Annotated in this window: 45 protein-coding genes (2 of these 45 cut by a window edge); 32 read left to right on the top strand and 13 right to left on the bottom strand. The window is 36.2% G+C overall.

Annotation, left to right across the window (positions count from 1 at the left end; translation table 11 throughout):
* Positions 1-976, bottom strand: partial view of an ABC transporter substrate-binding protein gene (locus IEV50_RS14285; protein WP_308785480.1) — the 5' portion only. It extends 686 nt beyond the left edge of the window; 976 of the gene's 1,662 nt are visible here — the first part of the coding sequence; its start codon is at positions 974-976; its stop codon lies beyond the left edge, outside the window.
* Between the two features lie 19 nt (positions 977-995).
* Here IEV50_RS14285 and IEV50_RS14280 point away from each other — a divergent pair, with 19 nt between their 5' ends.
* Positions 996-1,448, top strand: a complete 453-nt coding sequence (locus tag IEV50_RS14280) for a substrate-binding domain-containing protein (RefSeq protein ID WP_188415529.1) — start codon at positions 996-998, stop codon at positions 1,446-1,448.
* Positions 1,449-1,963: 515 nt separating this feature from the next.
* Here IEV50_RS14280 and IEV50_RS14275 read toward each other — a convergent pair.
* On the bottom strand, positions 1,964-2,485 hold the full coding sequence (locus IEV50_RS14275) for an NADPH-dependent FMN reductase (RefSeq protein ID WP_188415527.1): 522 nt from the start codon (positions 2,483-2,485) through the stop codon (positions 1,964-1,966).
* Positions 2,486-2,667: 182 nt separating this feature from the next.
* Between IEV50_RS14275 and IEV50_RS14270 the strand changes: the two genes are divergently transcribed.
* The 10 genes from IEV50_RS14270 to IEV50_RS14225 all read left to right on the top strand — a co-directional run bounded on the left by IEV50_RS14270 (position 2,668) and on the right by IEV50_RS14225 (position 17,905).
* Entirely contained in the window at positions 2,668-3,471 is an 804-nt protein-coding gene (locus tag IEV50_RS14270) for a ParA family protein (RefSeq protein ID WP_188415525.1), read from the top strand.
* 7 nt (positions 3,472-3,478) lie between these two features.
* Complete coding sequence (locus IEV50_RS14265) at positions 3,479-4,387, top strand: ParB/RepB/Spo0J family partition protein (protein WP_188415523.1); 909 nt, start codon at positions 3,479-3,481, stop codon at positions 4,385-4,387.
* Positions 4,387-5,127, top strand: coding sequence for a DUF5683 domain-containing protein (locus IEV50_RS14260; protein ID WP_188415521.1), 741 nt, complete (start codon positions 4,387-4,389; stop codon positions 5,125-5,127). Before IEV50_RS14265 ends, IEV50_RS14260 begins: the two co-directional genes overlap by 1 nt.
* Positions 5,128-5,149: 22 nt before the next feature.
* A complete protein-coding gene (dapB, locus tag IEV50_RS14255) occupies positions 5,150-5,884 on the top strand; it encodes a 4-hydroxy-tetrahydrodipicolinate reductase (protein ID WP_188415519.1) in 735 nt (244 codons plus the stop codon).
* Between the two features lie 217 nt (positions 5,885-6,101).
* Positions 6,102-7,298, top strand: coding sequence for a signal peptidase I (gene lepB / locus IEV50_RS14250; protein ID WP_188415517.1), 1,197 nt, complete (start codon positions 6,102-6,104; stop codon positions 7,296-7,298).
* 140 nt (positions 7,299-7,438) lie between these two features.
* Entirely contained in the window at positions 7,439-8,626 is a 1,188-nt protein-coding gene (locus tag IEV50_RS14245; RefSeq protein WP_188415515.1) for an ROK family protein, read from the top strand.
* Between the two features lie 109 nt (positions 8,627-8,735).
* Positions 8,736-12,068 carry a SusC/RagA family TonB-linked outer membrane protein gene (locus tag IEV50_RS14240; protein WP_188415513.1) on the top strand — a complete coding sequence of 1,111 codons (3,333 nt, stop codon included), beginning with the start codon at positions 8,736-8,738 and terminating at the stop codon, positions 12,066-12,068.
* Positions 12,069-12,094: 26 nt separating this feature from the next.
* On the top strand, positions 12,095-13,690 hold the full coding sequence (locus IEV50_RS14235) for a SusD/RagB family nutrient-binding outer membrane lipoprotein (RefSeq protein ID WP_188415505.1): 1,596 nt from the start codon (positions 12,095-12,097) through the stop codon (positions 13,688-13,690).
* 78 nt (positions 13,691-13,768) lie between these two features.
* A complete protein-coding gene (locus IEV50_RS14230) occupies positions 13,769-15,193 on the top strand; it encodes an alpha-L-fucosidase (protein ID WP_188415503.1) in 1,425 nt (474 codons plus the stop codon).
* A gap of 24 nt (positions 15,194-15,217) precedes the next feature.
* Positions 15,218-17,905, top strand: a complete 2,688-nt coding sequence (locus IEV50_RS14225) for a glycoside hydrolase family 3 protein (protein WP_188415501.1) — start codon at positions 15,218-15,220, stop codon at positions 17,903-17,905.
* 64 nt (positions 17,906-17,969) lie between these two features.
* On the opposite strand, the gene IEV50_RS14220 is transcribed toward IEV50_RS14225, so the two are convergent.
* The 3 genes from IEV50_RS14220 to IEV50_RS14210 all read right to left on the bottom strand — a co-directional run bounded on the left by IEV50_RS14220 (position 17,970) and on the right by IEV50_RS14210 (position 22,954).
* Positions 17,970-19,055: an Ldh family oxidoreductase gene (locus tag IEV50_RS14220; RefSeq protein WP_188415498.1), complete on the bottom strand. Its 1,086-nt coding sequence runs from the start codon at positions 19,053-19,055 to the stop codon at positions 17,970-17,972.
* A 102-nt stretch (positions 19,056-19,157) separates the two neighbouring features.
* A complete protein-coding gene (gene bshC / locus IEV50_RS14215; RefSeq protein WP_188415496.1) occupies positions 19,158-20,744 on the bottom strand; it encodes a bacillithiol biosynthesis cysteine-adding enzyme BshC in 1,587 nt (528 codons plus the stop codon).
* 263 nt (positions 20,745-21,007) lie between these two features.
* Positions 21,008-22,954 (bottom strand): DEAD/DEAH box helicase, encoded by a 1,947-nt coding sequence (locus IEV50_RS14210; protein WP_188415488.1) that lies wholly within the window; start codon positions 22,952-22,954, stop codon positions 21,008-21,010.
* A 99-nt stretch (positions 22,955-23,053) separates the two neighbouring features.
* Between IEV50_RS14210 and IEV50_RS14205 the strand changes: the two genes are divergently transcribed.
* Complete coding sequence (locus IEV50_RS14205) at positions 23,054-23,254, top strand: hypothetical protein (RefSeq protein ID WP_188415481.1); 201 nt, start codon at positions 23,054-23,056, stop codon at positions 23,252-23,254.
* 18 nt (positions 23,255-23,272) lie between these two features.
* Here the strand turns inward: IEV50_RS14205 and IEV50_RS14200 are convergent, their stop codons facing one another.
* Both IEV50_RS14200 and IEV50_RS14195 read right to left on the bottom strand, forming a co-directional pair.
* On the bottom strand, positions 23,273-24,130 hold the full coding sequence (locus IEV50_RS14200) for a carboxylesterase family protein (protein WP_188415479.1): 858 nt from the start codon (positions 24,128-24,130) through the stop codon (positions 23,273-23,275).
* Positions 24,131-24,162: 32 nt separating this feature from the next.
* The gene (locus tag IEV50_RS14195) at positions 24,163-24,630 is read right to left on the bottom strand and encodes a DUF4293 domain-containing protein (RefSeq protein WP_188415477.1); all 468 of its coding nucleotides are present in this window, start codon (positions 24,628-24,630) and stop codon (positions 24,163-24,165) included.
* A gap of 222 nt (positions 24,631-24,852) precedes the next feature.
* Between IEV50_RS14195 and IEV50_RS14190 the strand changes: the two genes are divergently transcribed.
* The 7 genes from IEV50_RS14190 (at position 24,853) to rlmF (ending at position 34,871) form a co-directional block, all read left to right on the top strand.
* The gene (locus IEV50_RS14190) at positions 24,853-27,342 is read left to right on the top strand and encodes a prolyl oligopeptidase family serine peptidase (protein ID WP_188415475.1); all 2,490 of its coding nucleotides are present in this window, start codon (positions 24,853-24,855) and stop codon (positions 27,340-27,342) included.
* A gap of 231 nt (positions 27,343-27,573) precedes the next feature.
* Positions 27,574-28,323, top strand: a complete 750-nt coding sequence (gene truA, locus IEV50_RS14185; protein ID WP_188415473.1) for a tRNA pseudouridine(38-40) synthase TruA — start codon at positions 27,574-27,576, stop codon at positions 28,321-28,323.
* A gap of 196 nt (positions 28,324-28,519) precedes the next feature.
* Positions 28,520-30,289: an ABC transporter ATP-binding protein gene (locus IEV50_RS14180; protein WP_188415471.1), complete on the top strand. Its 1,770-nt coding sequence runs from the start codon at positions 28,520-28,522 to the stop codon at positions 30,287-30,289.
* 57 nt (positions 30,290-30,346) lie between these two features.
* On the top strand, positions 30,347-31,372 hold the full coding sequence (locus tag IEV50_RS14175) for an isoaspartyl peptidase/L-asparaginase family protein (RefSeq protein ID WP_188415469.1): 1,026 nt from the start codon (positions 30,347-30,349) through the stop codon (positions 31,370-31,372).
* Complete coding sequence (locus tag IEV50_RS14170) at positions 31,372-32,205, top strand: cyanophycinase (protein WP_188415466.1); 834 nt, start codon at positions 31,372-31,374, stop codon at positions 32,203-32,205. The genes IEV50_RS14175 and IEV50_RS14170 overlap by 1 nt, the downstream gene beginning before the upstream one ends.
* Before the next feature lie 54 nt (positions 32,206-32,259).
* On the top strand, positions 32,260-33,546 hold the full coding sequence (dctA, locus tag IEV50_RS14165; RefSeq protein WP_188415464.1) for a C4-dicarboxylate transporter DctA: 1,287 nt from the start codon (positions 32,260-32,262) through the stop codon (positions 33,544-33,546).
* Between the two features lie 320 nt (positions 33,547-33,866).
* A complete protein-coding gene (rlmF, locus tag IEV50_RS14160) occupies positions 33,867-34,871 on the top strand; it encodes a 23S rRNA (adenine(1618)-N(6))-methyltransferase RlmF (protein WP_188415462.1) in 1,005 nt (334 codons plus the stop codon).
* 171 nt (positions 34,872-35,042) lie between these two features.
* Here rlmF and IEV50_RS14155 read toward each other — a convergent pair whose 3' ends face one another.
* Positions 35,043-35,732 (bottom strand): VIT1/CCC1 transporter family protein, encoded by a 690-nt coding sequence (locus IEV50_RS14155; RefSeq protein ID WP_188415460.1) that lies wholly within the window; start codon positions 35,730-35,732, stop codon positions 35,043-35,045.
* 551 nt (positions 35,733-36,283) lie between these two features.
* Here IEV50_RS14155 and sucD point away from each other — a divergent pair.
* The 11 genes from sucD to fabG all read left to right on the top strand — a co-directional run bounded on the left by sucD (position 36,284) and on the right by fabG (position 47,291).
* Positions 36,284-37,156, top strand: coding sequence for a succinate--CoA ligase subunit alpha (sucD, locus tag IEV50_RS14150; RefSeq protein ID WP_188415458.1), 873 nt, complete (start codon positions 36,284-36,286; stop codon positions 37,154-37,156).
* A gap of 157 nt (positions 37,157-37,313) precedes the next feature.
* On the top strand, positions 37,314-37,706 hold the full coding sequence (locus IEV50_RS14145; RefSeq protein ID WP_188415456.1) for a GxxExxY protein: 393 nt from the start codon (positions 37,314-37,316) through the stop codon (positions 37,704-37,706).
* Positions 37,707-37,891: 185 nt separating this feature from the next.
* A complete protein-coding gene (locus IEV50_RS14140) occupies positions 37,892-38,395 on the top strand; it encodes a methionine-R-sulfoxide reductase (protein ID WP_188415453.1) in 504 nt (167 codons plus the stop codon).
* 229 nt (positions 38,396-38,624) lie between these two features.
* Entirely contained in the window at positions 38,625-39,005 is a 381-nt protein-coding gene (locus tag IEV50_RS14135; protein WP_188415451.1) for a septal ring lytic transglycosylase RlpA family protein, read from the top strand.
* Positions 39,006-39,458: 453 nt separating this feature from the next.
* Complete coding sequence (locus IEV50_RS14130) at positions 39,459-40,430, top strand: ribonucleoside-diphosphate reductase small subunit (protein ID WP_188415449.1); 972 nt, start codon at positions 39,459-39,461, stop codon at positions 40,428-40,430.
* A gap of 158 nt (positions 40,431-40,588) precedes the next feature.
* On the top strand, positions 40,589-42,973 hold the full coding sequence (locus tag IEV50_RS14125) for a ribonucleoside-diphosphate reductase subunit alpha (RefSeq protein ID WP_188415446.1): 2,385 nt from the start codon (positions 40,589-40,591) through the stop codon (positions 42,971-42,973).
* A gap of 218 nt (positions 42,974-43,191) precedes the next feature.
* A complete protein-coding gene (locus IEV50_RS14120; RefSeq protein ID WP_308785479.1) occupies positions 43,192-43,428 on the top strand; it encodes a cysteine-rich CWC family protein in 237 nt (78 codons plus the stop codon).
* 496 nt (positions 43,429-43,924) lie between these two features.
* A complete protein-coding gene (locus IEV50_RS14115) occupies positions 43,925-44,800 on the top strand; it encodes a carbon-nitrogen hydrolase (protein WP_188415444.1) in 876 nt (291 codons plus the stop codon).
* Between the two features lie 124 nt (positions 44,801-44,924).
* Positions 44,925-46,001: an agmatine deiminase family protein gene (locus IEV50_RS14110; RefSeq protein WP_188415442.1), complete on the top strand. Its 1,077-nt coding sequence runs from the start codon at positions 44,925-44,927 to the stop codon at positions 45,999-46,001.
* Positions 46,002-46,157: 156 nt separating this feature from the next.
* Positions 46,158-46,460, top strand: a complete 303-nt coding sequence (locus IEV50_RS14105; protein WP_229746741.1) for a GIY-YIG nuclease family protein — start codon at positions 46,158-46,160, stop codon at positions 46,458-46,460.
* A gap of 87 nt (positions 46,461-46,547) precedes the next feature.
* Positions 46,548-47,291, top strand: coding sequence for a 3-oxoacyl-[acyl-carrier-protein] reductase (gene fabG / locus IEV50_RS14100; RefSeq protein ID WP_188415440.1), 744 nt, complete (start codon positions 46,548-46,550; stop codon positions 47,289-47,291).
* A 65-nt stretch (positions 47,292-47,356) separates the two neighbouring features.
* On the opposite strand, the gene IEV50_RS14095 is transcribed toward fabG, so the two are convergent.
* Positions 47,357-48,091, bottom strand: a complete 735-nt coding sequence (locus tag IEV50_RS14095; RefSeq protein WP_188415438.1) for a L,D-transpeptidase family protein — start codon at positions 48,089-48,091, stop codon at positions 47,357-47,359.
* Between the two features lie 731 nt (positions 48,092-48,822).
* On the opposite strand from IEV50_RS14095, the gene IEV50_RS14090 reads away from it, so the two are divergent.
* Complete coding sequence (locus IEV50_RS14090) at positions 48,823-50,907, top strand: hypothetical protein (protein WP_188415435.1); 2,085 nt, start codon at positions 48,823-48,825, stop codon at positions 50,905-50,907.
* 266 nt (positions 50,908-51,173) lie between these two features.
* On the opposite strand, the gene IEV50_RS14085 is transcribed toward IEV50_RS14090, so the two are convergent.
* The 3 genes from IEV50_RS14085 to IEV50_RS14075 all read right to left on the bottom strand — a co-directional run bounded on the left by IEV50_RS14085 (position 51,174) and on the right by IEV50_RS14075 (position 54,688).
* Complete coding sequence (locus tag IEV50_RS14085) at positions 51,174-51,473, bottom strand: FtsB family cell division protein (protein WP_029286805.1); 300 nt, start codon at positions 51,471-51,473, stop codon at positions 51,174-51,176.
* Between the two features lie 195 nt (positions 51,474-51,668).
* Positions 51,669-52,964: a phosphopyruvate hydratase gene (gene eno / locus IEV50_RS14080; protein ID WP_188415433.1), complete on the bottom strand. Its 1,296-nt coding sequence runs from the start codon at positions 52,962-52,964 to the stop codon at positions 51,669-51,671.
* A gap of 587 nt (positions 52,965-53,551) precedes the next feature.
* Entirely contained in the window at positions 53,552-54,688 is a 1,137-nt protein-coding gene (locus tag IEV50_RS14075; protein WP_188415431.1) for an alpha/beta hydrolase, read from the bottom strand.
* Between the two features lie 163 nt (positions 54,689-54,851).
* On the opposite strand from IEV50_RS14075, the gene IEV50_RS14070 reads away from it, so the two are divergent.
* Positions 54,852-57,218: a mechanosensitive ion channel family protein gene (locus IEV50_RS14070; RefSeq protein ID WP_188415429.1), complete on the top strand. Its 2,367-nt coding sequence runs from the start codon at positions 54,852-54,854 to the stop codon at positions 57,216-57,218.
* A 6-nt stretch (positions 57,219-57,224) separates the two neighbouring features.
* Here the strand turns inward: IEV50_RS14070 and dacB are convergent, their stop codons facing one another.
* Positions 57,225-57,671, bottom strand: partial view of a D-alanyl-D-alanine carboxypeptidase/D-alanyl-D-alanine endopeptidase gene (dacB, locus tag IEV50_RS14065; protein ID WP_188415427.1) — the end only. 960 nt of this gene lie beyond the right edge of the window; the window shows 447 of its 1,407 coding nt (coding positions 961-1,407); its start codon lies off the right edge, out of view; it ends in the stop codon at positions 57,225-57,227.

Below are 57,671 nucleotides of genomic sequence, written 5' to 3'. Positions count from 1 at the left end.
ACCGAAGGGGCGAATTTTTAACAATATCCAAAGTAGAGTCAACTAAAATACCAACGTACTCGGTACATAAATATGGCCCTTTTCTTAAAGTAAATTTGCCTTTATATTTTGATGTCATTTTACCGCTTTTAGTTAAAATATCATCGCGGTAGCTGCCATCAACGCTATAATAAAAATCAAGGTCTTTTTTTAAAAAGCTCATAAATCCACTTTGTTTATCGGTAATGAATGAGGCTTTTAATGCATCAATATATGGTAATTGAAAGCCATTGGAGTCTTTTTCCCAATAATGATCATTTTTTAAAAGCACCAAAATTTCACCTTCTTTCCAATATTTAAATTTAAAAGGCCCTGTACCAACAGGATGGCTTCTAAAATCTTTTCCATAGTGTTCAACAACTTCTTTAGGTACAACTGAGCAGTATTGAGAGGTTAACAAACTCATAAATGGAGGAAAAGGACGAACCAGTTTTATCTGAAAAGTAGAATCGTTTAAGGCAATAAAATTCTGTTGGTCTTTTACTTTATCGCTAAAAATCCATCCACCTGATGAAGCAATTTTTGGGTCGATTAAGCGGTAGAAACTATAAGCAAAATCGCTGGCTACAACTTTTCTACCTTTGCCATTTTTAAATATGGGGTCATCTTGAAAATATACGTCATTACGTAGATTGAAAGTATAGGTTAAGGCATCTGCTGAAATTTGCCAGGTTTTAGCTATGCATGGAACAGTTTGTAAGTTAGAATCTATTTGTACCAAACCGTTAAAAATCTGGTTGGTCATCCAAATTGCATTTTGATTACGGGCGAAAGCAGGATCTAAAGATGTTAAACCCTGATCGAGATTTATATTAAAGACTTTTTTGTTTTTGTTATCTGCTGTCTCTTTGCATGAAATGAAAAGAATGCTGCAAAAAATCCAAAATATATATTTAAATGAGCCTCGCATGCGATAAGGAATGTTATTTTTGCACAAATTAATAAATTTAATGCAGATGTCTTTTTTAAACGATTTATTTATTGGCCTTGATGCCGCAAAGCTGGAAGATTTACAAGACCGTTTAGACATAGTTGAGCATAAAATTAAGTTTATGGATAAAATGCCTGTCGCTTTGTTAGATGTTAATAACAACCCGAGTTACTTTTTATCAGAAGAAATTGCGCTAGCCGGAGGAATGATAGAATCTGATGTTTTCAATGCCGCTTTCATCATTTATTATCAACCTGGTAAAACCTTAACTGAATTGATGAGGGAAGTCCCTGGGATGTTAAATCCAGATTGGCAAGCGGTAAAAAACAATAGGATTATTCTTTTGAATGATGATGTTAATAGAAGTGTTACTGCAGATAATGCGGTTTCTTTAATAGAAGATATGGCAGAGATGATACACCCGGGCTCATTTATTTTTGGCTGCGAAGGTGATAAGTGGATTCGGTTTGGGGCGTAAAAGGTTGAAAGTTGCTCGGTGCGAAAAAATACTGGGAAGGGAAAGACTAAAGTATATAATTCTACATTTAGCTTTTTAAAAGCTGGCTGATAGAATTCTCGAAATCTGCGGAATAACAAATTACATCTTATTAAAGGTTACAATTATAGAGGTCTTGGATTAGAATCCTTCAAAATCCAAAATATTAGAAATCTTGCTCTAAAATCCTGGTTTATAAATGAATAAACTTGTCAATCGATTCGTTTATAAACTTAATCCTAAAATCAAAAAATCCGGTAAATCCTAGTTTAAAAATGAATAAACTTATCAATCTGTTAGTTTATAAACTTAATCCTAAAATCAAAAAATCCGGTAAATCCTAGTTTAGAAATGAATAAACTTATCAATCTGTTCGTTTGTAAACTTAATCCTAAAATCAAAAAATCCGGTAAATCCTGGTTTAGAAATGAATAAACTTATCAATCTGTTAGTTTATAAACTTAATCCTAAAATCAAAAAATCCGGTAAATCCTGGTTTAGAAATGAATAAACTTATCAATCTGTTCGTTTGTAAACTTAATGGTATCCTCTTTAATCAGGTTGCCATCTAAATCAAGCTCGGATTTTATATTAGGGATGTGTAAACGTAGCGGTAAAACATTTAAATGAACATAATGGCAAACACCTGTAAAGTGATCTACACCTCGAATGTTTCCGTATTTGCCGGATGAAATGCCAACCAATGCTGCTTTCTTGTCATAAAAACTTTCCGGGAAATTGCATGCATCTATTAAAACTTTTAAAACACCAGGGTAACTTCCATTATATTCAGGCATTATGAAAAGAAATTTTTCAGTAGCAGAAACCAGATCCTGGATTTTTTGAAAAGCTTCTGTACGTTTACCAAACATATCACTGTTAAGCACATCAACAGGTAAATGCTCCAAACTGAGTAGGTTAGCTTGCATACCTTTTAATTCGAGTTGTTGCTTGTAATATTTGGCCACTTTAAGCGTATTGCTATTGGGTCTGTTGGTTCCGGCTATAATTGTAATCATGGATGAATTGTTAATAAGATGTGCAAAACCCGAATGCCCTTCTTGCTAAAATTGCCATATAGTTTGTATCTTAGCTGATTGAGAAAAAGGGCGTAAACAGCACAAAAATAGAACTTTTTGTCCAAATAAATGGCATAAATTATATAGCCCAAGTAAACTTTAAGTAAATTTCGGATACATAGATGAGCAAAATTATTGCGATAGCAAATCAAAAAGGTGGCGTTGGTAAAACAACATCATCTATAAACCTGGCTGCGAGTTTAGCCGTATTAGAATATAAAACTTTATTAGTTGATGCTGATCCACAGGCGAATTCGACTTCGGGTATTGGTTTTGATCCCCGGAATATAAAAGATAGTATTTACGAATGCATCATTAATGATATAGATCCTCTACTGGCAATTCAAAAAACCGAAACTCCAAATTTAGATTTATTACCTGCGCATATTGATTTGGTTGGAGCCGAAATTGAGATGATTAACCTAAATAACCGCGAATATAAAATGAAAGCGGTTTTAGAAAAAATTAAAGATCAATATGATTTTATCATTATAGATTGCTCACCTTCATTAGGTTTGATTACCATTAATGCACTAACCGCCGCAGATTCGGTAATAATTCCTGTACAATGCGAATATTTTGCTTTAGAGGGCTTAGGTAAATTGCTGAATACAATTAAAATTGTGCAAAACCGTTTAAATCCTGAACTGGAAATAGAAGGTATTTTATTAACCATGTATGATGTACGTTTACGCTTATCTAACCAGGTTGTAGAAGAAGTTAGAACGCATTTCCATGAATTGGTATTTGATACGATTATTCAAAGAAATACCCGTTTAAGTGAGGCACCAAGCTATGGTGTTTCGGTAATTATGCATGATGCAAATTGCAAAGGCGCAATTAATTACCTTAACCTTGCCCGAGAAATTGTGAAGAAAAACGGCTTGTTAAAGGAAGAAGAAAATATAGGTACAGCAACTTTATAAATTATAAATGACATCTTTTCAGCGAAAAACAGGTTTAGGAAGAGGGTTAAGTGCGCTTTTAGATGATAGCGAATCTTCTCATCCTCCAAAGCAAAGTGTAAATCATGTTAGCGAAACCGAGCAGATTGGTAATATCAGTCATGTAAGTTTAACTGAAGTTGAAACCAATCCGTTTCAGCCACGTACTGAATTTGACCAGGTTGCACTAAATGAACTTGCCGATTCGATAAAAATTCAAGGATTAATACAACCCATTACGGTTAGAAAAATCGGGGCAAACAAATATCAGCTCATTTCAGGCGAGCGTAGGTTCAGGGCTTCAAAACTAGCGGGCTTATCTCAAATTCCTGCTTACATCCGTAGCGCTAACGACCAGCAGATGTTGGAAATGGCACTAATTGAGAATATTCAAAGGGAAAATTTAAATGCGATTGAGGTTGCTTTGAGTTTTCAAAGGATGATAGATGAGGTTGGTTTGAAACAAGAGCAATTGGGCGAACGTGTTGGTAAAAACCGAACAACAGTTACTAATTATTTGCGTTTATTAAAACTCCCGCCTGCAATACAAGCTTCCATTCGCGATCAAAGGATTTCTATGGGGCATGCCCGGGCGTTAATAAATGTTGATGGTGTGGATAAACAATTATTCATACACCAGGAAATTTTAGATAAAGGCTTGTCGGTTCGTAAAGTAGAAGAATTGGTTCGTAACCTGCAGCATACACCGTTAAAAATCGATGATAAGCCTAAAGAAAAGTCAGTTTCTTTTCAATATCAAAAATTGCAGGATGATTTGGCATCAAAATTTGCAACCCGCGTAAAGTTAAAAGTTAGTCAGAATGGTAAAGGCGCAATTGAAATCCCTTTTGTAAGTGATGATGATTTAAATAGAATTTTAGAATTATTAGATTGGTAATGCCAAAATACAAGTGTTTATTCCTGTTTTCTTTATTTGTATTTTGCTTTATAAATCTGGCTTTAGCACAGGTTAAGGATACGCTATTAAAACCTATTGATACCATAAAGACAACTCCAATACGTGTTGTAAGGATAGATTCACCAAAAAAAACTATTGATACTGCAAAAGCGAAATACGTTAATCCGGGTAAAGTTGCAGCTAGAAAAGCAGTTTTTAAATCGCTGATAATTCCTGGTTGGGGACAACTTTACAACAATCAATTGCTAAATGAGCGCCTGAATGCCAAAGGAGAAAAAACTGGTCATTTTTGGCAAAAAACTTACACCTTGAGTAAGGTTGGAATAATTTATGCCGGCTTTACCCTACTTACCATATCTTATATTGATAGCCGGAATAATTACAAGATTTTTTTAAAGGAAGCTCAAATTAGGGCATTAAATAAGTTGCAGACAGATCCAGCTAAGAAACAACTTGTAAATCCTGATCTTGTCAGATATGGAGATACCAACGTTACCGATGCCCAGGCGATTTACAAAAGAAATAGCCAAATCGTAATTTTCTCTTATTTTGCGGTTTATGCTGTAAATGTTGTAGATGCGTATGTTGCGGCTCGCCTAAATTATTTTAATATAGATGATTCTCTATCAATGAAAATTACGCCATCATTAATGAGTAATCCGAATTCAATGTATGGCTCTAATGCGACACCAGCTTTAAAAGTTTCTTTAAGATTTTAACCAAATTAAACAAAATATCCCGATGAAAATTGCGCTTTTAGGATACGGCAAAATGGGCCAGATTATAGAAAAATTTGCTCTTGAACGCGGTCATGAAATAGTTTTAAAAATATCTATTGATAATCAAGAAGAACTAAACCGTCAAAATTTAAAAGCTGCTGATGTAGCCATCGACTTTAGTACGCCTGATTCTGTATTAAATAACATTTATACCTGTTTCGATGCCAATGTTCCAATTGTAGTGGGTACCACGGGATGGTATGGCAAATTGCAAGAAGTTAAAAACGAATGCAACAACAGTAACAATACTTTACTTTATGGGTCTAATTTTAGTATTGGCGTAAATTTGTTCTTTAAATTAAACCAAACTTTGGCAAAGCTGATGAATAATTATCCTGCTTACGAAGTTCAGGTAGAAGAAATTCATCATACACAAAAGCTAGATGCACCAAGTGGTACAGCAATTACCATTGCAGAAGGAATTGTAGATAATTTAGAAAGAAAAACGGAATGGTTAAATGAGGTTGTTGGTACAAATGTGGAAATATTCCCTAAAGCCGACCAACTACTTATAGAATCGCACCGAATAGAAAATATACCTGGAACACATACCGTAATTTACAGTAGTGAGGTAGATGAAATAGAAATTAAACATACAGCGTACAGTAGAGCCGGTTTTGCTTTAGGAGCAGTTGTGGCTGCGGAGTGGATTGAAAATAAAAAAGGATTTTTCAGTATTACAGATATTTTTGAATAAGACTTTTAGAATAAGGATAAAAGAACAAGGAGTAAAGATTAAATTCTCTAAAAATCGGTGGAATCTATTAATCAGTAGAATCAATCCGAAGGAGAAAAACTCAATACAACCGACAAAACATTAAATAGTAGATTAACAATTACAAAAGAGATATTTTTGCTTTGCGCTCCCTCTTCTATTGAAAGAGAGCAAGTGAGGCTTTAACTAAACATAAAATATGAATTATAAATTCTGGCAGAAGAAAACGGATGCCAATAAAAAGAAAAAAACTAAAACCCGCGAATGGGTTGATGCAATTGTGTTTGCCGTAATCGCCGCAACCATTATTAGGGTGTTTTTTATCGAGGCCTATACAATCCCCTCTGGTTCCATGGAGCGTTCTTTATTAATAGGCGATTTTCTTTTTGTAAGTAAGGTAAATTATGGAGCCCGTATCCCAATGACACCCGTTGCTTTTCCTTTTGCACATCATACTATGCCCTTAACAACATCAACCAAAGCATATTGGGATGGTGTTCAGTGGAAATATCGTCGGTTACCAGGTTTGTCAGATATTAAAAGAAATGATGTAGTTGTATTTAACTTTCCAGAAGGTGATACGGTTGCGGTAGAAAATCAGGTTCCAAGTTACTATGATTTGGTAAGGCAATATGGCAGAGAATCAATCCATAGTCAATTTACAATAATCAGCAGGCCTGTAGACAAACGCGAAAATTTTATTAAGCGATGTATTGGTATTGCTGGTGATGTTATCAGTATGAAAAACGGAATTGCAAATATTAATGGCAAAGATGAGCCTTTAAAAAGCACCGGAATGATGCCTTACCGTATCGAATTTAAAACCATGGATTTTAATTACGGTGTTTTTGATGATTTAGACTTGAAAATGGGCGATATGCAACCAGATGGTCCGAATGCTTACATCGCCGAAATTTCGCCAGAAATGGCTGATGAGATTAAAGCGTTCGATTTTGTTAAATCGGTTAAAATGAATGCAGCACAATCTTCTGTAATCGAATCCGGTGGTTTGTTTCCACACGATCCTAATCGCGTTTGGAACAGAGATAACTTTGGTCCGATAAAAATCCCTGCCAAAGGCTGGACAGTTAAAATTGACAGCAATACCATGCCATTGTACTATAGGGCAATTAGAACTTATGAAGGCAATAAAGTAGAACAAAAAGGGAAAGACTGGTATATCAATGATAAAGTTGCAACTTCTTATACTTTCAAATTAAATTACTATTGGATGATGGGTGATAACCGTCATAATTCTGCAGATTCTCGTTATTGGGGTTTTGTACCAGAAGATCATATTGTTGGAAAGGCTTTATTTATTTGGATGAGCTGGAATAGCGAAGGCTCTTTCTTGCACAAAATACGATGGAGTAGATTATTGAGGGGAATTCACTAAGATTATCTTCGATATATTGAAAACGACTTGCAGACGATGTAAGTCGTTTTTTTTTTAGTTAGTTAATCTTTTTAATTTTTTTAAAAAGATTATAATTGTTTTATTTTTTTTTATTAAGTTTGTTTAACAAACCAAACTAAATGTCGGCTACAGTTAAAAAAAGTGAGCTATTAAAAGCTGATGTTATAAAGCATTTATATTATAAAAATGTATTATCCCTAACTGATTTAAGCAGGCTCACTCAAAAAAGTTTGCCCTTGGTTACCTCTATTGTTAATGGATTAATAAAAGAAGGACAAATTATTGAGCAGGGTTTTGCTCCATCAACAGGTGGTAGAAGAGCAGTAATGTTTCTTATCAATCCGGAATATAAAAAGTATATAGTTGCTGTTGCAATGGATCAATTTATTACACGGCTTACAATTTATGATTTATCCAATAACAAAATTCTGCCTACACAATTAGTTGATTTAAATATGTCTGCCGAAGACAGTGCAGATTTACTAATCGAATTTATTAATAACTGCATTGCAAAATCTAATATTGATAGAGAAAACCTATTAGGTGTTGGCATAGGAATGCCAGGTTTTGTTAATGCAGAAAAGGGCATGAATTATTCTTTTATGCCAATTGAAGATGGTAATAGTCTTCAGGGTTATTTAGTCGAAAAATTAAATCTTCCAATTTTTTTAGATAATGATTCAAGCTTAATTGCTTTAGCCGAGCTTCATTTTGGCGAAGCCGCAGGTTTAAAAGATGTTTTAGTTGTAAATGTAGGCTGGGGCACCGGCTTAGGAATGATTGTAAATGGCAACTTATATCGTGGCAGCAGCGGTTATGCAGGAGAATTTAGTCATATTCCCTTATCCAATTCTGATACATTATGTTCTTGTGGTAAACGAGGCTGTCTCGAAGTTGAAACATCTTTACTGATAATGGTAGAAAAAGCCGAAAAAGCTGTAAATGCTGGCGAGCCAACGATAATGGCAGAACTTTTTGAAGATAAGACCAAGCATCATGCAGATCATTTTCTTGATGCAGTTGTTAAACAGGATTCTGTAGCAATATCTATATTATTTGATGCCGCATTTCAAATTGGTAAGGGCTTGGCGACTTTAATTCACATCATGAATCCTGAAAGAATTGTTTTGAGCGGCCGTGGTGCTAAAGCAGGAAAAATGCTTTTACCGCCGATACAACAAGCTATAAACAAATTTTGTATACCAAGGGTAGCTGAGCAAACGAGTATAGTCCTTTCTAACCTTGCAGAACAGGCAGAACTTCTGGCAGCAGCAAGCCTGGTAGTGGAACATAGTAATTTCGATTAATCAATAAATAATTAACTAAAAAAATATAATTATGGCGAAATAAAAGACCTAAAACTAAAACATTCTAACTCACCAACTCACTAATAGATTAAAAACTAACTACAAAAAGATGAATAAAATGTACTTAAAGTGCTTAAGTACGCTACTGTTTACACTTATAACAATAGCAACTTTTGCACAGAAAACCATTACCGGAACGGTAAGAGAGGTATCTGGACCTCTGCCAGGTGTAAGCGTATCTGTTAAAGGCACATCAAAAGCTACACAAACAGATGGAAATGGAAAGTTTTCAATAGCTGTAAATCCTGATGAAACACTAACATTTTCGGCAATAGGCTACGCCAGGCAAGAAGTTATTGTTGGTTCTCAAACGACGATTTCTATCACTTTAAAAGAGGATTCTAAAGCATTGAATGATGTTGTCGTAACTGCTTTTGGTATTCAAAAACAACAAAAGTCACTTGGCTATTCTACTGCAACAGTTTCAGCAAAAGAACTTACAGAAGCTGGTAATACTAACTTTGCTTCAGCCTTGTATGGTAAAGCATCGGGTGTACAAGTTACCACTGCACCAGGTGGCGCAAGTAGTGCTGTTAACGTTCAGATTCGTGGAGTAAACTCTCTTAATTACAATGCACAACCACTGTATGTAGTAGATGGTGTGGTAATTCGTAGTGAAGGACAATACGGTGCTGCAGGAAGAAACAATGGTGGTTTTTTCGACGATCAACGTGTAAGGGGTAATGGTGTTTTGGATATTAATCCAGAAGATATTGAAAGCCTTTCTGTTTTAAAAGGTGCCAGTGCATCAGCGCTTTATGGTTCTGATGCGGGTGCTGGTGTGATTATTATCACCACTAAAAAAGGTGCAAAAGGTAAAGGGCCAACAGTTGATGTAAACTATTTTGGAACAGTTGAGCAACCAGCTTTTCTTCCAAACTATCAAAATGTTTATGGGCAAGGATATGATAGAGCAACGAATCTGGCAGTAGGTGCTACCGAAGAAGGTTGGATTGTTGATGCTCAATCACCATCCGGTTTCCGCCCAAATTTTAGGTCTTATGCTAATTTTGGTCCCAAAATGGAAGGTCAGCAAGTACGCTGGTGGGATGGTTCTATCCGTTCTTTTTCTCCTCAACCAGATAACTATAAAGATATTTTCAGAAATGGTTTAAGTTCATCAGCAAATATAGCATTGTCTAATCAAACTGATAATTACAGCTATAGAATATCGTACACTCGCCTCGATTATGAGGGGATTCAAAGAGAATCTGGACTTAAAAAGAACTCATTCAGTTTAAATAGCTCGCTAAAATTAAATAAAAAATTAAGCGTGGACGTTGTAGCAAATTATGTGAATACAATCACAAACAATAGAGCGTATCAAACCAACAGGCTTGCACAATCTTTTGATGGCTTCTTCGGACGAAATGAAGATACAAACTTAATAAGAGATAAATTTCAAACCTCTGAGGGGTATGCTTGGGTTCCTTTTAATCAAACTGCCAGAAATCCTGCTGAAGCATTTGTTTTTAATGTTCGACCGAATCTTTATGATTATTTCTGGTCTACATTGAAGAATACAAGTGCTGAAACGGAAAATAGATTATACAGCAGCGCTACCTTAAACTGGGATATTTTAACTAAACTAAAGTTTAGAGGTAGAGTTGGTAACGATTATACTGGTCGCAATACAGAAGATAAAAATTACAGCCAGTTTCCTGTAGCTTTTAATCCGCCTACTTCTAGTACAGGTGCTTATACAACAGGTAACGGTACATATACCACGATTTACAGCGATGCCCTTTTAACTTACAGTGATAATATCAGTAAAGATTTATCTTTTTCTGCCAGTGCGGGATTTACATCCAGAAAAGAAAATTATAAAGATCAATCATCGGGAACACAATTCGGTTTAGTTTCAGAAAATTGGTTTTCTTTAAGTAACTCTTATGGTATTCTTCAAACTTCTGCTAGCAGAAGATCTCTTTTAAAATACGGTGCTTTTGGAATCTTAAATTTGTCGTATAAAGACTATCTTTTTGTAGAGGGAACGATGCGTCAGGAATCTTCATCAAGCTTGCCTCCATTAAACAATACTTACTATTATCCATCTGTAAATGGAAGTTTTGTTTTTACTGATGCTTTTAAGGGTGCTTTACCTGAATTTTTGAGTTATGGTAAGTTACGTGCTTCTTATGGTGTGGTTGCTAATGCATCGCTTCCTTATGAATCAAACGTATCATATGGTCAAAACTCATTACAAACGAACAATGGATCTGTACCACAATTGGTATTGCCGGGTGCTTATGGTAATGAAAACCTACAGCCAGAGAAAAAATACGAACAAGAATACGGTTTAGAAACACGTTTTTTAAATGGTAGATTCGGTATCGATTTAAGTTACTATACAAACCGCATCAAAAATCAAATATTACGCCTTCAAATTTCGCCAAGTAATGGAAGTGGTAGTCAGATTGTTAATGTTGGAGAGATAGGAAGTAAAGGGTGGGAACTTTCATTAAATGCTAAACCAGTTGTATCAACTAATTTTAACTGGCAAACCACGCTAAACTTTTCTCAAAACAAAACGACGGTATATTCTTTAGCGCCTGGTATCCCAGAATTAATTTTTTACAATGCTGAGGATAATGCTATTCGCATAACAGCAAAGCCAGGAGAAGATTTAGGTAATATTTATGTTTATCCAACTAAAACTAATGCAGCCGGACAAAAAATAGTAAATGATGATGGTTTTTACGTAATCGATAAATCGCAATATGTAAAAGCTGGAAATGTTACACCAAGTATAACAGGAGGTTTATCAAACAATTTAAATTACAAAAGCTTCTCTATAAGCTTTTTAGTTGATTATCGTTTTGGAAGTGATGTAGTGTCAACGCCATTAAAATATGCCACCGGTACTGGTGTTTATGAAAACACACTTCAATATCGTGATACGGAGAACGGTGGCTTAACTTATTATGTAAATAGTGCAGGCGCTAATGTTTTATTGCCAAATGCAAATAGTTCTTCTCCTGCTGGTCATAAGGTTTATCATGATGGTGTAATTCTTTCTGGCGTTAAAGCGAATGGACAACCAAATGATGTTATATTGGATGCAGCAAGCTATTACTTCAACTCTTTCGCAGCTGGTAGTTCCGATGCCCTTAATCAGGAAGGTGCGGTTTATAAAAATAATTTTATTAAACTAAGAGAATTAACGCTTGGTTACAGATTGCCCAATAGTCTTGTAAAAAAGGTAGGTATGTCCAATATGAAAATATCGCTAATTGGCAGAAATTTACTATACTTCCACAGAACATTGAAAAATCTGGATCCAGAAACCTTGATCGGAGACAGATGGTATAGTCAGGGTGTTGATAATGGTTCATTACCAGCTACAAGAAGTTTTGGTTTTTCATTAAATGCTAGTTTCTAAGCTTTAACCGATAAAAATTTATTATAATGAAAAAGATATTTATAAATATAAGTTTATTGTTTTCACTAATGTTGTTATTCAACTCGTGCAAAAAACAATTAGATGAATTGTATTATAACCCGGAACGTTCCACAACAACAAACCTTCCCGGGTTTTTTACAGCAATGCTGAATAGTGATCGTGTAAGACCTGCTTATTGGAACCAGCGTACTTTTTTAGCGCCGCATCCAGCTGTGTATTCGCAAACTGCATCTTTTGCTAATGCGAGTGAAGCATACCGCCAAATTGACGGATATATAGGTAATTACTGGTCAGATTTTTATTATCCGGCAGGTAATGGTAGTGGTCCACTAGGTGTTTACAGAGCAATGGAAGTAACATATGCTGGTTTACCTGCTGCAGAACAAGCTAATCAAGAAGTTTATATGCAGGCCGCAAAAATCTTTCTTTACGATCAAACTTCAAAGATGGTTGATTTATTCGGAGATGTTCCTTTTACTGAAGCGGGCAGCCTCGAAACTACATCTTCTATTAAAGACCCTAAATTTGATGATGCAAAAGCACTCTATGCAACTTTAATTAAAGGACTTGATGAAGCTGCCACTTACTTTGGTAATGCTAAACTTTCTGCTGCGGTTGCGCCTGCATTTAGTAAATCTGATATATTGTTATTTGGAAGCCTTGATAAATGGAGAAGATATGCAAATTCAATTCGACTTAGGTTATTAATGCGCACTTCTTTTGTTGATGAAACAACTGCAAGAACAGCAGTATTGAACATGCTAAATAATAGTGCTAACTATCCATTGGTAGATGGAAATGGCGTTGGAAACTATTCGCCTGCATCAACCGATATACTTTTACAGCCATTAACAACAAATACCAATAGTTTAAGAAGTGCAATAACAGAGATCAATACTTATTTTGCACCAGATTACGCATTAAATAAGATAATGCTCCCGGTTAATGATCCAAGAATTCCTTTTGTTTATGATAAATTCGGACAAACGGTTGGCAGTACTTTTGTTCCAAATAAGAATTATAAAGCAATGCCTGTAACTTACACATCTAATCAGCAAGATACCGCTTTTACAAAATATTCGATATTGGATTCTGCAACTTTCATTAATAATATTAAAGTGCCAGGTGTACTCATAACAGCCTCAGAAGTTAATTTTCTAAAAGCAGAAGCTTATGAAAGATGGGGTTCAACATCCAACGCACTAACTGCATACAATGCAGGTTTAGCACAATCTGTTTCTTTTTATTATTACTTGCATACCATTGGTAGCGGCACAGCTACTGCACCAGCTGCGGCTGATGTAGCTACATTTGTAAATACCAGTGCATCAGCATACACAGGTACTTCTGATGAAAAGCTAGCGAAGATTTGGAATCAAAAGTGGCTTAATTTTGGTTTCCTCCAATCTGATCAGGCATGGTCTGAATATAGAAGAACTAAATATCCTAAACTAACCATTGTTTCACAAACATTGGTTGGATTTGAATTACCTCCAAATAGGTTAACTTATCCAAGTATTGAGTCTGCTAATAATTCAAATTATAATTCTGTTAGATCGAAAGATACGCGTACCATCAAAATTTTCTGGGACGTAAAATAATCTTTATCTTTCTGAAATAATCCACATTACGCCTTGTAAATTTCAAATTTACAAGGCGTTTTTTAATCTTTTTATTTAATGAAAATAAGAATTCTTTTTATAACATTAATTTGTTTCGTAACTCATTCTTTTGCTCAGCAGAATGATATTATGCCTCAATCAACTCATTATGAGGCACCAACCGACCCACTTGTTAAACAAAAATTAGATAACTGGCAGGATAAAAAGTTCGGTATGATTATCCATTGGGGATTATATGCTGTCCCAGGGATTATAGAATCATGGTCTATTTGTTCTGAAGATTGGATAGAAAGAGATACCACAATTTCTTATGACGATTATAAAAAATGGTATTGGGATTTTAGTAAGCAGTTTAACCCAACAAAGTTCAACCCAGAGCAATGGGCAAAAGCAGGTAAAAGTGCCGGGATGAAATATTTGGTTTTTACGACCAAACACCACGATGGTTTTGCCATGTTCGATACTAAAGAGTCTGATTTTAGTATCGCAAAAGGTCCCTTTGCCAATAACGAGAAAGCCGATGTAGCTAAATATGTTTTCGATGCTTTTAGGAAAGAAGGGTTTATGATTGGTGCATATTTTTCTAAACCCGATTGGCATTCGCAATATTATTGGTGGCAAAAATACGCTACTGCAGATCGCAATAACAATTACGACATCAGAAAATATCCATGGAGGTGGAATAAATTCAAAGATTTCACCTACAATCAAATTGGAGAATTGATGCACAACTACGGCAGCGTAGATATTTTATGGTTAGATGGTGGATGGGTTCGTCCATTAGAAACCGTTAATGCCGAGGTTTTATCTTGGGGTGCAAACATTCCAAAATGGAGCCAGGATATTGACATGCCAAAAATTGCAACAATGGCAAGAAAGGCACAGCCCGGATTAATCATTGTGGATAGAACCGTTCATGGTCCATACGAAAATTATCAAACTCCAGAGCAGAAAATCCCTGAAACACAATTGGATTATCCCTGGGAAAGCTGCATGACTTTAGGTGGTGCCTGGGGCTTTGTTCCTAATGATAATTACAAACCCGCTGCTGAAGTGATTCATAAATTAGCAGAAATTGTAGCAAAAGGCGGAAGCTTGCTTTTAGGTGTTGGGCCGAAACCAGATGGTACTTTCCCTGAAGAAGTGATTACTAAATTGAACGATATAGGTAAATGGACTTCTGTTAACGGGAAAGCGATTTACAACACTCGAATCACTAAAAATTACAACAGCAACCAAACCTGGTTTACGCAAAGTAAGGATGGAAAAAAGCTTTATGCCATTTATTGCGTAAAATCTGTTGAAAAATCGCCTAATGCAATCAGCTGGATGGGAAATTCTCCAAAAAAAGGAACTGATGTAATTTTAATTTCAACAGGAGAAAAAGTTAAATGGAAAAATGTTAACGGCAAAACCACATTACAATTAAAAGGCAGTGTTAATCAACCGGCACTGGCATTCGAATTTACGCCTCAAGGTTAATCAGCATAATTTTATCATTCCGAAATGATTTTTAGAAAAATTTTAATTGCCCTTATTTTAGTAATGGCAATAAGCTATAGTCTGCATGCACAAAGCAATAGCGGCAAAAATTCATTACAACCAGCCTATAAAAATGCAAAACTAAATATTGATGATAGGGTAAATGATTTACTATCAAGAATGACACCGGAAGAAAAATTCTGGCAATTATTTATGGTTCCCGGCGATGTGGATGGAATCAATAACGGAAATTATAAAAACGGCATTTTTGGTTTACAAATTAGTGCCCAGTCGGGCGGGGCGGGCGATGCGCAACAGATGCTGAGTTACAATACAACAGAAAATGCATTAACGCTTGCCAAGAAAGTAAATCAGTTACAAAGCTACTTTGTTAACAATACCCGACTTGGGATACCAATGATGGTTTTTGATGAAGCGCTGCATGGTTTGGTGAGGCAAGGTGCAACAGCCTTCCCGCAGTCAATAGGACTTGCGGCAACTTTCGATACCTTAATGCTCGCCCAGATTGGAAAGTCGATAGCCAAAGAAGCAAAAATCAGAGGAATTAGAGATGTATTGGCACCGGTAATTAATATGGCCGATGACGTGCGTTGGGGGAGGGTTGAAGAGACCTATGGTGAAGACCCTTATCTTACTACGGTAATGGGATTGGCTTTTATGAATGCCATCGAAAAAGAAAATATTGTGGTAACGCCGAAACACCTCATTGCTAACGTAGGAGATGGTGGAAGAGACAGTTATCCGATTGAAAAAAATGTTCGCTTTTTAGAAGAAATTCATTTTCCTGCATTTAAAGAAGCGGTAAAAAAAATCGGTATTCGTTCGGTTATGACGTCTTACAATAGTGTAGATGGAACACCTGCGACATCAAATCATTGGCTTTTAACACAGGTTTTAAAAAATGACTGGGGTTTTAAAGGTTTCGTAATATCTGATGCCGGTGCAGTTGGTGGCGCAAATGTTTTGCATTATACAGCTGCTAATTATCATGAATCCACCGTTCAGGCGATGAATGGCGGACTCGATGTGATTTTCCAGGTTAAATACGATCATTACAAACTTTTTAGACCGGCGTTTTTAGATGGCAGTATTCCTCAAGCCAGAATTGATGATGCGGTATCAAGGGTTTTAAGGGCAAAATTTGAATTGGGTTTATTTGAAAATCCATACGTTTCTGAAGCTGAAGCAAAAAAATCATTAACTGATTTTTCAAATAAAAAGTTGGCTAAGAAAGCGGCCTTAGAATCATTCGTACTTCTTAAAAATAAACAGAATACGCTTCCATTAAAGGGTGTAAAAAATATTTTAGTGTTAGGTGAAGATGCAACTGAAGCGCGTTTAGGTGGGTATAGTGGTACAGGTAAAGGAACGGTTAGTATTTTGGAAGGCATTAAAAAAAGAGCTGGTAGTGCTTCAGTGGTTAATTATACAAAAGGTAGCCATCGTACTGATGTAAACTACACTGTTATTGATTCTATATACCTGTCTTCAAAATATGGAGGCGGATTAGCGGCAGATTATTTCAGTACCATAGATTTATCTGGAACTCCTGCGATGAGTAGAGTTGATAAACGATTGGATTTTATGTGGACACTTTATCCGCCAAATGAAAAAATAAAAAATGATAATTACTCCATAAGATGGCAAGGCGAGGTTAAGGCTCCAAAATCTGGTACTTACAAAATTGGCCTGGAAGGTAATGATGGTTATCGCTTATTTATTAATGATAAACTTATTATCGACCAGTGGGAAAAAAGCTCTTACCATACACGTTTGGTTGATTTTAATTTCGAAGCCGATAAAAGTTATCCTGTTAAAGTTGAATTTAAAGAACCTAAAGGCAATGCGCACATCAAACTGATTTGGAATTTTGGCATAGAAAATCGTGCTGCAGAAGAACTGCAAAAAGCAAAAGACTTTGCTAAAACAGCAGATGTGATCGTAATGATTGCAGGCATAAAAGAAGGTGAATTTTTAGACAGAGCGATGCTTAATTTACCAGGAAACCAAGAGCTACTGATAAAGGAAATGGTTAAAACCGGTAAACCTGTAGTCGTTTTATTGGTTGGTGGGAGTGCCATAAACATGCAAAGTTGGGTAGATGATGTTGGTGCCATTTTGAATGTTTGGTATCCCGGTGAGGAGGGTGGTAATGCAGTAGCGGAAATGCTGTTTGGCGATTACAACCCGGCTGGTAGATTACCCATTACCTATCCGGTTCACGAAGCGCAATTGCCATTGGTTTACAATCATAAATCAACAGGGCGAGGCGATGATTACAATAACTTAAGTGATGAACCTTTATTTCCGTTTGGCTATGGTTTGAGTTATACTAAATTCAAGTACTCAGATTTAAAACTGCAAAAAAGTAAAATTAAAATCGGCGAAACAGCTTCCATTAGTTTTAAATTGAAAAACGAAGGAAAGTATGATGGAGATGAAGTTGTACAACTTTATATTCGTGATGTATTGGCCAGCGTTTCACAACCTGTTTTGGCCCTTAAGAATTTTAAGCGTGTTCATTTAAAAGCCGGAGAGGAAAAAGAAGTTGTGTTCGAAATAAAACCCGAAGCTTTCCAAATGCTGAACAAAGAATTGAAATGGGTTATAGAGCCGGGAGATTTCAGAATTATGGTTGGTTCATCAAGTAAAGAACTACAACTTAAAGAAATATTAACTGTTGAAAATTAAGGTCGATAGCAGATTTACGAAGTTTTTATGGTTGCCTGTAATTGGAACTTCGTAAATCTTCTGGTCATTTCAACCCTTCAATTCCTAGCTTTTCAGCCAGTTCATTTAAATCTTTAACCACAACATCGATAATCGGAATACCACTAATTTTTCTTTCCTGTTCAAACTCATGTTCTGGCTCACCCGGAATAATTACTTTTTTATCAGGGTCGATTGTTTCGGCGCTTTTAAATCTTTCAATCCAATTATCTAAATGATTTTTAAAATCATCAGCCGGACGGAAACCATCAACTCGCATAGCACCTAAAAAATGGCCTAAACCTTCTCCCACCGGATTTGCAGAAGGTTCTAAGAAAGCTACAAAAGGTGGAACCCAGGGGCCATAATTTGCACCAGAAAGCACCGCTGATAAAATATCTACTGTTGCGCTCAAGCCATAACCTTTGTGGCTTCCGTGGTCTTTATCACTTCCTAATGGTAAAAGTGAACCGCCACTTTTTAATTCATTCGGTTCGGTAGAATTTTTGCCATTTTTATCCTGAACCCACCCATCAGGAATGCTTTTGTTTGCTCTTTGTGCAATTTCTAATTTTCCATTTGCAGCTGCTGCGGTTGCCATATCTACAATTACCGGAGGATATTTTCCGGCAGGAAATGCATAGCACATTGGATTGGTTCCAAGCAATCTTTCACTTGAATAGGTTGGCGCCACCAGCGGACTTGCATTCGTCATACTGATGCCAATCATATCTTTTTCAACAGCCATTAAGGCATGATAGCCTGCAATACCAAAATGATTGGAATTTTTTACAGAAACCCAGCCGCTGCCATATTTTTCGGCTTTTTCTATTGCAATTTTCATAGCGAAAGGCGCCACAACTAAACCCAGGCCAGCATCACCATCAACCGTTGCTGTGGTTGGCGTTTCATATATAATTTTAATATCTGGCGTGGCATTAATTCTTTTCTTTTCCCAAAGGCGAACATAACCACTTAAGCGGGCAACGCCGTGCGAATCAATTCCACGTAAGTCGGAGCATATTAAAACATCAGTTGCTAATGTAGCATCTTCATTTGAACAGCCCATTTTTTTAAAGACACTATGGGTAAATGTTCTGAGCTTAGCCTCGGTAAAAGTTATAAAGTTCATTTTTAGTATCAAGTATCAAGTATCAAGTATTAAGTAGCAAGTATCAAGACAGTTTTATTGTCTTTTCCACTTTGGTCTTTTAGCTTTCTGCTTTAGTCTTTTTTACGGTAACAATAAAGTAAAATCACCACCCAAAGGTTCAAAATTTTCTATGCACGAAGAAAGAAAATCCTCACCGTAGTTTACGTACATCGGCGCAATGTTTAAAATTCTTTCCTGCAAAGTACCACTTGGGAAAAGCCTTTTTTTTACATTTTCGATTTGAATTAAAGCTGTTTCGTGTTTGCGTTTTTCAGCCCTGAATAATTTCTTTTCCAGATTAGCCAAAAGGTGATTTGTTTTCTGTTTTGCAGTGTCTGTTGAAACGGAAAGTGTTTTATCAATCTTATAGGCATTCAGCTTTATCTGATCGAAAATGCTGTTAATCGCTCTGGTTTCATCTGCCAAAATCAATTGAGCCGTAGAATTACGCCTAACCCAGATGTTTTTTAACTCTTCAACAGGCAGAAAAACATCTTCCAGTGCGAAACCTAAATTGTACAGGTTTTCAGCACTTCGTTTATCAATCAATAAGGCCGAATTACGAAGTAACAAAACAGGGAAATCGACTTTATAATAGTCGAAATTCGCTTTTAACTGCATCCAGTAAGCAACCTCGGCACCGCCACCAATGTAAGCAATGTTTGGTAAAATAACCTCCTGATACATTGGGCGCATCACTACATTCGGGCTAAACCGTTCCGGATGCGCATTAATTTCTGCTTTAAGCTCTTCTTCTGTAAAACTTATTTCGGTATGGTTAACCAGGTATTTTCCGTTTTCAAAAATCAGGCGTTCCCGTAAATTATCTTTCAGGTAAAAGAAGTTTATATCCCTTCCATTAACCTGCGTTTTGTAACCCAACGACTCTAAATTTTTTGAACTTTCCTCAATGTTTTTTGAACTGTTGTGTTGTGTAACATCAGCAGAAATAATATTTTTAAAAAGCTTTTTTAAAGATGCATCATCAGCATTAACGATAACTAATCCATACTTTTCGAAAAGATTATTCACTAAAAACCGGGTTGCATCGGCTAAATTGTCATGTTGTAGATAAGCTTCCTGAACCAATCTTGAAATGCGTTTACCGTTTTTAGATATGCCTAAATAACCTTGGTACGCCAAAACTGCTGCTGCAACGGTTTTAGTACTTAATCTACCTGTTGCACCATTTGTATTCTGAATCCAGCTGATGTTTTTCTCATCAACACTCACATGGTTAATTTCATCAAAATCATGGTCTTCAGTAGCCATCCAATAAATAGGAATGAAGTTTTTATCAGGATGAGCCATTTTTAATTCGATGGCCAAATTTATGGCGGTTACAATTTTATAAATAAAGTAGAGCGGGCCAGTAAAAAGATTTAGTTGATGGCCGGTTGTAACCGTAAAAGTGTTGCTTGAGCCTAAAAGTTCTATGTTTTTGGTAACCGATTTATTGGGCGTTAAATGTTGGTATTGGCTTTTTAAAACCTCCACCAAAGTATTACGATCACCTAAAAAATTACGGTTTTCGATTGCTTTAGCCAAACCATCCATATCAGGGCGATAACTGTAGAAAGCTTTAAGCTCTTCTTTGTTATTAATATAATCTAAAACCAGTTTTGAAAAGGAACTAGTTTCTTGATAGGAGATATATTTTGCCTGCATAATTAGCGAAAGTAGTGCAATTTAGGGATAATCATAAAGGCGAATGACTATTTTACAATTGTTAAATAATTTTTTGCCAAGAAAGCATAGAAATAACGGAATTTGCATGTGCTCGTTATTTAGATTTGTATCAGTATCTATTTGTGGTTTAAAATTATTTTGCCTTTGATTTAAAACTGGTAATTATATTACCTTAAAAATTTCAAACAAAAAAGCCGGCTTCGAATAAACGAAACCGGCTGTAAAATATTTGGTTTAGTGATTTACCATTTCTTTTTACGGTCGCCACCTTCACGGTTTCCGCCTTCACGACTTCCACCTTCTCTACGTGGGCTACCACCAGTGTTTCCACCTTTATCTTCACGACTACGGCCAGAGAAATCTCTAAAACCGCCACCGCTATTTCCGCCTTCACGACTTCCGCCTTCTCTGCGTCCGCTACCGCCAGAACTTCTTCTGTCTCCGCCGCCGCTACCGCCACGGTAACCACCGCCACCGCCGCTTCTGCGTTCTCCGCCAAATCCACCGCTACGTCTTTCACCGCCACCGCGTCTTTCGCCTGCGCCTTCACCACGACCACCATCTCCGCTCTTTTCAATGCGAACCTGGCGACCTTTAAATTCAACAGATTTAAATCCTTCAAATACCGTATCAGCAACTGCGTCTTCAACTTCAAAGAAAGAGAAAACACCTTTTAAATCAATTTTTCCAACGCTTTTGCCAGCTATTTTACCATTGTTACAGATAAAAGACAACATATCGCCACGGGTAAACTCATCTACCGAACCTAAGTTGATAAATAAACGAGTGTAGCCTTCGCTACCACGTCCACGCCCTGCTCTATCGCTACGTTCACCTCTTTCTCCACGGTCATCGCCAACAGCTGCATTTAAATCAGGTGCTTTAGAATAATAATCTAAGAAACGGTTAAATTCTAATGATGCAAAACGTTTAATTACATCCTCTTTAGATAAATCTTTAAATTCATCCATTATACGAGGAATGTATTGATCAATTTGCTCTACATTAACTTCTACATTATGTACTTTATGTACTAATGAGAACAATTGTTTTTCGCAAACATCAAATCCTGTAGGTAATTCTGCTTTGGTAAATTGTTTACCAATAATACGTTCCAACTGACGGATTTTTCCGACTTCTTTAGAGTTGATGATACAAATTGAAATACCTGTTTTACCAGCCCGACCAGTACGACCAGAACGGTGGGTATAACTTTCAATTTCATCGGGTAATGAGTAGTTGATAACGTGAGTAACACCACTAACATCGATGCCACGAGCAGCAACATCTGTAGCAATTAACAATTGCATATTACGCTCACGGAAACGTTGCATTACTTTATCACGTTGTTGTTGCGATAAATCGCCGTGTAAAGCATCTGCATTATAACCATCTTTAATTAAATGCTCGGCAACATCTTGTGTATCCAATTTGGTTTTACAAAATACTACTGCAAAAATTTCAGGGTTAAAATCTACAATACGTTTTAAAGCCGCGTATTTATCACGGGCACGAACAATATAATATTCGTGTTCGATGTTTACGTTACCAGTGTTCTTTGTACCCATAGTTAATTCTACAGGGTTATCCATATAGTTTTTAGCTATACGGCGAACTTCTGCAGGCATTGTGGCCGAGAATAACCAGGTTTTTTTGTCATCAGGAGTAGTCGATAAAATGTCGTTAATGTCATCCTGGAAACCCATATTTAACATTTCGTCAGCTTCATCAAGCACAACATATTTAACAGAAGAGAAATCAATGGCTTTACGGCCAATGATATCCAACATACGGCCGGGCGTGGCCACTACGATTTGTACGCCTTGGCGTATTTCACGTAGTTGTTGCATAATGTTCGCGCCACCGTAAACGGCAACAACGTGGGCATTAGCAACGTTTTTAGAAAAGTTTTTAAGGTCGTTAGTGATTTGTAAGCATAACTCACGTGTAGGACATAAAATTAATGCCTGTGGTTTATTAACTTTAAAATCGATTAGTTCTAACAGCGGCAAACCAAATGCGGCTGTTTTTCCTGTTCCTGTTTGGGCCAAACCAACAAAATCATTAGTGCCTTCTAACAGTACAGGAATACTTTGCTCCTGAATAGGCGTTGGAGTTTCAAATCCAAGGTCCTTTACGGCATTAACGACGTCATCACTTATCCCCAATAATTGAAATGGGTTTGTCATTCGTCTTTTATTTATTTAAGCCGCAAAGGTAAGGTTAATAATCCGTATTTTATTGATGGTTAGGTAAATAGTTTTTTAAGCTAATTATTTGAAAATAAGGTGATAAAGGAAAATGTAAAGTATATGATGGAAATGGGCGATAGGTTTTGCTTAAATTGGGGTCATGATTGCGATAGAGATGTGTGTTTTTTACTTGGAAAGCAGTTGAAGTGGGGCTTAGGTTTCAGCAGTCCGTTTTCCGTTTCAATCTTTTTAAACCTTTCAGCTTTTAAAAAGGATTTTCACTCCAACCGGGTTTAGTTGGCGGGGTAAAAACAACTATTTAAGTTTGTGTTTAAATAGCCATTTGGACAGTTCATCTGTTATAATTGCGATAGAGAAAATATCGTTATGGGCTAGATTGTCCAATTCCCAGAACCTGATTTTGTTGTTGTGGCTTACTTCTTCAAAAAACTGTTTGTCGCTATTGAAAGGGTTTTCGGTGTCTTTATTGCCATGTATTAGCCATATAGGGATGTTCGCCAATACATTTACTTTGTCGAATTGCGGTATGCCCGAAATACTGATTCCGGCCGCGAATACATCTGGTTTTAACGATAAGGCATTAATCACCGAGGAAGCACCCATTGAAAAGCCGATGAGGTAAATCCTTTTTTCATCAATATTTAAAGCGCTTTTTAAGCTGTCGATCAGCTGTAAAGTGGTAGTTAAACAGGGTTGTGGTACTGAAGTCAATACATTTCTGCTTGGATCCAAAACATAATTCGAAGAGCGTGAAGGGAATTGCGGTGCTAAAATAAAGGCGGGGTACTTGGCCTGTATTTCATCTATTGCAAACAGTTTTGCCAAAATGCCCAGCTGGCTGCTATTGTCGTTCCCAACCGCGTTTGAGCCATGAAATACAATAACCAGTGGAAGTTTGTTTTTGGAATTATTCGGTTTTAATAAGCGATATACAATTGGCGTATCGGTAGTGCCTTTAAATATGCCTTTTGTGAAAACATCAGTATCAAAGCCTTTTATTTCGGCTATTCTGCGTTTAAGATAGATCGAGTCAGAGCTTTTAGTGATTTTGGTTTTTCCAAAAGCGTGGATGCTTTTGTTACATGATAAGGTTCCGCAAAGTAAAACCACGGAACAAATATAGTTAACCGCATGATTTATTTTAATCCACATAGATGGAGGTAATTTTCTGTTGAATTAAAAAATTAACGCAATCTTTCAGCAGAGCGGATTAATTTTTCGTCTTTGTTAATGCCGAAAATTGCTAATACACAGAATAAGATCGAAACCGCTGGTAAATATGCTCCAAAATCAAAATGTGCGCCATCAATTCCACCAGGAAGTTTTTGAGCAAAAATACTGCACCAGAAAGCAAACGCACCAATTGCTATAATGGAAAATATAGCAATGCGCTTTTGTAAGGCTCTTTTTTTAAAGTTAAAAATGTTTACAAAACAAAGAAGTGCTACTACGATATTTGTTATTAATAAAGGTGTAAATTGCTCTTTCAATAAACCCGGACCAGGTTTGCCAACTACATCTTGATATAAACCAATAGTATGTATCGAAGTTTCTACGGTACTATTCTCTTTGGTTAAAACCGGTAAAAATAACATCAAAACCAAAACGATTGCCGCTAAAAACAGCCAGATAGATTGTACTCTTTGTATCATGATAATTCAAAATAATAAACAATAATAGGGATTCTATTTCAACCATTAAAGAACATTTTTTTTGTTTACTACAGATTTTGCTAAAACCTCTAAGTTTTAATACATTTGATTGTCCGCCACAAACACAACAGATTAATTACTTTCTCTTTCGTGAAATAGTATCTAAAGTACTATTGAAAATAATGATCGAATTTTAACCGGCTAGACTTAATAAAACGATTTATGTTAAAAAACTTACTTTTTTTAGTTTTCCTCCTTGTTACAACAAATACCTTCGCACAAGATACCCTTAAATTTGAAAAGGCATTAACCGTAGCCAGCGGCAGTCGTTACGGTCGGGAAGCAACTTATACCGATTTGCTTGCCTGGCAAATGGCCAATGGGAAATTGCAGTTACCCAAAGAAAATGGTGAGTTTGCTGTAAATAAGACTGGAGAAAAAATAATTTGGAGGACAATTAAGGCAGATACTACGGGCCGTTTTAGTGCATTTTCGAGAAGGTGTGTTCAGGGTACAAATAATCCTTTTTTAAACCCTGGAGGTGTAGACAGGGGTTCCGATTATATCTATGTTAACTACACTTCTCCTAAAGAACAAACAGCTATTTTAAATGTAATTGGTGGCAATAGTCTGTTTTTTAATGGTATTCCACATATGGGTGATCCTTATGGCTCGGGTTTTATGAATATTCCTGTTCATTTAAAAAAAGGCTTAAATGAACTTTTTGTGCGTGGTGCCAGCATATTGCCGATGATCTTTATAAACGCCAAAAAATTGCTCATCCATACCGATGATATTACCTTGCCAAGCATTGTGCTTAACCAGGTCAATGGCATACTAAAAGGGGCAATAACGATAAGCAATTCCTCTTTACAAGATTGTAGTAGTTTGCGCCTTAAAACCATTTTAAATGGCAAACAGCAGGAGGTCGCCATTTCGCGTATTGGGAAACTAAGCATGCGAAAAGTGATTTTTGAATTAGATGCAAGCGCCATAAACAAACCGGGTAATTACAACCTTGAATTACAATTATCGCAGGGTAAAACGAGTTTGGATGAAAAAACGATTGTAATTGAAGCTTTAGAAAGTTCATCTACCCATAAGCAAACATTTATAAGCAAAATTGATGGTAGTTTACAGTATTTCGCGGTTACCCCACAACTTAACGGTTGGAAACCCAATTCAGCATTATTTTTATCGGTGCACGGTGCGGGTGTAGAAGCTATCGGTCAGGCAAAAGCCTATAAATCTAAAGATTGGGGAACCGTAGTCGCGGCTACCAACCGCAGGCCACGTGGCTTTAATTGGGAAGATTGGGGTAGGCAGGATGCTTTAGAAGTATTAGCGCTGGCAAAAAATCAATTTAAGCCAGATGATAAACAGATTTACCTTACCGGTCATTCAATGGGTGGGCACGGTACCTGGTTTTTAGGTGCCACATATCCCGACAAATGGGCGGCTATTGCTCCTGCTGCAGGTTACGCTTCGCTTAAAGATTACGGTTCTGCCGATGGAAAAATTCCAGATAGCAGTAAGAATATCATAGAAAAGTTGTTGTTACGTGCTGGTAACCAAAGCGATGTCCCGAAATTGGCTACCAATTATACCCCTTTAGGCGTATACATATTGCATGGCGATGCCGATAAGGTGGTACCAGTTACTTATGCCCGGCAAATGAAAAAATTACTTTCTGGTTTTCACGCTGATTTTAGTTATTACGAATATCCGGGCGGCGAGCACTGGTTCGGCGATCAGAGTGTAGACTGGCCGCCTATTTTTAGTTTCTTTAAGTGGCATTTCATTCCGGCCGATTCTACTGTAAACCGCATCGATTTTATGACTTCCAGCCCTGGTATTTCAGCCACTTATCGTTGGGCTACCATATACCAGCAGGCACAACCTTTACAATATAGCCGCATTGTGCTAAAGCGGGATAAAAAGCTATCGACTATTGTTGGTAAAACTGAAAATGTGGCCGTTTTAAAATTGGCTTTAACAGATTTTGATGCAAAAATACCGCTTAAAATAACTTTAGATAGCTTAACATCTATTAATTATACTACCCGAACCCTTAATGATACTGTTTTTTTAGCGAAAAATAATGAGTCATGGAAAATCATCACGAAAATTGACAAAAGAGATAAAAACCCAATAAGATCTGGCACTTTTAAAGAAGCATTTAATCATAAAATGGTTTTTGTGGTGGGAACAAATGGTACTGCCGATGCAAATCAGGCTAATTTAAACAAAGCCAAATACGATTCCGAAAGCTGGTATTATCGGGGTAATGGTGCCGTTGATATCATTACCGATAAAGAATATTCAGAACAAAAATACCAGGGACGTAATATTATTTTATATGGAAATGCTGAAAATAATTCTTCCTGGAAAAAATTGCTTAAAAATTGTCCTATACAGGTAAGCAATTCGCAAATAACAGTAAAGCAGCACAGTTGGAAAGGTGATGATTTAGCCGCATATTACATTTGGCCACAGCAGGATAATAAACTATTGATAGGCGTAGTGGCCAGTACCGGAACAACCGGAATGAAAGCTGCTTATGCTAATCAGTACTTTGCCGGAGGAAGCGGTTTCCCTGATTTTATGATATTCTCATCTGAGTTGGCCAAAGAAGGAAGTGCAGGCATTAAGCTAGCTGGTTTTTACAATAATAAATGGCAGTTTGACGAAAATAACATCGCTAAACCATAATTTGGGGCGCTTGTGAATAAATGTAGCGTGCTCCTTTAAGACCCTGTTTAAAATTTAGCTAAATAATTTGTTTATGCTTTTTTTTGGCTACAACATCGTTAAATATTTCGAGATAGGCTCGCTATCTCTGGAACATTTGTATTGTCTCGCTCAAAAAATAAGTGATAAACATTTCACAATATAAATTTAAACAGGCTCTAAATAAAAGGAAAAAAGTATTTTTGCGTCGCTTTGAGTAAAAAAAGGTATTTCATACAAATCGCTTACGATGGCAGCTTATACCATGGCTGGCAAATTCAACCTAATGCTGTAACCATTCAGGAATTATTGGATAAAGCCATGTCAACTTTTTTCAGACAGCCCATTGCAACTTTAGGCTGTGGTAGAACTGATTCCGGCGTACACGCAACAGAATTTTACGCACATTTCGATGTAGAAAATATTACAGAAGAAAAGGTTTTGGCTGCAGTTGCAGGTATAAATGCCATGTTGCCTTATCAAATTGCAGCCAAAAGAATTATCCCTGTCGCGGATGAAGCCCATGCCAGGTTTGATGCTACTACAAGGGCTTATAAATATTACATTCATTTCGAAAAAGATCCTTTTAAACTAAATCGTTCTTGGTTGGTTAAAGATAAATTGGACATCGGTTTAATGAACCAGGCGGCAAAAGAATTATTAAATTATATCGATTTTTCTTGTTTCAGTAAATCAAATACACAAACTTTTACCAATAATTGTAAAATTGTAAAAGCAGATTTTGAAGAATTAACCGATGGCTTGATTTTCACTATTGAAGCCGACCGTTTTCTAAGAAATATGGTTCGGGCTGTTGTTGGTACTTTGGTTCGGGTAGGCAAAAAAGAAATTGATATTGAAGATTTTAAAAATATAATTGATAGTAAGAATAGAAGCAATGCAGGTCAATCGGTACCCGCCTGCGGCTTATTTTTAGTAAAAGTAGAATATCTATATGTTTAATGAGAGAATGATTGAAGGAGAGAATGATTGAAGGAGAGAATAATTGAAGGATTGAATGAGAGAATGATTGAAGGAGAAAATGGCAACGATCAATAATTCAAAATTTAAATTTATTGATTTGAAAGCAAAATGATTGAATTATTGAATAGCAACATTATTTCATTCAAAACTCAATCATTCAAAATTAAAAAAAAATATGGCAGTAACAGGCGAAGTATATAACACAGGATTACTGAAACGTATTTTTCAATACGTAAAGCCTTATCGTGCTGTTTTTGTTTGGTCGGTTATTTTAACGATTTTGCTTGCAGCAATTTCTCCAGTTCGTCCTTTTTTAATCAAATACACTTTAGATAATTACATCCTTACAGGAAAATATTCTGGTTTGGTAAATATGACCATTCTGATGGTTTTCATGTTGCTGCTCCAAACCCTAATTCAATATAATCATACCCTTTTAACCAATACGTTAGGTCAATCGGTTATACGTGATTTGCGAATAAATGTTTTTAATCACATTACCAAACTTAGGTTAAAGTTTTTCGATAGAACACCAATTGGCCAGTTGATTACCAGAACAGTTTCTGATTTGGAAACCATTGCCGATATCTTTTCTGAAGGTTTAATCTCAATGATTGGCGATACGTTGCAAGTCATCGTAATCATTGGCGTAATGCTTTACACCGACTGGAAATTAAGTTTGGTTGTACTTCTGCCGGTTCCTTTGTTAATTTTGGCTACCCGTAAATTTCAAAAAGCCATTAAAATCGCTTTCCAGGAAATTCGTAATGAAGTTTCTAATCTGAATACCTTTTTGCAGGAACATATTACCGGTGTTTCAATTGTACAATATTTTGCCAGAGAACGCCAGGAGTACAAAAAGTTTTATGCGATAAATAAACGCTATCGCGATGCTAACATCCGTTCTAACTGGTATTATTCTATATTTTTTCCCGTTGTCGAATTAATTTCTGCAATGTCTTTAGGCTTGTTAATCTGGTTTGGTGCAAACAGTATCCTTTCCAATCCTGTTAATGTTACGCCAGGAACCATCACTCAATTTATAATGTATTTGGGGATGGTTTACACGCCAATTCGCCAGCTGGCAGATAAATTTAATACATTACAAATGGGTATGGTTGGTGCCGAACGTGTATTTAAGGTTTTAGATACCGATGAAAAAACACCAGACTTTGGAACGATTGCACCAGGTAAGCTTGACGGAAACATTGAATTCAAAAACGTTTGGTTTGCATATAATGATGAAAATTATGTGCTAAAAGACTTATCATTCGAAGTTAAGGCTGGGGAAACTGTCGCTTTGGTTGGTGCAACAGGGGCAGGCAAATCATCGACAATAAATATTTTGAATCGTTTTTATGAGGTTCAAAAAGGTGAAATCACAGTTGATGGAATCGATATTCATGATTTTCAACTGGATTATCTTCGTAGCCACATTGCTACTGTTCTTCAGGATGTTTTTCTTTTTTCGGATACCATTTTAAATAACATCACGCTAAATAATCCTGAAATTAAAATTGAGGAAGTTGTAGATGCAGCCAAAAAAGTTGGTGCTCATGATTTTATCGAACGTTTGCCGGGTGGTTACCAATATAATGTAATGGAACGTGGGGCAACGCTTTCTGCAGGCCAAGCGCAGTTAATCTCCTTTATTCGTGCCTTGGTTCACAATCCGGCAATTTTAGTTTTAGATGAAGCCACTTCATCGGTTGATACCGAAACAGAATTACTAATTCAAAAAGCCATCGATAATTTGATGCAAGGCCGAACATCTATTGTTATTGCGCACCGGTTATCAACCATTCAAAAGGCCAATCAAATCATCGTTTTGGATAAAGGCGAAATTAAAGAGAAGGGAACGCACCAACAATTGTTAAAGCTAAATGGTTATTACAAAAGGTTATACGATTTACAATTCTCATCAGAAGGGATTGCTAAGGCATAAATCTTTTTAATACGAAGGATTTTCTTAATTTAACATCTTCTTAAATTCAATTCGAAGATGAAATCTATTAAACTATTTGCAATCCTGCTGTTTTCGATACTTGCTTTAAATATTTCTGCACAGCAAAAAAAATATGTTATGGTTATTCATGGCGGTGCCGGAACCATTCTGAAAAAAAGTATGACACCCGAAAAGGAGGCCGCTTATATTGCAGCACTAACCGAAGCTTTAAAAGCAGGATATGCAAAAATTCAGTCTGGTAAAAGTAGTTTAGATGCCGTTGAAGCGACCATTCATATTTTGGAAAACGATCCGCATTTTAATGCTGGTAAAGGAGCTGTTTTTACACATGACGGCCGTAATGAACTCGATGCAGCAATTATGGATGGCAAAACATTAATGGCTGGCTCCGTTGCCGGTGTTACCACAGTTAAAAATCCAATTTCGGCGGCGAGGGCAGTAATGGAAAAATCGGAACATGTAATGTTAGTCGGAGCTGGGGCAGATCAGTTTGCAAAGGATGCAGGGTTGGAAATAGTAAATCCAAAATATTTCTGGACTAAAGAGCGTTGGGATGGTTTGCAACAAGCAATAAAAGAAGATTCTACCAAAGCCGTTTTAGATCATGGAAGTAAAAAATCAGAACTTTTGGGTATTAAAAATCACGATTATAAATTCGGAACGGTTGGATGCGTTGCTTTGGATAAGGCAGGGAATTTAGCTGCTGGAACTTCTACCGGTGGTATGACGAATAAGAAATATGGCCGCGTTGGAGATGCACCGATTATTGGAGCTGGAACGTACTGCAACAATGAAACTGCCGGTATTTCCTGTACCGGCTGGGGTGAGTTTTACATTCGTAATGTTGTGGCAAAAACCATTTCAGATTTAATGGAATATAAAGGTTTATCTGTTACTGAAGCTTCAAAAATAGCATTGGATAAAGTAGGTAAAATGGGTGGTGATGGCGGCTTAATTGCTTTGGATAAAAAAGGAAACATGACCATGCCTTTTAATACCGAAGGTATGTATCGAGGAACAATTACTGCCGATGGTAAAATTGAGATTAGCATCTACAAATAATGAAAAAACTCTTTGCTTTTGCTTCTTTTATTGCTTTTTCCATTGTAGTAAATGCACAAAATAAGGGTAATTTATTCATTATAGGCGGTGGAAACCGATCGGATACTTTAATGAAGGAAATGCTGCGAGCGGCTGATTTGAAATCAGATGATTACATTATTGTTCTACCCATGGCGAGCACAATTCCTGATTCAGGTTTTAAAAGCATTTCGGCGCAATTAAAGAAAATCGATAATCATGTAGTCAAGAATTTCAATTTCAGTAAACATGATGTTAACGATAAAAAATGGATCGATTCGCTATCCTCAGCCAAGCTAATTTACATATTAGGTGGAGACCAAAGTCGTTTTATGAAATCTGTTTTGAATACACCTGTATACACCGCCATTCATAAAGCTTTTAAAAACGGTTCAACCATTGCAGGAACAAGTGCCGGTGCTGCGGTGATGAGCAAATATATGATTACCGGAAACCAACTTTTAGATACCGTTTATAAAGAAACCTTTAATAAACTTTGGGATAAAAATATCGAATTTGAAGAGGGGATGGGCTTGCTTCAAAATACAATAATTGATCAACATTTTTTAAAACGCAACCGCTACAACAGATTAATTTCGGCCTTGGCTGCTCATCCTGATTTAATTTGTGTGGGTATTGATGAAAGTACAGCCATTATCGTTCATGGTAATAAAGCAACTGTAGCAGGCGATAGTCAGGTAATTCGATTGGCGAAACCTAAAGATTTAAAAAAAACAAATAAAGGTTTACTGAAGTTTAACCAAGCCGATTTTGGAATTTTTACAGCAGGAGATGTAATCAATATCTTACCATAATTAATTTTACCAGCAGAAAAAATAGTTCTATATTTCATGCTCTAAATTGATGAAATGACTTCTGTAAAATTTATAAAGCAAGTATTTTCTAATTTAACATTTCAGGTTATTGTAGCGATAATCTTGGGGATATTTATTGGTACATATTTTCCGGGTTTTGCACCAACTGCGAAACTAATTAGTCAGGGTTTTATAAACCTCATAAGTATGTTAATTGCGCCTATTATATTCTTTACCATTGTTTTAGGTATTGCCTACATGGGTGATATGAAAAAAGTTGGACGCGTTGGTGGTAAAGCACTTTTGTACTTTGAAATTGTGAGTACGGTTGCTATTGCAATTGGTTTAGTGGTTGCAAATGTTCTTAAACCTGGCGCCGGCATGGTTGCTAAAGCAGGCGATACCACTAAAATTGCTGGTTATGCAGAACAGGCAAAAGACATGAACTGGGCTGAGTTTCTCCTCCATATTATCCCACACAATGTTATTGCAGCTTTTGCTGAAGGAAATATATTACAGATTTTACTCTTCGCGATTCTTTTTGGCTATGGATTAAATAAGTTGAGCGGCGAAGGCACATCAGTTTTAAATGCTTTTGATAAAATTTCGAAAGTGTTATTTAAAATCATGAAAGTAATTATGCGTTTAGCACCAATTGGTGCTTTCGGCGGAATGGCTTTTAGTATCGGTACGCATGGTTTGCAAAGTATTGTGGGTATGGCAAAACTGATGGGCTCTGTTTACCTGACATGTATTTTGTTCATTTTTGTTGTTTTAAATGGAATTTGCAGGTATTATAATTTTAGCCTTTGGGCTTATCTTAAATTTATCCGTCAGGAGATTTTAATTGTGCTTGGCACTTCATCATCAGAATCGGCTTTGCCAAGTATGATGCAGAAAATGGAAGCCATCGGCTGCGATAAATCTGTTGTCGGTTTAGTTATACCGACAGGTTATTCCTTCAATTTAGATGGAACCGCAATTTACCTGGCAATGGCCGTGATTTTTCTATGCCAGGTTTTTAATGTCGATTTATCTCTCGTACAGCAAATTACTGTTTTAGGCGTTTTAATGGTTACCTCAAAAGGAGCAGCAGGTGTAACCGGAAGTGGCTTTATCGTATTAGTTTCTACTTTAACAGCTTTGAAAATAATGCCGATTGAACATATTTCGATTTTAATTGGCGTAGACCGTTTTATGAGTGAAGCCCGGGCAATTACAAACGTTATCGGTAATGGAGTAGCTACAATTGTTATTGCCAAAAGCGAAAACCAATTCGACCAGGAAATGTATCTAAAAGCAATTCAGCCTGCTATGATTGATAAAAATGAAGAAGTTTAGTTTCCCAGTGTCGTCATGCTGAATTCATTTCAGCATTCAATAAACTTACTAGAGGCTGTATCATCAATGCGAAATGTCATGCCTATCGAAGGATTTTTAAAACTGTTTTATAGAGGGTTTCGACCGGCTAAACATGACAAGATCTAAATATAAATTGATTTATGATATAGCCACCAGACACATAAAACTAAAGACAGATAATTTATTGAATTTTCTTAACTGTGTTTATCATCTATATAAGTGGTTAATTACTCCCAACTCTTTTCTGTACCTTTGCATTAGAAATAAGCACACAGCTTGTTTAATTAATCCAGATCACATTGGCTCAAAAAGAAAATACTCGCTCAGAGAAAAGTGAGTTACACCCACGCAACAAACATCGTTCACGTTATAATTTTAAACAACTTACAGCATCATCAAAAGAATTAAAACGTTTCGTTTTTAAAAACGATCACGACGATGATTCTATAGATTTTGCAGATCAAAATGCTGTAAAAGCATTAAACAAAGCATTATTAAAGCATTTTTATAACATACCTCAATGGGATATTCCAAAAGATTATCTTTGTCCGCCGATACCAGGTAGAGCCGATTATATTCATTACGTAGCTGATTTATTAGGTTCAAGCAATAAAGGGAAATTACCAAAGGGAACTAGTATAAAAGTGTTGGATATTGGCGTAGGTGCAAACTGTATTTATCCCATTATTGGTCATCAGGAATATGGATGGAACTTTGTTGGTTCTGAAATTGATCCACTTTCTGTAGAGTCGGCAAAACGTATTATCGATGCAAATAAGCCTTTGCAAGGTGCAGTAGAAATTCGTTTGCAACCGTCAAAAATGGGTATTTTTAGAGGCATTGTTGGCGCTAAAGAAAAATTTGACGTTACCATTTGCAACCCGCCTTTTCATGCATCTTTAAAAGAAGCAGAACAAGGAACTCGGCAGAAATGGCGCAATTTAGGGGGAACAGAAAAAGAAGTAAAGCATGTTTTAAACTTCGGTGGAAATAAAGCAGAACTTTGGTGCCCGGGTGGCGAGCGTGCCTTCGTAGAGCAAATGATTATTCAGAGTGCTCAAATTGCAAATCAGTGTTTATGGTTTACTTCGCTGGTTTCTAAAAGTGCAAACCTAAAGAGTATTTACAGCGCTTTAATTAAAGCAAAGGCTTTCGAGGTTACAACCGTTCAAATGAGTCAGGGTCAAAAAGTTAGTCGTTTTGTAGCCTGGACTTTTCATGATGAAGATGCACAAGCCGAATGGGCAAAAGGTTGGAAAACAGAGCCAAAAGCTAAAATTGAAGATAAAGCCGTTCAGGTTTAAAATAAATAAAAGAAGGAGGCAGTTTCATAAATCAAATTACTCTTTGAATATTGTCACGTTGAACCTGTCGAAACGCTTAAAATAAGTTTTTTATAAGTCCTTCGACAGGCAAGATGACATTTCGTATTTATGAGACAGCGGCTTTTTTGTTTAGAATCCCTCAACAAAATGTTAACTTGTTTTTGCGTCGAAAATATAACCTGCTAAAGCCGTTACTACCATTGCAACTGTTCCCCAGAAACAAATTCTAATTATTGCTTTCATCATATCAGAGCCACCAGCTTTTGCTGCGATGGCGGCTGATAAAGCCAGAAAAACAATCGCAAAACCATATTGATAAAATACCATTGATTTAATAGGCGCTAATAAAGCGACTAAAAATGGAAGTATGCCACCGCTAATGAACGAAGCACCTGATGCCATTGCTGCCTGAAGTGGTTTCGGCTGAGTATGTTCATTTATACCCAATTCGTCTCGGGCATGCGCTTCTAAAGCATCTTTCGCCGTAAGTTGAATAGCGACTTGCATGGCTAAATTCTGGTCTAAACCCTGTGCTACATATATTTTTGCAAGTTCTTTTAACTCCACTTCCGGCATAGTTTCGAGTTCTATTTTTTCTCTCGCTAAATCTGCTGTTTCAATATCTGCTTGCGAGCTTACTGAAACATATTCTCCGGCGGCCATCGATAGCGCTCCGGCAACTAAACCTGCCAAGGCAGCCAATATAATCGGACTTCTCGTATCGCTCGCAGCAGCTATGCCAATAACCAAACTTGTTGTAGAAATAATACCGTCGTTCGCACCAAGTACAGTGGCTCTGAGCCAACCGGTTCTCTTGGTGTAGTGCTCTTCTAGTTCCATTTGTTATTTGGTTAAACTGTTTATCCCAAATTTAATTAATTGAAATAAAGTTTATGGTGGTAATGGTAATAAAGAAAGATTCTAATGTTATTTCTTTTCGCTTTAGTTTTTCTGATGGATAAGTAAATAGATATTTTGTCTAGTTATTTCCAAATGCACAAAAACCTTATTAAATAAAGCTGATTGCAACGAAAATACTTTTTAATTACGGCTACTTTGAACGTGCTGTCATCCAGAGGGCTAATTTATTTCATAAAAATCAATATAAATGATGTCCGTCATTTCTCCGTTCCACTACGCTTCAGTCGAAAGGACGATTTAATATGGTATTGCTAAAATGTAAATGGTAGTACAAAGCATTTGCAGCCTATGAAACAGATACTTCGTTCATCAGTAGTACAGGATGTGCTTAAAAATATTGTCGTGCAAAGCAGGGCTGAAGTAGCCATTGGTCAATTCCTTACATTTTCCTGAAAAAATGGGCTAAATAATCTATTTTAGGTTTGACTTTCCAGCCAATAATATTAGCTTTGCACAAAAAATATTGATACATGAGCGTTTTAGTAAATAAAGATTCTAAGGTTATCGTTCAGGGTTTTACCGGAAACGAAGGAACTTACCATGCTGAGCAGATGCTTGCATACGGTACAAACGTAGTTGGTGGTGTAACGCCTGGCAAAGGTGGGCAATTACATTTAGATAAGCCTGTTTTTAATACTGTTGCAGCTGCTGTTGAAGAAACGGGAGCAAATGTATCTATCATTTTCGTGCCGCCTGCTTTTGCTGCTGATGCGATTATGGAAGCTGCCGAAGGTGGTATTAAAGTTATTGTTTGTATTACGGAAGGTATCCCAACTAAGGATATGATTCAGGTTAAAGAATATATTTCCGACCGCGATGTTACGCTTATCGGCCCTAACTGCCCGGGTGTAATTACTGCTGATGAAGCTAAAATCGGTATTATGCCAGGTTTTATCTTTAAAAAAGGTCATGTAGGTGTGGTTTCTAAATCAGGAACTTTAACTTATGAAGCAGTAGATCAGGTTGTTAAAGCAGGCTTAGGTATCACAACAGCTATTGGTATTGGTGGCGACCCAATTATTGGTACACCAACTGTTGAAGCAGTTAAATTATTAATGAACGATCCGGACACTCACGGTATCATCATGATTGGTGAAATTGGTGGTGGAATGGAAGCTGAAGCTGCTCGTTGGATTAAAGAAAACGGTACTAAACCTGTTGTAGGTTTCATCGCCGGTCAAACCGCGCCTCCAGGACGTAGAATGGGCCACGCTGGTGCTATAGTTGGTGGTGCTGATGATACTGCTGCTGCAAAAATGAAAATCATGCGTGAGTGTGGTATTCGCGTAGTAGAAAGCCCTGCTGAAATTGGTGCTGCAATGGCAGAAGAATTAGCAAAATAAGATTTTAAAATTTATATAAATGAAAGCGCTTCGATTATTCGAGGCGCTTTTTTTTGTTGTATTGGAAAATTATTTGCCGCGGAAGCACAGAAATCACGGAAAAGAAAAGGAGAAGTAATTTTTGAATTTTGATTAAATTAGTTTCAAAATTATCGATATGGATTATAAAATAAAACAAGATAATTTCCCCTATAAAATTGAAACTGATTTAATTATTAATGCTGCGATAGATGTTCACAAAGATTTAGGTTGTGGCTTTCTTGAAATTATTTATAAAGATGCACTTTATATTGAGTTAGAAAGCAGAGGCTATCGTTATGAAAGAGAAAAACGCTACCCAGTTTATTATAAAGACATTCTGTTGCCACACAGTTTTTATGCTGATTTTATAATTTTTGATACTGGTATATTAGAAATAAAAGCTAAAAGTGGAATTGCAAATGAGGATTTAGCTCAAAAGATTAATTATTTGAAATGCTCGGATTGTACGGTGGGTTTAATTTTAAATTTCAGCAAGCCAACTTTGGAAATAAGACGTGTTGTTCTATAAAAAATAGATTCTGTGTAATCTGTGCTTCCGTGGCAAAAAGATATTTTAGCAAAACAACTTTGTCAATATGTTCCATACCTTCAATGTTTGCATATCAAAATAGTTCATTTATCATCCCTTTGTAAACACTATGACAAACCCTTAAGCCAATAAACCAAAATCAAATCTATAGCGTATATTGATATATGAAAACGATGTTAAATAAACTATTTTTGATTTCTGCGGTTGTTTTAATTACAAGTCTTTCTGCTTGTGCACAGAAGCAAGAGAAGAAAGAAACAAAACAATCGCAAGGAACAGAAAAAATAACACCAAAGAATAAAATGAACTGGAATCCATTAACCCCCGAAGAAGAAAGAGTAATTGTAAATAAAGGTACAGAATATCCTGGTACAGGTAAGTATGAACTAACAACAGATAAAGGCACTTATACTTGTAAGCGCTGCGATGCTGCGCTATATCGTTCAGAAACTAAATTCGATGCACATTGCGGATGGCCAGCCTTTGATGATGAAATTAAAGGTGCGGTGAAAAAAATTCCTGATGCAGATGGCTCACGTACAGAAATCGTTTGTGCAAATTGCGGCGCACATTTAGGCCACGTATTTTTAGGTGAGGGATTTACCAATAAAGATACTCGTCATTGTGTAAATTCCATCTCTATGAACTTCGTGCCAGATAAAAAATAAGGTGGATATAGTCGGGTTAGGTAGAGGTGTACGACGAAAGTTGTACGCCTTTTTTGTACGTTAGCTACTTATTTTACTTAATCTTTCCTTAAAGACCGGATTCATTTTACACGGCTAATTTGATGGTTTTAGTCATCGCACTTTAGACTTTAGACCTCCAACTTTTCCACAATTTATGATTATAAACTAAATGCTTATATTTGCAGGCTCGATAAATAAATTTTAGCCTATGAAGTATGTTCTGTTATTAAGTTTTTGTTTCTTGTTTTTACAAGGTAAAGCACAAAATTCTGATGCATCAAATGAGCCAGATAGCGTAAAAAAATCAGTTCTGGCAACATACTACCACAGAAAATTCGAAGGTCGCCGAACCACCAGCGGCGCCAAATACAGAGCAAAAAAATTAACAGCAGCACATCGCACTTTACCATTCGGTACCATGATTACGGTAACCAATCCCGATAATGGAAAATCAGTCGAAGTTAAAGTAAATGATAGGGGGCCATTCTCCAAAAAATTGGCTATAGATTTATCAGAAAGTGCTGCTAAACAGATAGGTATCTACAGTAAAGGTATTGCCAGAGTAAAGCTAAGTTATAGCCTGGAGTAATACTTCTTTTAGCTCTATTTTGTTGTTATTATACACCTCAAATTTAAGTTATTAACACTTGTTTCTGTTTCCTAAACCCTTAAAAAGAAATGATTAGCTTTTTTTTCGCCTGAAAATGATATTTAGGTTATGCATTTATCCACTAAAATCGAGGTAGTGTTAACAACTTTGATTCACAAAAAAGGGCTCCCGTATATATATTTGTTATAACAAAGTTCTTTAACTTCTTGCGCTTTAAAACAAATATAAAAGCTTAATTTTTAGGAATTTACAACTACATTTCTCTAGTGTGAATGTGAAATTTAACAAACTAAAAACTAAGTTGTTTGAAGGGCAATGGGGTTAGCACTTTCACTACAGCGTTTTGATAAAAACATTACAATCATCATATTAAATTGATGGATGCGTGGTTTCGTCGGCTCTGTGCAAATTGAAGATTAAAAATATCAGCTTATGGAACAGGAATTACTATTACAAGAAAATAAAGACAGATTTGTGCTTTTGCCAATTAAATATCCGGCAATTTGGGAAATGTATAAGAAAACCGAAGCCAGTTTTTGGACAGCAGAGGAAATCGATCTATCTGACGACCAAAAGCATTGGGATAATTTAAATGATGGCGAAAGACATTTCATCTCTCATATTCTTGCCTTCTTTTCTGCTAGTGATGGTATTGTAAATGAAAACCTTGCGGTAAACTTCATGAGTGAGGTGCAGCTACCAGAGGCTCGTTGTTTCTACGGTTTCCAGATTATGATGGAAAACATTCATGCAGAAACCTATGCTTTATTAATTGATACTTATATTAAAGATCCGGAAGAAAAAGATCGTTTGTTCCATGCTATTGATACAGTTCCGGCTGTAAAAAGAAAAGCAGAATGGGCTTTGCGATGGATTGATAATGGAACTTTTGCTGAGCGTTTAGTAGCTTTTGCTGCGGTAGAAGGTATATTCTTTAGCGGAAGTTTCTGCTCTATCTTTTGGTTAAAGAAACGTGGCTTAATGCCAGGATTAACCTTCAGTAATGAGTTAATCTCAAGAGATGAAGGCTCTCATTGCGAATTTGCTTGTTTATTGTACAGCATGTTAAGCAATAAATTAAGCGAAGAACAAGTTCAGGGCATTATCAGCGATGCGGTAGAAATCGAAAAAGAATTTATTACCGAAGCTTTACCAGTAGCTTTAATTGGTATGAATGCAAAATTAATGAGTCAGTATATTGAATTTGTAGCCGATAGATGGTTACAGGAACTGGGTTACAAAAAAATCTACAATGCAACCAATCCATTCGATTTTATGGAAATGATTTCATTGCAGGGGAAAACTAACTTTTTCGAAAAACGTGTTGGTGATTATCAGAAAAGTGGTGTTTTGACCTCTGCTGATAACAATAAACAAGCGTTTTCTTTAGATGAAGACTTTTAAATAAAGGAATTTTGAATTTAGAAATGATAGTATGAGTGAATGCTCATGCCATCATCAAAAAATAAATAAAATATTACGAGCTAGTTTGAACAGTTGAATGGAATTCGATTATTCAAAACTCACTCATTCACACATTAACAAATTAAATCTCATAAATTATGTTCGTACTAAAAAGAGATGGCCGCAAGGAAGCGGTGCAATTTGACAAAATCACAGCTCGTATTCAAAAGTTGTGCTATAGTTTAAATTCAGACCTTGTAGATCCAATCGATGTTGCCAAAAAGGTAATCGAAGGTTTATATGATGGTGTAACTACATCAGAGTTGGATAACCTTGCGGCAGAAACTGCAGCTTCTCTAACTACAAAGCACCCTGATTATGCTTTGTTGGCATCGCGTATCGCGGTTTCTAACTTGCATAAAAACACTATCAAGTCATTCTCGGGTACGATGAAAATGTTGTACGAATATTTCGATCCGAAAGCGCAAAAAGCGGCACCGCTTATCGCTGATGATGTTTATGAGATTATTGAAAAAAACAGAGATATTTTAGATAGTTCTATCATCTACGACCGCGATTTCGGTTTCGATTATTTCGGTTTCAAAACACTGGAAAAATCATATCTACTGAAAGTTAATGGTCAGATTGTAGAGCGTCCTCAGCATTTATTCATGCGTGTTTCTGTTGGTATCCACAAAGAAGATATCGATAGCGCAATTAAAACGTATAATTTAATGAGTGAGCGTTGGTTTACACACGCAACGCCAACTTTGTTTAATGCTGCTACACCGAAACCTCAAATGTCGTCTTGTTTCTTGTTAACCATGCAAGATGATAGCATCGAAGGAATTTACGATACATTAAAACAAACTGCTAAAATCTCTCAAAGTGCTGGTGGTATTGGCTTAAGCATTCACAACATTCGTGCAACTGGTTCGTATATCGGTGGTACAAATGGTACAAGTAACGGTATTATTCCAATGTTACGTGTATTTAACGATACCGCTCGTTACGTAGACCAAGGCGGAGGTAAACGTAAAGGTGCTTTCGCAATTTATTTAGAACCTTGGCATGCAGATGTTTTCGAATTCTTAGACTTGCGTAAAAACCATGGTAAAGAAGAGATGCGTGCCCGTGATTTATTTTATGCCCTTTGGATAAACGATTTGTTTATGCAACGTGTTAAAGATAATGGCGAATGGACTTTATTCTGTCCGCATGAGGCACCAGGTTTGGCTGATTGTTTTGGCGCAGCGTTCGAAACTTTATACACTAAATATGAAGCAGAAGGTCGCGGTAGAAAAACCATTAAAGCACAAGAATTGTGGTTTGCTATTTTAGATTCGCAGATTGAAACCGGTACACCTTACATGTTGTTTAAAGATGCAGCCAACAGCAAATCTAACCAACAGAATTTAGGTACCATTAAGAGTTCTAACTTGTGTACTGAGATTATCGAATATACTTCTAAAGATGAAGTTGCCGTTTGTAACTTAGCATCATTAGCATTGCCTCGTTTTGTAATTAATGGCGCTTTCGACCATCAAAAATTATATGATGTAACTTATCAGGCTACTTTAAACCTAAATAAAATCATCGACCACAACTATTATCCGGTAATTGAGGCAGAAAATTCAAACATGCGCCACCGTCCGGTAGGGTTGGGTGTGCAAGGTTTGGCTGATGCATTTATTTTATTGCGTTTACCTTTCGAAAGCGATGAGGCAAAACGTTTGAATAAAGATATTTTTGAAACAATTTATTTCGCATCGATGACGGCTTCACACGATTTAGCTGTGAAAAACGGTGCTTATCAAACTTTCAAAGGTTCACCATTATCGAAAGGTAAATTCCAGTTCGATTTGTGGAATGTAACGCCAGATAGCGGTCGTTGGGATTGGAATGCATTGCGTAAAAAAGTTGTTAAAGATGGCGTTTATAACTCGTTATTAGTTGCACCAATGCCAACTGCATCTACTTCTCAAATTTTGGGTAACAACGAATGTTTCGAGCCATATACCTCTAACATTTACACCCGTCGTGTATTAAGTGGCGAGTTTGTAGTAGTAAATAAACACTTGCTGAAAGATTTAGTATCGTTGGGCTTATGGAACAATGATATGAAAAACCAAATCATTTTGGCTAATGGTTCTGTTCAAGGTATCGATGCCATTCCAAATTATATTAAAGAATTGTACAAAACGGTTTGGGAAATTAAGATGCGTAACATCATCGATATGGCTGCAGACCGTGGCGCTTACATCTGCCAATCGCAATCGTTAAACTTGTTTATCAATGCACCAAATACTTCGAAATTAACTTCAATGCACTTTTATGCATGGGAGAAAGGTTTGAAAACCGGTATGTACTACCTACGTACTCAGGCAGCATCGCAAGCTGTTAAATTTACAGTAGAAAACCAAGGCGGTAAAGCAATTGAGGCTGTAATTCCTGCAACTATTCCACAAGACCAAGTTGCTGAAGAAATTGTAGATGGACCAGTTTGTTCTATGGAAGAAGGTTGCATTAGCTGTTCAGGGTAAATTAGTTCAATAGTTCATTAGCCATTGGTTCATTAGTTTTATGCATCAACTACCAATGAACGAATGACCATTGAACCGATGAACATTCTAAAGCAATAAAATACGTAAGGTTTTGGGCAAACGCCCAAAACCTTATTTTTTGTCATTACTTTTGCTTTTAGTTTAATAGTTCATTAGTAACTGGTTCATTAGTTCGTGTGCCAAACACCAATGAACGAATGACCAGTGAATCAATGAACCTCCCTTTAAAACATAGCAAACACGAAATCATTCCCTGCGAAAGATGCGGAACAGCTATTGAATGCAAAGCAAATTCTTACACCAAATGTCAATGCAGCGTGGTGCAACTCAGCATCAATGAAGTACAATATATATCTGAATTGTATGATGGCTGCTTGTGTGCAAAATGTTTATTTGAATTGCAGCAAGAGTATAGAGAAGATATTGGGGTGTAATAATAAACCGGCTAACAAACGGCAATGAATTACAATATGGCTGTTTTTGCTTGGTTGAAATAAAATGGTAATTAATGGAATATCGATTTTTTCACTGGCTGAAATCAGATAGAATTGAATAATAGATATGGCTTTTTACGCTAGGTTATTCATTGCAGGCTGCTTTAGCTGCCTGTATAAATAATAATGTAGATTGGCTTTAGCCAAATTTTGAATTTTGCAACCTCAAATAGAAGCAAAAAATTCCCCGAATTAAACGGGATAGAAGTGGCAGCCTCCGATTTTTCATCGGAGCTAAAACGGATAGCCCGACTATCAATTATCAAAGCTACTGTCATTGCTTTCCAAATCACAACTTAAACAATCTCTCTTCCTTTCTAGCCTCAACCTTTTTACATAACTTTGCAACCTAATTTAGAATGACCGAATTTCGAATGATTGAGTGCCTTGTAAATTCACTAAATCTATCAATCTATCATTCTCTCATTTGAAAAACATGAAGAAAGTTAAAGTTGGCTTGGTGCAGATGAGCTGTACAAAAGATAAGCAGGAAAATTTAGATAAAGCGATTGCTAAAGTAATAGAGGCGGCGGCAAAAGGTGCGCAAATTGTGTGTTTGCAGGAGCTTTTTACTTCTTTGTATTTCTGCGATGTGGAAGATTACGATAATTTTGATTTAGCAGAAGCAATTCCTGGTCCATCGACTGATGCTTTGCAAGTAGTTGCTAAGGAATTGGGCGTGGTAATTATTGCATCGTTATTTGAGAAACGTGCTGAAGGCTTATACCACAACACCACTGCTGTTTTAGATGCTGATGGTTCTTATTTAGGTAAATATCGTAAAATGCATATTCCTGATGACCCGGCTTTCTACGAAAAATTCTACTTCACTCCGGGCGATTTAGGTTACAAAGTTTTTGAAACGAAGTTTGCTAAAATCGGTATTCTAATTTGTTGGGACCAATGGTACCCGGAAGCATCACGAATTACAGCATTGATGGGAGCGGATATCATGTTTTATCCAACGGCAATTGGCTGGGCAACCGACCAGGATGAAGAAACGAATGAAGACCAATATAATGCTTGGCAGACTATTCAACGTTCGCATTCAGTTGCAAATGGTGTTCCTGTGGTAAGTGTAAATCGAGTGGGTTTTGAACAAGATGGTGCAATGAAATTTTGGGGCGGAAGTTTCGCGACAAATGCACAAGGGAAATTGCTTTATCTGGCATCTCATGATAATGAAGAAACAGAAGTTGTTGAACTGGATTTAGACCAAAGCGACTTTATGCGGAAACATTGGCCATTTTTGAGAGATAGAAGAATAGATTCTTACCAACCGATTACAAAAAGATATATTGATGGTGATTAAGCATAAAGGTTAAAGACTAAAGCTTAAAGCGAAAACCATAAGTAGTTGTCATCCTGAGCCTGTCGAAGGACAAAACATTTCGACAAACTCAATGTGACACCTCTAAATTATAAGACCAAACGAAATGTCAAATTTCCCTCCAAGAAAAGAGCTAAATATCAATCAATTCGATTATTCTCCAAAGCAACAAGGTTATGCTTTCCCTGCAGAATGGGTGAAGCATGAAGCAACATGGTTGAGTTGGCCACATAAGGAGGCCAGTTGGCCAGATAAAATTGAAACAATTTACGAACCGTATTGTCAGTTTATTAAAACCGTTGCCGAGGGAGAAAAAGTTCGCATTAATGTGAAAGATGAAGAAATGAAAGCTTTTGCAGTTTCTGAATTAACAAAAATTGATGCAGATTTAAGCCAGATTGAATTTTATTTCAATGAAACCAATGATGCCTGGTGTCGAGACCATGGTCCGGCTTTCTTGCTAAAAGGAAATGAAAAGGCTGTGATAGATTGGGGTTACAATGCCTGGGGTGGAAAATATCCTCCTTTTGATTTGGATGATGTAGTACCCACCAAAATTGCAAAGCATTTTGCTTTACCCTTATTCTTACCTGATATTGTGATGGAAGGTGGTTCGGTAGAATTTAATGGCGCTGGAACAATTTTAACTACAACAGCTTGTTTGTTGAATGAGAATCGTAATCCACATTTAAATAAAGAGCAGATTGAAAAATACTTATTAGAGTATTACGGACAGGAGCAGGTTTTATGGTTAGGTGATGGAATTGTCGGAGATGATACGGATGGCCATATCGATGACATTACACGGTTTGTAAATGAAGATACCGTTTTAACGGTGGTAGAAAGTAATCCATTGGATGAAAACTATATTTTATTGCAAGAGAATTTGGCTTCTTTAAAAGCAATGAAATTGAAAGATGGCCAACCGTTAAAGATTGTGGAATTGCCAATGCCATCACCAGTAATTCATGAAGACACACGTTTGCCGGCATCTTATGCGAATTTTTACATCGCGAATTCTGCGGTGATTGTACCGATTTTTAATGATGTTAACGACCAAAAAGCTTTAGATATTATTCAAAGTTGTTTCCCTGATAGAAAGGTAGTTGGAATTAACTCTGTAGATATTATTTGGGGATTGGGCAGTTTTCATTGTTTGAGCCAGCAAGAACCGGCGGTTTAATTAGGCTTTTTACTTACCACCTGTCATCCTGAGCTTGTCGAAGGACAATTACGAGTGTTTCGACAGGCTCAACATGACAAGGCGTAAATAGGAGTGGTGGAGAAAAGGCTTATCAAAAAGAATTTTTAGTAACTTCACTTTATCTAAATATTTCACATGGCTACAATTCATAATTACTTTGTTTACATCTTAGAATGTATAGATAAAAGTTATTATGTAGGAGTAACTAATGATTTGGATATAAGAATACAACAGCACACTAATGGGGAAAATATATCTTCTTATACATTTACACTAAGGCCTGTCGTATTAAAATATTATAAAAGATTTGGCCAAATTGGACATGCTATAGAATTTGATAAACAAGTTAAAGGCTGGAGTAGAAAGAAAAAAGAAGCCTTGTTTTCGGAAGATTGGGATGAAATTGTTAGATTATCAAATTTGAAAAAAGAAGAATAGATAATATATTTGAAGAAGGTTAATAAAAGTCTTCGACAAGCTCAGACTGACAACAACAATCAGACTGAAAAACAACAAAAATTAAAAATGAAATTACTAGAAGGAAAAACAGCATTAATTACTGGCGCATCGAAAGGTATTGGCCGTAAAATAGCTGAAAAATTTGCTGAGCAAGGTGCTAATGTAGCATTCACATATTTATCATCGGTAGAAAAAGGTGAGGCGTTGGAGCAAGAATTACAAAGTTTCGGTACGAAAGTTAAAGGTTACCGTTCTGATGCATCAAAATTTGCTGAAGCAGAGCAATTAATAAATGACGTAGTTGCTGAGTTCGGAACGATTGATATTGTAGTGAATAATGCTGGCATTACCAAAGATGGTTTGTTAATGCGCATGAGTGAAGAAAACTGGGATGATGTTATAAACATCAACTTAAAATCTGTATTCAACGTAACTAAAGCTGCCTCGAAAGTGATGATGAAAGCCCGTAAAGGTGTTTTTATTAATATGAGCTCGGTAGTTGGTGTTACCGGTAACGCCGGACAAGCAAACTACGCAGCATCAAAAGCTGGTATTATAGGTTTCACAAAGTCGGTTGCTAAAGAATTAGGTTCTAGAAATATTCGTGCTAATGTTGTAGCTCCAGGTTTTATTCGTACCGAAATGACTGAGGTTTTAGACCCTGCAGTTGTTGCTGGATGGGAAAAAGATATTCCACTAAAACGAGCAGGTGAAACAGAAGATATTGCGAATGTTTGTGTGTTCTTGGCATCTGATATGAGTGCTTATGTAACCGGACAAACTTTATCGGTTTGCGGAGGAATGCTGTAATTTTAGCTGAAAGACCAAAGATAAAAGCTTAAAACCTGCTAGCAATATAAACGCTAGCAGGTTTTCTATTTTACAACATATTTTCCTTTTACCTCCTTAATATCAGCTAAGTTTTTATTCTTCTCAAAAGCCAAATATCCAGATTGTAAGGTTTTCCAAAAGCCTAACTGCGCCGGAAATTTTGTTTTATACTTTTTTACATTTTCTTCGGTCATTTTGAATGGATAAATGTTAACAGGGATTTTTTCCTGACCAGAATTCTTAGCCTCGACTGCTAAAACGTAAACTTCCTTTATTTTATCGTCGGTTAAAGGGATGCAACCTACGGTTACGCAATTCCCATGAATGTAAATCTCACCACCTGGTTTTCTATCTATTCCAGTTCTCGCTAAGTCAACTGAATTTGGGTAGTTTACACCTAAAGATAAATGAAAGCTGCTCATCGGATTGAAAACATTAATGAAGTAGAATCCTTCCGGTGTTTGTTTATCGCCTTCGATAACTTTTGGCCCTAATGTGCCAGAATGCGCACAGAAATCGTAAACTCTAAATAACGAATAGTTTTTATCTGCTTTGCTTTTCAACCAAATTTCCAATTTTCCTTCTACTTTGTAAGCATTTATTACCATAGAGATTTCTTTGCCGTAGCCAGCTGATTTTATAAATTTCTGTAAGGTTTCCCATTTTTCCTGATAGGCATTTTCTACTCTTTCGAATTTAATTTGAGATGCTTTGAAGTTGTTTTGGGCATTGGCCATAAGACTTAAAAATAGCAGAAACGTTAAGCAGATTAATTTCATGAAATTTGGTTTAGTTAAAGCTAAATAAATTAACGATTTAACCGCAAAGGTCGCGAAGATTTTCTAATCGTTAAATCGCAGAGAACGCTAAGCTGGTTTTTTAAGAAGAGAGCCCTTATTCTATATCCACTAAACTAGAAACTTAAACTTGGCTTTTCTTTGCGTAAATTCTTTGTGTTCTTTGCGGTTAAATAACTTAACGATTTAACCGCAAAGGTCGAGAAGATTTTCTAAATACTAAGTCGCAAAGAACACTAAGCTGGTTTTTTAAAAAGGGGCATTTATTCTATGTCCACTAAACTAAAAACTTAACTTGGCTTTTCTTTGCGTAAATTCTTTGTGTTCTTTGTGGTTAAATAAAATTATAATTTTTAACTGCGAAGCTCACCAAGTTTTTCTAAATGTTAAATCGCAGAGAACGCTAAGCTGGGTTTTTTAAATTATGCGTTTGACTTTGTGCCTCATGGATAAAAACTTAAACTTCGCTTTTCTTTGCGTAAATTCTCTGTGTTCTTTGCGGTTAAATAACTTAACGATTTAACCGCAAAGGTCGAGAAGATTTTCTAAATACTAAGTCGCAAAGAACGCTAAGCTAGTTTTTTAAAAAGGGGGCATTTATTCTATGTCCACTAAACTAAAAACTTAACTTGGCTTTTCTTTGCGTAAATTCTTTGTGTTCTTTGCGGTTAAATAACTAGAAAAGTTCCTCAAAATTAGCATCTTTATAAAATATGAATGGCTTTTTTGCTGGTACTTCTATTTTGTATTTTCTGGGTTGCCTTACATTGGGCGTATTATATTCATGGTTGCTTTACATCGGCAATAGAAACCTTGATAAGCAGTTACGATATGGATTGGCCGCCATCAGAATGGTTGCTGTTACCACAATAGCATGGCTTTTATTCGCTCCACTAATCAAGACTTTAAATTATACATTAGATAAGCCCGTAATTATTATCGGGCAAGATAACTCTTTATCCGTAGGGCAAGTTAAAGCCACCCGTTTCGACCAGAAACTATATGAACAAAATTTAAAAGCATTAAAAGATAAACTTTCAGATAAATACGAAGTAAAAACCTACAATTTTGGCGATTCTGTAGCTGATGGATTTGATTTCAAAAATCAAGGAAAACTAACAGATGCTTCAGCGTTTTTTCAGAAGATTAAAGACGAATATACCAATAGGAACATTGGTGCAATTGTTCTGGCTACTGATGGTATTTTCAATCATGGCGGCAATCCATTGTACAGCATCAATCAAATAAATGCACCGGTTTATACAATTGCTTTGGGCGATAGCATCCCCAAACGCGATGTTTTAATCTCGAATGTAAATTATAATAACATTGTTTATTTAGATGATGATTTTACTGTTGAAGTGCAGATTCAGGCGTTTCAAAGTGATAGAGAAAATACAAAACTAACGGTCAGCCAGAATGGGGGGAAGGTTGCGCAACAAAATATCGCCATCAATAACAACTCATTTGTTAAAACCATACCTATAAAGTTACATGCAGGCAAAATTGGAGTTCAAGAATATACCGTTCAGCTGGCGAAACTCCCAAATGAAATTACAACAAAAAATAATTCGCAAACGTTTTATATAGAAGTTATTGACGGGAGGCAGAAAGTTTTGCTGGCTGGAGTTTCACCTCATCCAGATTTGGGTGTGCTTAAAGAGGCGATTTCGCTTAATAAGCATTACGAGGTAAAACTTGCTCTTGCTGATGATTTAAGTTCGACAGACCCATCGAAATTTGATTTAATCGTTCTTTACCAATTGCCCGATGCGCAGAATATTTCATCGGCATTTTTGCAAAAAGTAATCGCTTCAAAGAGACCGATTTGGTATATTTTAGGCGCTCAAAGTGGTATAAATGCCTTCAATCAAGTTCAAAATCAGGTTAATTTAAGTTCTGCAAATGGTTCCATTCAAGAAGTTTATCCAGATTTCGCCAATGGATTTACGAGTTTCAACTTATCAGAAGAGGAGAAAAAAACCTTTTCAACTTTCGATCCTCTGCTAACTCCATTTGGTAGATTAACAGTTAATGCCAGTGCTACACCAGTTTTTAATCAGCGTATTGGCAAGATAAGTACGCAGCAACCACTTCTGTTTTTCACTAATGATAATGGTTTAAAAGCTGGTTATTTAATGGGAGAAGGTTTGTGGCGTTGGAAACTATCTGAGGCGGAAAATGAAGTCGAACAATCGAGCTTAAATGATTTGATTTCCAAAACAGTTCAATACCTTTCTGTAAAAGACGATAAAAGAAGATTTAAGGTTTTTACTTCTAAATCTGCTTATGATGAAAATGAATCAATTCAGTTTAATGCTACGTTTTACAATGAAAGTTATCAGGCCGTAAATGAACCGGAAGTGAATTTGCAAGTTAAAAATGAGGCAGGGAAATTATTCAATTATACGTTCTCCAAAACCGAAAGTGCCTATCAACTTGATGCCGGTAATATGGCTTCAGGAAATTATGCTTACACCGCAAATACAACATTAGGTGGGAAAAGATTTACAGCATCTGGTAGTTTTTATGTTAATGCATTAATTGCTGAATACCAGCAAACCACAGCCAACCATCAATTGTTAAATGCCATTTCTAAACAAAGCAATGGTAAACTTTTTATGCCACAAGATTTATTGAAGATTGCCGATGAAATTTTGAAAAATGAAAACATTAAAACCATCAGTTACGAAGACCGTAAATATGATGAACTGATTAACATAAAATGGTTATTCGGGTTAATTTTGGTTTTGCTAAGTGTAGAATGGTTTTTTAGAAAGCGAAATGGAGAACTCTAATTGATGTAATAGGGAAGAAGATGTAAAATGGATAGTGTGAGATGTATGGCGTAAGAGGAAAAATATTAGATTTTTTTAATCTACTCCTAAATCCTGCCTTATCCTAAAATCCTAAAAATACTCCTCCCAAGTTATGTACTAATTCTAACTAGTCTATCTTGTATCTTAAGTAATATGCAAATTGATGTGAGATGAAGAAACGGTGTTTTTGCTCCTAAATCCTGCCTTATCCTAAAATCCTAAAAATCCTGTTCTAAAATCCTCTTCTAGTCTTTCTTTTCTTCACGAATAATCACGAAAACATCTTCATTGTCTTTTTTCATGAAATATTTTTCGCGGGCAAATTTTTCAGCTGTATTTAAATTGGTATTCAGTTCGTTTAAATCCTTTTTAACCTGGGCAGTTTCTTTCTCGAAATATTCCTTTTCTTCTTGTAATTTGTTCGCTTGGCTGCGGTATTCGTATTGCGACATCATATCGTTTTTATCGAAAAACAGCATCCACATGGCAAAAGCGACTGTTGCCAGAAAATATTTATTGCGGAAAAGGTCTATTAAACGTTTCATATATTGATATGAGATTTTAGATGTTAGATTTGAAACCTCCAAACCGATAAACAAATATAGTATTAAAATAAAAACATCCGAAGATTTAAAATCTCCGGATGTTTTGCAAATAAGTTTTTCAACTTGTTAACACTCCAAACCCTTGAAGGGGCTTAGTGGTAGTTCCTTAAGTCCCCTTTAGGGGATTTAGGTGTTTTATTTCTTCGCGTATTTGAAGTTTTTACCAATGAAACGGGCATTTTCGCCTAATTCTTCTTCAATACGCAATAACTGATTGTATTTTGCAATTCTGTCTGAACGAGATGCCGAACCCGTTTTAATCTGTCCGCAGTTTAAAGCAACAGCTAAATCAGCAATCGTAACATCCTCAGTTTCGCCTGAACGGTGACTCATAACTGAAGTATAACCATTTGTTTGTGCTAAAGAAACTGCATTAATTGTTTCCGTTAACGAACCAATTTGATTCACTTTAACCAAAATTGAGTTTGCAATTTCTTCGTCAATACCACGTTGTAAACGCGTAACATTCGTTACAAACAAGTCATCACCAACTAATTGAACTTTGTCGCCAACTTTTTCAGTTAAAGCTTTCCAACCTGCCCAATCGTTTTCATCCATACCATCCTCAATCGAAATAATCGGGTATTTTACAGATAAATCAGCTAAATATTGTGCTTGTTCTTCGCTTGAACGAATGGCACCTTTATCGCCTTCAAATTTAGTGTAATCGTATTTGCCATCTTTGTAAAACTCAGATGATGCACAATCTAAAGCTAAATAAATATCCGAACCTGGTTTGTAACCTGCCTTTTCAATCGCTTTTAAAACCGTTTCAATCGCATCTTCTGTACCATCAAAAGTAGGGGCAAAACCACCTTCGTCACCAACGGTTGTAGTTAACCCTCTATCATGTAAAATACCTTTTAATGTATGAAAAACTTCAGTTCCCCAACGCAATGCTTCAGAAAAAGATGGTGCACCTACTGGCATAATCATAAATTCCTGGAAAGCAATCGGCGCATCAGAGTGAGAACCGCCGTTAATGATGTTCATCATCGGAATTGGCAAAGTATTCGCATTTACACCACCAATGTAGCGGTATAAAGGCTGACCAATTTCATCAGCTGCCGCTTTTGCAGCCGCTAAAGAAACACCCAAAATTGCGTTAGCACCTAAATTACCTTTGTTTTCGGTAGCATCAAGGTCTAACATTAATTTATCAATTGTATTTTGTTCGAAAACATCAATACCTCTTAAAGCATCAGCAATTTTAGTATTTACATTTTCTACAGCTTTTAAAACGCCTTTACCTAAATATGTAGATTTATCTCCATCGCGTAACTCAACCGCTTCGTGTTGACCAGTAGATGCACCACTTGGTACCGCTGCACGCCCGAAAGCGCCTGCTTCTGTTACTACTTCTACTTCTAAAGTTGGGTTGCCTCTCGAATCGAGAATTTGTCTGGCATGGACATTAACAATTATGCTCATTTTATTTAATTTTATTGATTTTTTAACCTGCTTAGTGTATAAAGTACAATTACTAAGCCTAACACCAAAGTTAATATATTTTTTAAATAAATAAAGCGTTTAGGCTGTTAATGTTACCTTAGTTATTCAAGTTTAATCAGTTGTTCATTTTAAATTAATATTGATGTTTTTGGAAAGTGGTTGCAGCAATTTTTCGGTTTAATTGAGTTTGGATAAAAGAAGGTTTTGTCAATTCTTAGGTTAGCAAATCAAGTTTAAATATTATTAATTGATTTTTTTGGAAAGCAATTTCAGTAGTTCTTCGGGTAAAGCAGTCCCGCTTTGCGTTGCAACAAAAGCTGAAAAAGCTTTTGGTTTCCACTCCAATCGGGTTTAAATAACATGGGTTTGATAATCCTTCGGAAAAATTTAAAACTGCCCTAAAAGGTATAAAGTCAAATGATGCGATGGGCTAAATACCTAAACTGATGTTTTAGATTCCGTCAGTTAAAACTGACGGGAATGAATTTTCTGGGCGATTGCATTTTTTGTCATTGACTTAGTAAATTGAATTTTCTGGGAGATTTCAATTTCATTGCCGTTGACTTTTAGTCAACGGAATATAAAGCAATAAATTTATAAAACGGAACAAACTCCCGATGCCAAAACCATCCCGAATGTTTCCCATCTTCCTTCTCAACAAACACAACATTTTTCTTCTTACCGCTTGGATTCAAAATAGTATAGGCTTTCTTCATATCAGGAACCATCTCTGTACTTTCTCTATCGCCTGCAACAAAATACACTCTGCTATCAATCATGCCGGGTAAACCAAGAGCAACATCATCGTAAATTTTCGGTGCCACCCAAAACGCCGGACTAAAAACCCCAGCCGAACCAAAAATCTTTGGATATTTAGCAATGGCATACATTGAAATTAGACCACCCATCGAACTCCCTACAATGGATGTATTTTTCACATCTTTCAATGTTCTATACTTCAAATCTATAAAAGGTTTCAAAGTTTCAACCAAAAAGGATACATATGCAATTCCCTCGCCTTTCCCAAACTCGCTATCATATGGATTATATTCTTTCAGCCGGTCTTTTCCACCATGATCGATAGCCACAATAATCATTTCCTTAGCACCATTTTTAATCAAACTATCCATTACCGAATCAACAGCCCATTCATTTCCTCGTGGAGGATTGGAGTGAAATAAATTCTGACCATCATGCATGTAAATCACCGGATATTTCCTTTTGGAAGTATTATAGTTTTTTGGAAGATAGATAGAAATCCGTCGTTGTTTATTTAGTTTAGGCATCATAAACGCAGAATCTACAACATGAATATTGGCTCCGTAGTGGTAAACTTCTTTTATCGGCTTAAAATTATTCGTCCAGTTTGCTACATTGATATTCATTGAGGTATCAACATTCAAATTTAGGGTTCGGTTTGCAATAGGTTTGCCATCATTTTTAGATTCTGCCTTATCCCAGTTACCACGCGTAATTTTAAACTCAAAGTTTCCTTTAGGTAAGTTTAATTGGATAGCATAAGTTAAACTATCCTTTTGCGATAAGCTGTAGGCTTTGTTTCCTGGATTCCAATCGTTAAAATTTCCTGCAATAAATAAACTATCCGAAGTTTTTTTCGGAATATGAATTGTCAAGTCGATTTTAACCTGAGCAGATAAAACCAAAGGAAATAAAATAGATAGAATTAAAATCTGCTTAAACATTTTTATTAAATCAATTGATATTTCAAATTACAAATAATTAATGTTACTGAAATGTTAAATATCAGTTTTGTTCGTTAATAATCTTAATTTTACAATTCCCTATTGAATATCACTTATTGATTGTACAAATTTCATCCAACATTATTTATAGAAATATTTCCTTATGTCTTTAATAGGCCATTTTAAAAGCTGTACCCGTATTTTCGCAATATTAATCCTTACATTTTCATTTCATGAAGTTATTGCCCAGCAAAAAAAGGATTCTACTATAACTAAATCGGTTAAATTGCTCGATGAATCTCAAATTCCATTACTCGTTACAAAAGTTGAAACTTACAATTTTAAAATAGATAGAGATAAATTCCTATTACAGCGCAGCTACGATGTTTCCCGCATTGAAAAAACGTTGCCTGATATTATTAAAAAAATAAAAGTATTTAAATTACGATTTGAAAAAAATGGTAACAATATGAATTTGCGAAGCCTTAACAGCGCCGTAATCATATTGGCTGAGGTTGAGGAGAATTTATCGGGCTACAAAACTACTTTAACAGAATATGTCAGTCAATTAAAAAAAAGCAATGCTGATTTAAATAAAATCCTTAACGATGCTGAACTGAAATGTAATGTTTCAGATTCTACATTGAGAACGCAATTATCTGAAATTCTGAATGATGGCAATAAATTAAATAAGGCTGAAAGACAGATACTAATAAAGATTAACTTATTGAGTAGTCGGATTTCGGTTAACCTTTTACAAACTAAAAACCTGTCATCTGATATGGTTTATCTATCAATATCAAAGAAGATAAAGATGTGGTCTATGGAAGAGGCACCACTATTTAAGGCTAAACCCAGCCAATACGAAACTTCTTTTTTCGAAACCGTTACAAAAGCATTGGAACGCTCGGGAAAAATAATTACCATTTTTCTGGGTGGTAAGCTTTCGGTTGTCGTGTTAAGCATTCTCATTTTTAGTTTACTCACTTCCTGGATGATTTCAAACATGAGGAGGGTTAAAAAAATGGATGATGCAGAAAGTATTCTGGCACAGATTAACTTTTTAAAGCGAGGCGTTTTTATGAGCTCAATTTTTGCTTTTTTCACTTATGTGCCTTTTCTTTTCGCAAATCCCACCATGTCTTTATTGCATGCATTTGAAGTTTTTCGCTTAGGTGCTTTATGCTTTTTAATATTCCCATTTTTAACCAAGCAATCAAAATTAATTTGGTTTGTATTAGTTATATTATGGGTTTTTTATGCTTTGGATGATATTTTATTAGACTCTGCATTTGGAGAACGTTGGGGACTATTTATTGCAGGCATATTGCTGATTGTTATAGGGGTTAAAATTATTCAAACCAGAAACAAATTATTTGTGGGTTTAGATCCATCACCGGCAACAAAAGCGCTGGCTATATTTGCCATTATCCAAGTTTTATTATCCATTATATTTAATCTTACAGGTAGGCTATCACTTGCCAAAATATTTGGTGTTAGTGCTGTAGAGTGTTTAATGCTAGGTATTACACTAAAAGTTTTCTGTACATTGGTTTTGGAAGCTGTTTACTTGCAAACCGAGGCTTATCAATCCAGTCGTTTTTCCGATTTTATCAACTATAAGGAATTGCAATTTCGTCTTCAGCGTTATTTGTGGGTAATTGCCTGTATGGTGTTTTTCGTGTCGTTTATTAGAAATATTACTTTGTACGATGTGCTTACTACCGCTACCTCCAATTTCTTTTATGAAACCAGAAGCTTAGGAAGTTACAAATTTACCTTCGCAAGTATTGCAATATTTATTTGCATTATTTGGCTATCCTCAATCATTTCAAGTTTCATTAGTTTTTTCTTCGGACACGAAAAAGCCGTAACTGGAGGAAAAAGGAGTGGTTTAAATTCCATGATGTTACTGATTCGTTTGGCGATTTGGACGATTGGATTTTTTATAGCGGTAGCGGCTGCAGGTATTCCGATTGATAAATTATCGATAATGCTTGGCGCATTAGGTGTTGGTATTGGATTCGGTTTACAAAACATTGTAAATAACTTAGTTTCGGGTGTTATTATTGCTTTCGAAAGACCAATACAAATTGGTGATCAAATCGAAATTGGAACCAAATCGGGTATAGTTAAAGAAATTGGTGTTCGTTCAAGTAAAATTCATAGTGCAGAAGGCTCTGATATTATTGTTCCAAATGGCGATTTACTGTCTCAACATTTAATTAATTGGACCATGCAGGATAGAAGCAAACGTGTAGAATTTAATATCAGTGTACCTTATGAAACGGATATAGAAAGTACCCGTAAATTAATTGCCGATAAACTGGCGAAAAATGAGCATGTTCTGCCTATACCTAAACCATTAATTATTCTTCAGGATTTCGGGGAATATGCAATAACCATACGAACCTTATTATGGGTAGCAGATTTAACAAATGCTGGCGAAGTTCGTACTGAAGCCATGAACGATGTTAAAACGGTTTTAACTGAGGCTGGAATTAAGCTTCAAGTAAGACCTATGGGTTAAGCAATACTATTTCAACTCGTCCAAAACTTTAAATAACTTTTTATTGATTCCGCTTCCCATGTAGTTATTAATGTTAATTACAATAACATACTTATTTCCTGCCGAATCGGTGTGGTAGCCTGCAAAAGCTGAAACATCATTTATGGTGCCGCTTTTAATTTTCATGCCATTGTATTCTGGTAAAGCTTTATAAAAATCAGCATACCAATTTTCTTTCTGGATTTGGTAAAGGATATTCGCCATGGCAGAAGTCGTAACTCTATCGCCCGGTGAAAGTCCGCTTCCATCAATAATATTTAAAGCAGATTTATCAATGCCTTTCTCCGACCAAAAGTTAATCTCGGTTTGCGCACCGTTTGAGGTTGTAGCTGACTTTCCTGATTTTAGCGCAATAGTTTTTAACAGTGTTTCTCCATAAAGGTTAATGCTTTTCTTCAAAAACCAATACGTAAT

It is taken from the genome of Pedobacter mendelii, assembly GCF_014635725.1.
In the GTDB taxonomy this organism is placed as follows: domain Bacteria; phylum Bacteroidota; class Bacteroidia; order Sphingobacteriales; family Sphingobacteriaceae; genus Pedobacter; species Pedobacter mendelii.
The sequence above is the reverse complement of the archived record's forward strand: the minus strand, read 5'-3'. Positions and strand labels throughout refer to the sequence as shown.

Bases quoted from the DNA above. Each gene is read 5' to 3' on its own strand.
- dctA (WP_188415464.1), top strand. From the start codon at position 32,260: ATGACTTCTGTAAAATTTATAAAGCAAGTATTTTCTAATTTAACATTT.
- IEV50_RS14070 (WP_188415429.1), top strand. From the start codon at position 54,852: ATGTCTTTAATAGGCCATTTTAAAAGCTGTACCCGTATTTTCGCAATA.
- IEV50_RS14085 (WP_029286805.1), bottom strand. From the start codon at position 51,473: ATGAAACGTTTAATAGACCTTTTCCGCAATAAATATTTTCTGGCAACA.
- IEV50_RS14105 (WP_229746741.1), top strand. From the start codon at position 46,158: ATGGCTACAATTCATAATTACTTTGTTTACATCTTAGAATGTATAGAT.
- IEV50_RS14195 (WP_188415477.1), bottom strand. From the start codon at position 24,630: ATGATACAAAGAGTACAATCTATCTGGCTGTTTTTAGCGGCAATCGTT.
- IEV50_RS14155 (WP_188415460.1), bottom strand. From the start codon at position 35,732: ATGGAACTAGAAGAGCACTACACCAAGAGAACCGGTTGGCTCAGAGCC.
- IEV50_RS14280 (WP_188415529.1), top strand. From the start codon at position 996: ATGTCTTTTTTAAACGATTTATTTATTGGCCTTGATGCCGCAAAGCTG.
- eno (WP_188415433.1), bottom strand. From the start codon at position 52,964: ATGAGCATAATTGTTAATGTCCATGCCAGACAAATTCTCGATTCGAGA.
- bshC (WP_188415496.1), bottom strand. From the start codon at position 20,744: ATGCAGGCAAAATATATCTCCTATCAAGAAACTAGTTCCTTTTCAAAA.
- IEV50_RS14120 (WP_308785479.1), top strand. From the start codon at position 43,192: ATGACCAGTGAATCAATGAACCTCCCTTTAAAACATAGCAAACACGAA.
- fabG (WP_188415440.1), top strand. From the start codon at position 46,548: ATGAAATTACTAGAAGGAAAAACAGCATTAATTACTGGCGCATCGAAA.
- IEV50_RS14230 (WP_188415503.1), top strand. From the start codon at position 13,769: ATGAAAATAAGAATTCTTTTTATAACATTAATTTGTTTCGTAACTCAT.
- IEV50_RS14145 (WP_188415456.1), top strand. From the start codon at position 37,314: ATGGATTATAAAATAAAACAAGATAATTTCCCCTATAAAATTGAAACT.
- IEV50_RS14210 (WP_188415488.1), bottom strand. From the start codon at position 22,954: ATGACAAACCCATTTCAATTATTGGGGATAAGTGATGACGTCGTTAAT.
- dapB (WP_188415519.1), top strand. From the start codon at position 5,150: ATGAAAATTGCGCTTTTAGGATACGGCAAAATGGGCCAGATTATAGAA.
- IEV50_RS14270 (WP_188415525.1), top strand. From the start codon at position 2,668: ATGAGCAAAATTATTGCGATAGCAAATCAAAAAGGTGGCGTTGGTAAA.
- IEV50_RS14125 (WP_188415446.1), top strand. From the start codon at position 40,589: ATGTTCGTACTAAAAAGAGATGGCCGCAAGGAAGCGGTGCAATTTGAC.
- IEV50_RS14220 (WP_188415498.1), bottom strand. From the start codon at position 19,055: ATGAACTTTATAACTTTTACCGAGGCTAAGCTCAGAACATTTACCCAT.
- IEV50_RS14245 (WP_188415515.1), top strand. From the start codon at position 7,439: ATGTCGGCTACAGTTAAAAAAAGTGAGCTATTAAAAGCTGATGTTATA.
- IEV50_RS14110 (WP_188415442.1), top strand. From the start codon at position 44,925: ATGTCAAATTTCCCTCCAAGAAAAGAGCTAAATATCAATCAATTCGAT.
- IEV50_RS14130 (WP_188415449.1), top strand. From the start codon at position 39,459: ATGGAACAGGAATTACTATTACAAGAAAATAAAGACAGATTTGTGCTT.
- IEV50_RS14180 (WP_188415471.1), top strand. From the start codon at position 28,520: ATGGCAGTAACAGGCGAAGTATATAACACAGGATTACTGAAACGTATT.
- IEV50_RS14190 (WP_188415475.1), top strand. From the start codon at position 24,853: ATGTTAAAAAACTTACTTTTTTTAGTTTTCCTCCTTGTTACAACAAAT.
- IEV50_RS14235 (WP_188415505.1), top strand. From the start codon at position 12,095: ATGAAAAAGATATTTATAAATATAAGTTTATTGTTTTCACTAATGTTG.
- IEV50_RS14200 (WP_188415479.1), bottom strand. From the start codon at position 24,130: ATGTGGATTAAAATAAATCATGCGGTTAACTATATTTGTTCCGTGGTT.
- IEV50_RS14225 (WP_188415501.1), top strand. From the start codon at position 15,218: ATGATTTTTAGAAAAATTTTAATTGCCCTTATTTTAGTAATGGCAATA.
- IEV50_RS14090 (WP_188415435.1), top strand. From the start codon at position 48,823: ATGAATGGCTTTTTTGCTGGTACTTCTATTTTGTATTTTCTGGGTTGC.
- IEV50_RS14240 (WP_188415513.1), top strand. From the start codon at position 8,736: ATGAATAAAATGTACTTAAAGTGCTTAAGTACGCTACTGTTTACACTT.
- lepB (WP_188415517.1), top strand. From the start codon at position 6,102: ATGAATTATAAATTCTGGCAGAAGAAAACGGATGCCAATAAAAAGAAA.
- IEV50_RS14095 (WP_188415438.1), bottom strand. From the start codon at position 48,091: ATGAAATTAATCTGCTTAACGTTTCTGCTATTTTTAAGTCTTATGGCC.
- IEV50_RS14075 (WP_188415431.1), bottom strand. From the start codon at position 54,688: ATGTTTAAGCAGATTTTAATTCTATCTATTTTATTTCCTTTGGTTTTA.
- IEV50_RS14170 (WP_188415466.1), top strand. From the start codon at position 31,372: ATGAAAAAACTCTTTGCTTTTGCTTCTTTTATTGCTTTTTCCATTGTA.
- sucD (WP_188415458.1), top strand. From the start codon at position 36,284: ATGAGCGTTTTAGTAAATAAAGATTCTAAGGTTATCGTTCAGGGTTTT.
- IEV50_RS14135 (WP_188415451.1), top strand. From the start codon at position 38,625: ATGAAGTATGTTCTGTTATTAAGTTTTTGTTTCTTGTTTTTACAAGGT.
- IEV50_RS14275 (WP_188415527.1), bottom strand. From the start codon at position 2,485: ATGATTACAATTATAGCCGGAACCAACAGACCCAATAGCAATACGCTT.
- IEV50_RS14260 (WP_188415521.1), top strand. From the start codon at position 4,387: ATGCCAAAATACAAGTGTTTATTCCTGTTTTCTTTATTTGTATTTTGC.
- IEV50_RS14140 (WP_188415453.1), top strand. From the start codon at position 37,892: ATGAAAACGATGTTAAATAAACTATTTTTGATTTCTGCGGTTGTTTTA.
- IEV50_RS14175 (WP_188415469.1), top strand. From the start codon at position 30,347: ATGAAATCTATTAAACTATTTGCAATCCTGCTGTTTTCGATACTTGCT.
- IEV50_RS14265 (WP_188415523.1), top strand. From the start codon at position 3,479: ATGACATCTTTTCAGCGAAAAACAGGTTTAGGAAGAGGGTTAAGTGCG.
- IEV50_RS14115 (WP_188415444.1), top strand. From the start codon at position 43,925: ATGAAGAAAGTTAAAGTTGGCTTGGTGCAGATGAGCTGTACAAAAGAT.